Here is a 57,671-nt window from a genome sequence, read left to right on the forward strand (position 1 = left end):
ACCCCCAAGGTCATCATCTCCGCCTCCGGCATGTGCGACGCGGGCCGCATCCGCCACCACCTGAAGCACAACCTCTGGCGGCCGGAGTGCACCATCCTCTTCGTGGGCTACCAGGGCGAGGGCACCTTGGGCCGCCAGCTCCTGGAGGGGGCCGACCGCGTGAAGCTCTTCGGCGAGGAGATCGCCGTCTGCGCCCATCTGGAGAACTTCACCGGGCTCAGCTCCCACGCCGACCGGGACCACCTGCTGAAGTGGATCTCCGGCTTCACGGACCCCAAGCCGGAGCATGTCTTCGTGGTCCACGGCGACCGGGAGGTCGCGCCCCACTTCGCCCAGACGCTGGTGAACATGGGCATCCCCGCCCACGCCCCCCAGTATACCGAGGTCTACGACCTGGCGGCGAACACCGTGCTGGAGCGGGGCTACCTCCCCGAGCGGAAGGTCAAGGCCGTCAGCGGGTCCAAGGGCGCGCCGGCTTACGAGCGCCTGGTGTCCGTCAGCGGGATGCTCACGGAGTTCATCAAGCGGAGCCGGGGCCGGGACAACAAGTCCCTGGCGAAGTACGCGGCGGAGCTGCGGCAGCTGCTTGAGAGATGGGAAGCGTGACATACGGACCGTGACTGCGGCAGGGGGAGCGGCGCTCCCCCTCAGCCTGTCGAAACGGCCTTTCGACCGGCCGGGCAAGTCCCCGGGACTTTCAAAAAAGTCCCGGGGACTTATGAGCGAAAATGAAAGGGACCCTCCCTGGGTCCCTCTCGTAAGGCTCTTCCTCCCCGTCGGGGGAGTCCCCCCTATTTTTTCGATACTCGGAAGGGGAGCGCCGCTCCCCTGTCCTTTGCTGAAGAGGAGGCGCTCAGATGGAACGACTGCGCAGGGGCGGGCTGTTCACCGCCGAGGTAGAGGGATACTCCAGCGAGGGGCTGGGCATCGTCCGGCTGGACGGCGCGGTGGTCTTCGTCCCCCGGGCCGTCCGGGGGGAGACCATCGACCTGCGGATCGTCCGGGTGATGAAGTCCCACGCCCTGGGGGAGATCGTGAAGATCCGCGTCCCCTCCCCGGAGCGGGCCGTCCCGGACTGCCCCTATTACGGGAAGTGCGGCGGATGCGACTTCCGCCACCTCACCTATGCGGAGGAGCTGCGGGCCAAGCGGCAGCGGGTCCAGGACGCCCTGCGCCGCATCGGCGGTTCGGACGTCCGGGTGGAGGAGATCCTGGGGGCCAGGGACCCGGACCATTACCGCAACAAGTGCCAGTACCCCGTGGGGCCCCATGGGGAGATCGGGTTCTATCAGGCCCGGACCCACCAGGTGGTCCCGGTGGACCGCTGCCTCCTCCAGCCGGAGGTCTGCGACCGGACGGCCAAGGCCGTGGGGAGCTGGATGAAGCGCTACAAGGTCCCCGCCTACGACGAGGGGACCGGCAGGGGACTGATCCGGCACATCTACGTGCGGACCAGCCGGAAGGGGGAGAGCCTTTGCTGCGTGGTGGCGGCAGGGCGGAAGGTCCCCCGGGAGGCGGAGCTGGCCGCGCTGGTGCTGGCCGCCGCGCCGAAGACCGTGGGCGTGGTGCTGAACGTGAACACGAGGAAGGGCAACGTCATCCTGGGGGAGCAGTACCGGACCATCTGGGGGCAGGACTCCCTCATGGACACGCTGTGCGGCCTGGAGTTCCGGCTGTCGGTGCCCTCCTTCTACCAGGTGAACCGGGACCAGGCGGAGGTCCTTTACGAGAAGGCGCTGGAGTTCGCCGCCCTGACGGGGCGCGAGACGGCACTGGACCTCTACTGCGGCGCGGGGACCATCACGCTCTTACTGGCGGGCCGGGCGGGCCGGGCCATCGGCGCGGAGATCGTCCCCGCCGCCATCCGGGACGCGGAGGCCAATGCGGAGCGGAACGGCGTGGAGAACGTGGAGTTCTTCTGCGGCGACGCGTCGGACACGGCGGCGCGGCTGTCCGCCCAGGGGCTGCGGCCGGACGTGATCACGGTGGATCCGCCCCGGAAGGGGCTCAGCCCGGAGGTCGTCGCCTCGGCGGCGGCTATGGGGCCGGGGCGGATCGTGTATATCTCCTGCGACCCGGCGACGCTGGGGCGCGACGCGGCGCGATTCGCCGGGCACGGCTATCGGGCGGTCCGGGCGGCGGCAGTGGATATGTTCCCGGGGACGAGGCATGTGGAGTCCGTCGTGCTGCTGCAAAGGGGGGAGCCGTAAATCCCGCCGCGCCGCTCGTCCGGGCCCCTCACAGGTGGCGCAGCCCTGCCCGGTATCCCCGGAGCTCCTCCTCTCCCATGGTCTCGACGATCCGGTCGACCGCCGCGATGAGGGCCTCCTTATCCTCCGGCAGCGTCCCTTGGAACCGGAAGGCGTTCGACGCGCCCAAGGCGGCAAACCGGGTGGGGATCTCCAGTCCCTCCAGCAGCGTGCGGACCTCCCGGTACTTCTCGGTCTCGCTCTCCTCTTCCCAGCGGCCCCGCCGGATCTCCCGGTAAAGCTCCGAATCCGGCTGGACGGTCAGCATATTGACGCCGATCGCCGTCGGGTGGAGCCGATTGCAGACGGCGGCCGCCGCCTTCGCGCCGGTCTCCCCCCGGCCGGCGCCGGAGATGCCCGCCAGGTAAAAGAAACTGTAGTGGATCCCGGACCGGTCCAGCCGCCGGCACTGCTCCACGATATCGGCGGCAGTGTAGCCCTTGTCCATGAAGCGCAGGGCCTCGTCATCGCCGGTCTCGACCCCGATCGTCAGTCCGTCGTACCCGGCCTGACGGAGGGACGCCAGCTCCGCGTCCGATTTGAGCGCGATGTCCGTGACCCTCGCGAAGCAGCCGATCGTCCGGATGGACGGGATATACGCATGGATCAGGTCCGCGATGGCCATGAGCCGTCCAGGCTCCAATACGAAGGGGTTCGCCCCGGTCAAAAAAGCCCGCCGGAGGCGTTCCGGCCTGGGCATCCCCTGCAGGCGGGACGCCAGCATCGAGATGGGGTCCGTGCTCCACAGCTGTGCCTCCTGCAGATCGCTCTCGATGTCTTCCAGGGGAGACATCCTGAACTTGAACGGCAGATCGTGATAGAGCGTGCAGAATTTACATCTGTGATGGGTACAGCCTGCCGTCACCTCCAGCAGCAGCGAAGCGGCCTCATAGGGCGGCCTCCAGATCGTTCCCGTGTGATGCATGTGAGGACCTCCTTGTTTTTTCCGCCATTATAGCACGGTACGATGGAAATGGAAGTACGGTACTTTTTCGCAGTACCTAGTTTTTTCGCACGGCCGTGCCAGAATACCATGAGGAGGTCCTGGAAGATGCGGAAGACGGAAACGGCGGTCCAGCGCTGCAAGACCATGTCGGCCCTTCAAAAGATCTTGGGCGGCAAGTGGAAACTGGAGATCCTCTATTATATCGCTTTTTGCGGTATCCATCGGTTCGGGGCGCTGCGCCGCCAGCTCGGAGAGATATCGGAGTCGTCCCTGACGAAACAGCTCCGGGAACTGGAGGCGGACGGGTTCTTGATCCGGCACGACTTCAAAGAGATCCCGCCGCGGGTGGAATACACCCTGTCCGATCTGGGCCGGAGCTTCATGGACGTCATCAGCTATATGAAGTCCTGGGGGGATCGGAACCTGCCGTGAAGGGGCCTGCTCCCGCACGCGCCTCCCTCCCGCCGTCCAAGATCCCCCCTGCTCCTTTGGCGCCACAGCGCCCCGTCCGGCTCTACCGCCGGACGGGCCAGCCTGTCGAAAACCTCTTTTCGACAGGCTGGGCAAGTTTTCAGGACTTTGAAAGTCCTGAAAACTCCTGATCTAAAATGATGCAGGAGACCCCTCCTGGGTCTCCCGCACACACCCGTCCTTCCCGCCGTCCAAGATCCCTGCTGCTCTTTCGACACTACAGCGCCCCGTCCGGCTCTACCACCGGACGGGGCGCTCCGTCATCGTCATATGAAGGCTCTAAGGGGGCTGGGCTCAGTCTGCGGCATAGCCGTCCCGGTCCAAGGTCCAGCGCTTCCCATCCACGGTGATGGTGGTATCCTTGAAGATGCTGCCGTCCGCGTCCCGGTAGCGCCAGCCCCGGTCGTCCCGGGTCCAGCCGCTCATGTCCACGCCCTTGGAGAGGTAGCTGCTCAGGCCGATGGCTTCCCGGGTCTCGTCGTCCTGGAAGTGCCACCACTCCGAGCTCAGGCCCCGCATCCCCACGCCGGTCATGTATCTTTCCAGGCGCTTGGCGTTGTCGTTGTTCAGGTACGCGGCGGAGTACCAGCTCAGATCGTGGATCGCGCTCTGCATCTCCAGCTCCTCGCCGCTGTCGATGGCCTCCAGCGTCAGGTCCAGGGCGATGCCCCGGTTGTGGGCGGAGGCCACCTGGGCCAGGAAGCTGCTCAGGCGGAACCGCCCGCCGTCGGTCATGATCTTGAAATAGGTGTCGTACTCGGTCTCCGCCTCTCCCTCGCCGTCTTCGGTCCCGTCGTCCACCTGCCCGTCCTCCTGGGGCGGAGCGTCCGTCTCGGAGGGAGGGACCGCTTGGGATCCGCCGCCGGACAGCTGCAGGCCGGTCTCCTCCTCCAGCAGCGCGAAGGAGGGGGCCTCCGGCCCCGCCGGAGCGTCCGGGGCGGGGACCCCGCCCTCGGGCGGCGGGGCGTCTCCGTCCTCCGCTCCCTCCGTTCCTCCCTCCTGCCGCAGGGCCAGGTCCTCCCGGCTGATCTTCTCCCCGGTCTCCGGGTCCAGCAGGAGGCCGTCGGCCAGGTCCACGGCCCATCCGGTGACCGGGTCCAGGACCCTGGGCTCCTCGTCCTCTCCCAGGGGGACGCCCTCCTCATCCTCGAAGCTGTACACCAGGGCGGCCCAGTCCAGCTGGGCGGAGGTGGTGTCGTAGAGGTAGCGGGTGGCCTCGTTGGGGCGGAACGCCTCGTAGATCTTCAGCCGGTAGCCGTCCTCCTCCGCCCGCCGGGCGGCGGTGAGCAGCTTCTTCGCGCAGGGGTACAGGTAGGGGACCAGGAAGCCCCCGTCCTCCTCCTGGACGTGCTCGAACCCGGTGACGACCTGGTCCGTGATCAGGGCGATGGGGGACTCATGGACCTTGAAGACGGAGCTGTAGCTGTTCGTGATGTCGTACTCGCAGTGGTCGCCCACGTATCCCGGCAGGTCGATCATGCAGAAGCGGCTGTCTATGTAGCCGTACCGGTCCTTGTAGCGGACCCGGAACCAGTCCCCCTGCTCCTCCAGGACGCAGAGGGCGGTGCCGCCCGGGATCTTCCCCAGGGAGGCGGAGCCCGCGTCGGGCCCCTCATAGTAGGGCTGGCCGATGATGGGCCATACGGTGGCGTACAGCGGATCGGCGGAGGCGTAGAACTCCACCTCCTCCGAGGAGCGGACGCCGCCGCGGTCCTTGGCCGCGACCCGGTAGCGGTGGTAAGACCCGGAGCCCAGGCGGCCCAGCTCATAGACGGACCGCTCCGCCGGCTCCAGCGTGTCCAGGAGGACCCAGTCCTCTCCGTCCCACTCCTGGAGCTCGTAATACTCTCCGCGGGTCTCCTCCCACTCCAGGCTGACGACCCGGGGCGCGGTCTCCCGATAGATGAGGTCCAGCTCGTCCCCCAGCAAGTCCTGCCGCTCCACGCGGACCAGATCGGAGGCGGGCCCGCAGAGGATGCAGCCCTCCCCCCGGACGGCGGCCCGGACCTGGATCTGCAGGGGATGGCCGTAGGCGGGCATCGGGATATCGCCCTCCCGGCCCACGGTGAGGGTCAGGGACTTGGCGTCGGCAGCAGCGGCTCGGTGGGCCCGGCCCTCCTCGTCGATCGTGAAGACCTCGTAAAAGTCCGGGGCGCGGCCCGCCAGCGTCCACTCCAGGGACAGCTCCCCCGGCGCGGGGACGGCCTTGGCCTCCGGGGCGCCCAGATCCACGGCCTCGATCTGCGCCGTCCGCTTCTCGCTGGATGCGCGGCGGGGCAGGCCCAGCAGATCCATGCCCCAGGACTCCGCCCGCAGCTGGAGCGTCACGGGCAGGGATACGGTCCAGGCCCTGCCCCCGTTGCTGAACACCGGATATTCGACGGGCATGGCCTCGCCGCTGTGCCGCATGGACTGGATATAGGACACGTCGTCCACGATACGGTCCAGCGCTTCTTCATAGGTGCAGCCGTCCTCCTCGGCGATGCCCGCCGCGGCATCCGCCAGGGCGCCCCTTTGGAGCGCGGACTTGAGCTTCTCCCGGATGTCCTCCGGGACGCTCGCCTTGGCCTCCGGCCACTCGATGTCGAAGCTCCCGTCCTCGTTGAAGCAGACGAGGACCTCCCCCTCGCCGAAGACGGGGCGGAAGCTGCGGGGCACGTAGAGATAGGCTGCGGCCAGGACTGCCAGCGCGAGGGCGGCGCAGACCAGGATGGTATTTCGTTTCATCAGATCCTCCAAGGGGCATTCCGGCCTTCCTATCGGTCAGGATACGCCTGCCCCGGCGCAAGATATGTCAAAACACGGCGTAGACCGTTTCCTGATCCCCTTCCCTCGTGGTATAGACGGTGAAGCCGTCGTAGGTCAGCTCACCGTCGTCGCCGTCGACCAGGCAGCTGGGGGCATAATCGGAGGCGAGGGGACGGCCGATGGCGGCGTACAGCTCGCTGACGGGACGGCCCACCAGCCCCTCGGCCACAGACTTGCGGTCCACGCTCTCGGCGGGCGCGGGCTCCGGCTCCGGAGCGGGCGCGGGCCCTGGAGCAGGCTCCGGCTCCGGATCTGGTGCAGGTCCCGGCTCCGAGATGGGCGCGGGGGCAGGCTCCGCCCCGCCCTGTCCGGCCGCAGGCTCCGCATCCCCGGCCTGTCCCGGCTTCGGGGCGGGCGGGTCCTTGGCCTCCGGCTTTTCGGACGGCGCGGGCTCCGGGGGCTCCTCCGCCTGCTCCGGGGCCTGGCTCCCCGCATCCGGGGCCGCCCCGCCGGACCCGCCGGCGGGCTCCTCCGCCTGACCGGGCCCCTCCTCCGTCCGTCCGGCCTCCGGGGCCCCGCCGGCTTCGCCGGATCCTTCGTCCCCCGTCTCCTTGGCGGGGGCGTCCCCGCTCCGTACCGCAGGCTCTCCGCCCTCCCGGGCCGGCCCGGCCTGAGGGGCCTGCCCGCCGCAGGCGCACAGGGCGCACAGCAGCGCCGCGCAGAGCAGGATGCTCCATGATCTCTTCATGATATGCCGTCTCTCCTTCCCTCACATTTGGACGCCGCCGTGCTGGGGCCGCCGGTAGTTCCAGCTGTTCCCGGCGTCATAGAATTTATAAAGGTCGATGTCGAAGCGCTGCTTCCGGCGGTAGGCCATCTCCAGCTCGGTATCGAAGATATAGCTCTTGCCGTCCATCGCGATCTGCACCCAGCTGTGGGGGGACTTCCGCACGCCCACGGTGCCGTTGTAGATGGCGGACTCATAGCCGATCCAGCGGGAGAGGTACCAGAACAGGGCGGCGTAGCAGTAGCAGTTGCCGTAGCCGGTGGTCAGGATGCGCAGGGCGTCGGTCTCCATGTAGTCGTAGACGCCGAACGCGTAGGGGGCCCGGCGCAGATAGGTGAAGGAATCGCGCGTGTAGAGGTACAGGGCCCGGAGCATCTCCTCCTGGGTCTGGGAGGGGGCGGTATGGGCGGCCACGATGTCATGGAGCCGGGCGTCCAGCTCCCCGTTCCCGGTGGTGAAGCGGCCCAGGCTGTTGAAATAGTGGTTCCGGACCACGGCGTCCCGGACCAGGTCGCCCCTGGCGCTGTCGTAGCAGTACAGCCAGCCGTCCACCAGCCGGAAGCCGTCCTGGGGGACCTCGTCCTTCGGCGTGTGGGAGGTCCACTGCTCCGTCCCGCCGGTACTGGTGTGGCCGTGGCTGACGGTGGCCTCCAGCACGTCGTGATAGTACCAGCTGGAGGGGGCCAGGTCGATGTAGAACGCGGGATGCTCCCGGTCGATATAGTCCCTGTCCGCCGACCGGCCCAGGGCCCGGTTCAGCAGCACCACCGCCGTTGCCCGGCCGATGGCCTCGTCCGGCCGGAAGAGCCCGTCGCCGCCCCCCTGCGCCCAGCCGTAGGCGCGGGCGGAGAGGATGTAGGAGGCGTTGGGATCGTCTTCGGGCACATCGGGGAAGAGCTCCCCGTCGGTCCGCAGGGGGGAGAAGGAGGCGATGCAGCGGACGAACTCGCCCCGGGTGACCTCCCGGTCCGGCTCCAGCATCCCGTCCCGGGCCTCGATCACGCCCAGGTCCGCCAGGGTCCGCAGCGCGTCGGCATACCAGGCGTCCTCCGGCACGTCGGCGTAGACGCCGACGGGGACCTTGGCCTGCTCCGGCAGGAGGCGGTAGAGCATCTGGGCCGCCTCGGCCCGGGTGACATGCCGGTCGGGGTGGAACGCGGCGAAGGCGCCGCCGCTGCCGTAGGCGTAAGCGGTGTGGACGTCGGTGGACAGGGAGACGCCCGCCGGGACCTTGCCGGCCAGAGCGGCTTTCTCGTTCTCCCGCTTCTTCTTGCCGACCTGCGGCTGGTCGGGGGCAAGGCCCCCGTCGTCCGCCGGGACGACGGGGGCATCGGACGTCCGATGCCGGTCCGGCGCGAGGCCGCTGCCGTCCTCCCCGTCCGCCGGGCCGCTGTCCTGGGGCCCGCCGTCCTCCGGCGGAGGCGCCAGGCCACCATAAGCATCTTCGCTGTAGTCCTGCGTGCCGGGGTCCTCCGCCCCGGCGGCACAGGCCGGCATGACGGTGACCAGCATCACCAGCGCCAGCAAAAGCGCGATCCAATCGATCTTCCCCATACGGTATCTCTCCTTTACCCTCTGTCTGTCCGTCCTGTCTGTCTCTTGGAAAAAGCTCCCCGCACGGCGTCCCTCAGGCCGGGGCATAGGCGATGCCCACAGGCCGGATCCCCTCCGGGAGGTAGAGGCCGATGCCGCCGTCCTCCAGCAAGAACGCCTCGTAACAGCCGCCGTCCGAGGTCAGGACCAGCACCGGCGTATCCGGGGCCGCGTCCGGGAGCTCCTGCCCCTCTAAGATCCGCGGCCCGCTGACCAGCGCATAGCCCGGCAGGTCCTCCGACGGCTCCGCGTCCAGCTCCACGCCGCTCCCATAGACGGCATACGGCTCCGGCAGTCCCGTCCCCCGCCGGGGCGCGGGCATCACGGGGACCTCCCGGATGAGATAGCGCAGGTTCCGCTCCACCAGCTCCGCCACGACGAAGTCCGCTTCCCGCCGGGCCGTCAGGTCCAGCCGGTAGGGCATGGACCGGGAGAACAGCGCCGCGCCGAAGCTGTCGGCCAGGTAGGGGTACAGCAGGTTCCCGAAGGAGTCCCGGAACATCAGCAAAGACCCTTCCCCGCCGCCGTGGGTCATGATGGTGAGGTTCTCCGCCGAGCGGATGGGCGCGTCGTATCCGAAGTCCAGGACGCCGCCGTAGACCCGATCCGCCTCCAGGCCGTCCCCGGCGGGATAGAGCATATCGTAAAGGTCGCCCTTATGGACCTCCTCCGGGGAGAAGGGCCCGGCGAAGTAGGCGGAGGACCGTCCCAGGGCCTCGTTCAGCGCGTCGGCGGCCAGGGCCGCGCCCTTGCTGTCCCAATGGGAATCCGTCCGGAAATAGAGCGTCTCCTCCCGGTCCCGGAACAGGGCGAAGCAGTCCAGGTACTCCACGCCCTGCCGCTCCAGCTCCGCGGCCAGCCGCTCGGCGTCGTGGGGCTCCCCGGAGGCGGTGAGGCCGGGCATATGCTCGGGGTAGAGGGAATTTTTATTGGGGGCGACGGTGAACAGGAACCGCGCCCCCTGGCTCTCGCAGTATTCGCAGATCAGGGACAGGTTCCGGGCGGCGGAGAACAGCTCCCGCCGGTCCATGGGGTCCAGCCCGGCGTAGTCCGCCAGGGTGTCCCCAAAGTAGAGCCAGCCGTCCCTGCCCAGCACCACGTCCTCCGTGATGGAGCTGTGCAGCCCCTTGGCGTTCAGGGCGGACCACGCGGTGATCAGGTCCTGGCGGAGGAAGAAGTTGTCCGCCGCGTAGTCCCGGAGCTTGGAGAGGAAGCCGGGATCCCAAGCTCCCCCGGCGTCCCGGAGGGCGGGAGGGGCCGCGATGGTCTGGTTGCCGCCGGCCGGGCCCTCCCGCACCGGCAGCAGCATCCCCAGGGAGGGGATCAGGCACAGCAGGAGGATCAGGGCCGTGAAGGCGGCGTAGGCAGATCCTTTTTTCATGACATCGCCTCACAAGATGGAGATATATGGCCGCAGCCGGGAAGGGGCGGGCGCTCCTCCCCCGGGCCCGGGACCGCGTCCATAGGCCGGGGGATGCGGCCGGAGGCCCGCGCCGGCGGCGTCCCGCGGCCGGGGATGCGGGGCCTCAGAACTGGGCGTAGATGAAAGGCTGGAAGCTGCTGCCCGCCGCCGCCAGGAGGCAGAGGACGAACAGCGCCGCCGCGCCGGCGTAAGAGGAGAATTCCAGCCAGCGGCCGTCCAGGCGCTTTTTCAGCCAGGGCGCCACCGGCAGGCTCCCCACGACGCCCGCGCCCAGGGCGCACCACACCGCCGGGCCGATCCGCTCCAGGGCCAGCGTGGAGGCGGGGGTGGGGGCGAAGCCGGTGAACATGGCCCGCAGGACCGTCACGGCCTCCCCCACGGAGCTCGCCCGGAAGACCACGAAGCCCAGGCAGACCGCCAGCATCGTCCAGACATGCCCCGCGAAGCGGCCCAGGGGCCCCCTCTGGAGCTTCCCCATGGGCAGGACGCTCTCGGCGGCGGAGAGGAGTCCGTGCCACGCGCCCCAGAGGACGAAGGTCCAGCTGGCCCCATGCCAGAGGCCGCAGAGCAGGAAGACGGCGGCCTTGTTCAGGCACTTCCGGGCGGCGCCGCGCCGCCCGCCCCCCAGGGGGATGTACAGGTAGTCCCGGAACCAAAAGGAGAGGGACATGTGCCACCGCCGCCAGAACTCGGTGATGGAAGCGGAGACGTAGGGATAGTCGAAGTTCTCCGGGCCCTCGAAGCCGAACAGCGTCCCCAGGCCCAGGGCCATGTCGCTGTAACCGGAGAAATCGAAGTAGATCTGCAGGGTATAGGCCGCGGCGCCCAGCCAGGCCATGCGCCCGTCCAGCCCGGCCCCCAGGCCGAAGGCGGTGTCGGCGACCGTGGCGGCCATCTCGGAGATCAGCGCCTTCTTGGCGAAGCCCACGATGAAGCGGCGGAGGCCCCGCGCGCTCTGCTCCGCGCCGGGCCGGGGGCCGTCCAGTCCGGCGGAGAACTGCCCGAAGCGGGCGATGGGGCCGGAGACCACCTGGGGGAAGAAGGAGACGTACAGCAAAAAGTCGCTGAAGCGCCGGGCGGCCCGGTCCCCATCCCGGTAGACGTCGATGACGTAAGCCATGGACTTGAAGGTGAAGAAGGAGATGCCCATCGGCGGGAGGAGGCCCGCCGCCGGGATCTCCGTCCCCAGCAGGGGGCCCAGGCTCCCGGTGAAGAAGTCCAGGTATTTGAACATCCCCAGCAGGAGCAGGTGGAAGGCCAGGACCGCCGCCAGCAGGCCGCGCTTCCGCCGGGCCCGGGGCATGAAAAAACCGGCAGCGAAGCTTACGGCGGCGGACAGGAGGAGACAGGGGAGCCCCTGCCATTGCCCGCAGGCATAAAACAACAAGCTGACGGCGATGAGGAGATAGATCCGTCCCCTGCCCCGGGCCGGCCGGACGAGCAGCCATGCCGCCGGGAAGAAGAAGAACAGGAAGGGGGCGGAATGAAACGCCATGCGAACACCAACTCCATATAGAAGACTCCCGCGGGCCGGGTGGCAAAATGTGTCGGATCTATGGAGAGCATACACCTTCATGCCGAGAAAGTCAAGACATGCGGCCCTCCTGCCGCCGGGAGGCCCTCCCCTCCCCGCCGGCAGATCCCGGGGCCGGGCCTGCCTGCCGCCGGGGGGCGAGGCCCCGGGGACCGGGAACTTTTCCCGCTCCCCCGCCGTCTAAACGGACAGACCTACAGGAGGTGAGGAGGATGCGTCTGAAAAAATGGCTGTGCTCCCCGTGGATGCTGCTTTTGCTGGGGGCCGGGATCCTGCTGGCCATGGCCGACCGCGGGACCTACCGGCAGGAGGGGATCTCCATGACCGCCGTGGAGGGATCCGTGACCTCCAGGAGCGTGACGGTGGAGGTCCTGAACCGCACGGACCGGCGCATCTCCAACGCCGGGGAGCTGGAGGACTACCATGTCCAGCGGCGGCTGTGGGGGCTGTGGCTCCCCATGCGGGAGGAGGGGCGGCCCGGCGATACCGTCTGCGCGGCCCTCGAGTCCTGCTCTTATGAAAAGGACGTCCCCCGGCGCCTCACCTTCTACTGGAGCGACACGCGCCCCTTCGACGCCCTGCGGCCCGGGCGGTACCGGCTGATCCTGCAATTTTGGGACCACGGCGGGGAGGCCCCGTTCGCGCTGGCGGCGGAGTTCACCGTGGACTGACCTCCCTTCCCGTTGGAGAAGTCCCCACTCCTTTTCGACACTCGGAGCGGCGGCCCCTCCCGGCCGCCGCCTCTTTGTAAATTTTTTTCTCCCGCCCTGGATTTCCTTTGCATTTTCGGAGGGTCTGTGGTAAGCTATGGTTGTTTTACTATGGATATCGCCGGCTCCCCCGCCGGGGGAGCCTCCAATTTAGAAAGGAAGTTTCAAACGAACATGGGCCTGATAAAAAAGATTTTCGGTGACTACAGCTCCCGGGAGCTTCGATCCATCTATCCCATCGTGGACAAGATCGAGGCCATGGCCGACGAGTACAAGGCCATGACCGACGCCCAGCTCCAGGCCAAGACCCAGGAGTTCAAGGACCGCCTGGCCGGCGGCGAGTCCCTGGACGACATCCTCCCCGAGGCGTTCGCCACCGCGCGGGAGGCGTCGGACCGGGTGCTGGGCCTGCGGCCCTACCGGGTGCAGCTGGTGGGCGGCGTGGTGCTCCACCAGGGCCGGATCGCCGAGATGAAGACCGGCGAGGGCAAGACCCTCGTCGCCACCCTCCCCGCCTACCTCAACGCCCTGGCGGGGAAGGGCGTCCACATCGTCACGGTCAACGACTACCTGGCCAAGCGCGACAGCGAGTGGATGGGCAAGGTCCACCGCTTCCTGGGCCTCAAGGTGGGCCTGATCGTCCACGGCCTGAACTCCAAGCAGCGCCAGGAGGCTTACGCCGCCGACATCACCTACGGCACCAACAACGAGATGGGCTTCGACTACCTCCGGGACAATATGTGCATCTACTCCCAGGAGCTGGTCCAGCGGGGCCACTCCTTCGCCATCGTGGACGAGGTGGACTCCATCCTAATCGACGAGGCCCGGACCCCGCTGATCATCTCCGGCCAGGGGGAGAAGTCCACCCAGATGTACGACATGACGGAGATGTTCGTCGCAAAGCTGAAAAAGCAGGTGGTCGTCCAGGTGGACAACAAGGAGGAGGAGTCCTCCGACATCGACGCGGACTACGTCGTGGACGAGAAGGCCAAGACCGCCACCCTCACCGCCCGGGGCATCGCCAAGGCGGAGGAGTATTTCCACGTGGAGAACCTCTCCGACCCCTCCAACTCCACCATCAGCCACCACATCAACCAGGCCCTCAAGGCCCACGGCACCATGAAGCGGGACATCGACTACGTGGTCAAGGACGGGGAGGTCATCATCGTCGACGAGTTCACGGGCCGCCTGATGTTCGGCCGCCGGTACTCCAACGGCCTCCATCAGGCCATCGAGGCCAAGGAGCACGTCAGCGTCAACAGCGAGAACCGCACCCTGGCGACGATCACCTTCCAGAACTACTTCCGGCTCTACGACAAGCTCTCCGGCATGACCGGCACGGCCATGACGGAGCAGGAGGAGTTCGGCACCATCTACGACCTGGACATCGTCGAGATCCCCACCAACCGCCCCAACCAGCGCGACGACCACCACGACGTGGTCTACAAGACCGAGGCCGGGAAGTTCCGGGCGGTCATCGAGCAGATCAAGGCGTGCCACGCCAAGGGCCAGCCGGTGCTGGTGGGCACGGTCTCCATCGAGAAGAACGAGCTTTTGAGCAAGCTCCTGGCCCGGGAGGGGATCCGGCACAACCTCCTCAACGCCAAGAACCACGAGAAGGAGGCGGAGATTGTCGCCCAGGCGGGCAAGTTGGGGGCCGTCACCGTCGCCACGAACATGGCGGGCCGCGGCACCGACATCATGCTGGGCGGCAACGCCGAGTACCTGGCCAAGGCGGACCTGGTGAAGGCCGGGTATCCCGAGGAGGTCATCATCGACGCCACGGGCTACGCCGACACGGACGACCGGCAGATCCTGGACGCCCGGGAGCTCTTCGCCGAGAAGCTGGCCCAGCACAAGGCGGAGATCGCCAGCGAGGCGGACCAGGTCCGGGACGCGGGGGGGCTGTTCATCATCGGCACGGAGCGCCATGAGTCCCGCCGGATCGACAACCAGCTCCGCGGCCGCGCCGGCCGCCAGGGCGACCCCGGCGAGACCCGGTTCTATATCTCCCTGGAGGACGACCTGATGCGCCTGTTCGGCGGGGACCGGATCACGAACATGATGGACCGCTTCGACCTGGACGAGGACACCCCCATCGAGAACAAGATGCTGACCAAGGCCATCGAGAACGCCCAGACGACGGTGGAGTCCCGGAACTTCCAGTCCCGCAAATCCGTGCTGGAGTACGACGACGTGATGAACAAGCAGCGGGAGCTGATCTACGGCCAGCGCCGCCAGGTCCTGGACGGCATGGACATCAAGGACACCGTGCTGAACATGATGCGCACCTCCATCGCCAACCATGTGAGCCTCGCCTTCGGCGAAAAGCAGCACCTGGACGCCGCCGCCTGCCGGGAGATGCTCCGGGGCCTGGAGGGCATGTACTTCGCCAAGGGCGCGGTGGACATCCCCGAAGGGGAGCTCGCGCAGAAGAGCCAGGAGGACTTCGACGGGGCCTTCACCGCCGCCGCCGAGCGCTTCTACGAGGCCAAGGAGGCGGAGATCGGCAGCCCCGTCATGCGGGAGCTGGAGCGGGTCATCATGCTCCGGGTGGTGGACGAATACTGGATGGACCACATCGACGCCATGGACGACCTGAAGCAGGGCATCCGCCTCCAGTCCTACGGCAACAACGACCCCGTGGACGTGTACAAGCGGGAGTCCCTGGACATGTTCGAGGAGATGATCGCCGCCATCCAGGACGAAACGGTCCGGCGGCTGTACTCCGTGCGCCTGCGCAAGGACGAGGAGGTCAAGCGGGAGCGGGTCGCCAAGGGCATGGTGGAGAACGTCGGCGGCGACGGCACCAAGCCCAAGAAGCAGCCCACCCGCGTCGTGAAGATCGGGCGGAACGACCCCTGCCCCTGCGGCAGCGGGCTGAAGTGGAAGAAGTGCACTTGTCCGGAATACCATCCGAATTGATGGGCTTGTTCTCGCCCTGGCGGGCGGGGAGGGATCCAGCCATGATGATGGCTGTTCCATCGCACCCCCCATTTTCTCTTTTTATTCCCGAATAAAAAGAGAAAACGGGTCGTGCACGGTCCAAAAGAGAAAAACAAGGGGATGCGTCACGAAGGCGCGGCTGGTGTGCTTCCGTTTTTTGGCGAAGGTCTTCGGGCCGCGGCACAGTGCGGGCGGGGGTTTTGGTGGTCGTCGAATCGCCTTCCTTCTCTCTCCGCTGACGCTGATGCTCTGGTGATCGGATCCGCAGGGGCCGCCGCCCTGCGCAGCCGTTGGCGGCTTTGCCGCCTTACGGATGCGGCGTACCCCTGCGGGTGCTCGGCGGCCCGTTCCTCCGGGACCGCCTTCTGCCAGTAAACACCCTGCGGGGAAGGGCCTGTGTGTCCGCCTTCCCGGTGGGCTTTTGATCGGAAAGGAATACCTCTTATGAACAAGGATAATGACAACGTCCTCTCTCTGCTCCAGGATATCAAGGAACTCCTTTTTGGTGCGGTACTGATCCTGGCAGGCTGGATCTTCATTCTGGCTCCGTTCAACGAGGAGATCCCTCTGTGGATTTGTGGACTGCCGTTCTTTGCCTATGGCGGCTTCCATGTTTGGAACGGCTGGACGAAGCATGAGCTGGTCGAGAAAAACGGCGAGACCCAAAAGGAGGAAGAACAGGGAGGTCCTCATGCCCTTTGAGACCCATCAACAAAACGGCCTGGTGTGGCTCACCGCTCCTGATCTTGGCGGCGTCCGCCACGGCTTCTCCACCCGACTGGGTGGCGTGTCCCCCGCCCCCTGGGACAGCTTGAACCTCCGCCCCGGCATGGGGGACGGCCGGGAGGCCATGCTGGAGAACTACCGCCGCTTCTGCGCCGCCATCGGCGCAGATGTTGATCGGTCCGTCCTCTCCCGGCAGGTCCACGAGACGAACGTCCGGGCCTGCACGGCCGAGGACGCCGGGAAGGGCCTCTCCCGGGAGCGGGACTACGACAGCGCCGACGCCCTGGTGACGGACGTGCCGGGCCTGACCCTGTTCGTCTTCTCCGCCGACTGCGGCACCGTGCTGCTCCACGACCCGGGGACCGGGGCCGTGGGCGCGGCCCACGCGGGCTGGCGGGGCTGCGCCGGGGGCATCGTCGAAAAGACGGTCCGGGAGATGGCCCGCCTTTACGGCGCGGAGCCGGGGCGCCTCCGGGCCGCCCTGGGCCCCTGCATCGGGCCATGCTGCTTCGAGACCGACGGCGACGTCCCCGCCGCCATGCGGGAGGCCCTGGGAGAGGACGCAGGCCCCTATCTGGAACGGCGGGGAGCCAAGTGGCACGTGGACCTGGAGGGCCTGGAGCGCCAATGGCTGCTGCGGGCGGGGGTCTTGCCGGAGCATATCGAGGCCGCCGGCCTCTGCACCGCCTGCCGCCCGGACCTGTTCTGGTCCCACCGGAGGATGGGGGAGGCCCGGGGCGTCCAGTGCGCGGCCATCACCGCCGGGAGATGACGGTATCCGCGCCGGGAGGCAGGGGCCGGGAGGCCCTTGGCTCCCGGCCCCTCAGCCTGTCGAAAACGTCTTTTCGACAGGCTGAGCAAGTTTTCAGAACTTTCAAAAAAGTTCTGAAAACTTCTTGATCAAAAACGAAAGGAACCCTTCCTGGGTTCCTCTCGTAACTCTCTTCCTTCCCGTCGATGTAGTCCCCCTTCTTTTTTGACACTCTGAGGGGCCGGGAGGCCCTTGGCTCCCGGCCCCTCGTTCGTTCGTTGAGGTGAGTCATGAAGAAATGCCTGTGTGAACTGCTCGCGCTCCTGCTGCCCTTCGCGCTGCTGACCGGCTGCTGGCAGGAGGAGCTGCCGGAGGGGCCGGACGACATGCTGCCCCCCTTCGAGGAGGAGGCGGAGGACGGGCCGGAGGGCCCCGCCCTGCCGCAGAGCTTCGCCCTGCCCTATACGCCCGGGGGGAGCCTGGACCCGGCCGACTGCGCCGACGGGATGCAGCAGGTGGCGGCGTCCCTGCTGTACGAGGGCCTGTTCCGCCTGGACGAGCGCTTCGAGCCCCAGCCCTGGCTGTGCATCAGCTATACCCATGACGAAGCGCTCGCCCGCTATACCTTCTCCCTCCGCCCGGGCGTCCTCTTCTCCGACGGCACGCCGCTGACGGGCCGGGACGTGAAGGCGTCCCTGGACCGGGCGCGGGAGTCCGTGCGCTATGGCCCCCGCCTCGCGGGGATCGGCTCCATCCTCGCCGACGGGGACAGCGTCACCATCTCCCTGAAGGGCCCCAACGCCGCCCTCCCGGCCCTCTTGGACGTGCCCATCGTGAAGTCCGGCACCCAGGGGGACGGCGCCCCCACCGGCACGGGGCCCTATTTCTACGCCGAGGAGGAGACGGGGCCGTACCTGATCGCCAACCAGTCCTGGTGGCGGGGGGAGGCCCAGCCGGTGGACCGGATCGCGCTGGTGGAAGCGCCGGACACCGACGCCATGCTCTACCGCTTCTCCTCCCACGAGGTGCAGCTGGTCACGGCGGACCTCACGGGCGTGCTGGCGGTGAGCACCACCGGCAGCGTGGACTGCGTGGACGCGGCCACCACGGTGCTGCAATACGTGGGCTGCAACACCGGCCGTGCGCCGCTGGACAATCCGGCCCTCCGGCGGGCGCTGTCGGCGGGCATCGACCGGGACAACGTGGCCGGGGCCTTCCTCTCCGGCCACGGGCAGGCGGCCGCCTTCCCGGTGTCCCCGGCCTCCGCCCTGTACCCGGCGGACCTGGAGGAGGGCTATCCCCCGGACGGCCTTGCCTCGGCGCTGGCGGAGAGCGGCTATGTCCCGGAGCGGCCCCTGACCCTGCTGGTGAACGAGGAGAACAGCTTCAAGCGGGCCATCGCGGGCCATCTGGCGGAGAGCTGGACCGCCGGGGGCCTGCCAGTGGAGGTCCGGGCCCTGCCCTGGGAGGAGTACACCGCCGCGCTGGACGCCGGGGACTTCGACCTCTATTACGGGGAGACCCGCCTCACCGCCGACTGGGACCTGAGCGGCCTGCTGGCCCCCGCGGGGGCGCTGAACTACGGCCACTGGTCCGACCCGGAGACCAGCCGGCTCCTGGAGGCCCTGGCCGGGGCGGAGGACCGGGCCGCCGCCATGCGGGCCCTGTGCGCCCATCTCAAGGACCAGATGCCCATCCTGCCGGTGTGCTTCAAGTCCACCTCCGTGCTGACCCAGGCGGGCGTGGTGGAGGGCATCTCGCCCACGGCGGCGGAGCCTTTCTACGACCTGGGGGCGTGCGTCATCCATCTGGGGGGATGACGCGCGCGCGAAAAAGCCGCCGTGCCAAAGGCACGGCGGCTCTCCACATCGCTCAGTAGTAACGCTTCTTGTTCTTGCGGGCGGCTTCGGACTTCTTGCGCCGCTTCACGCTGGGACTCTCGTAATGCTCACGCTTCCGGACCTCGGCCAGGACGCCGGCCTTGGCACAGCTGCGCTTGAAACGCTTCAGCGCGCTGTCGATGGACTCGTTCTCCTTCACATGGATCTCAGACATCTATATTTTCCCTCCCTCCGAGGTATCCGGCTATCTCCAGGATACTTTAAGGGCCATGTCATATGGCTTCAACATCACTATTATACAGATCCCGCCCAAACTTGTCAAGAGTGTTTTTCATAAAATCCCTCGAAGGAGCGCCGGATGCCGGGACGGGACGCGCCCTCCCCGCAAAAAACCGGACGCGTATGGCGCAGGCCCCTCCGGGACGGGCCGCGCCGCGGGACGGACCGGGGCGCCCGGGGCCGGAGGATCGCTCGGACGGGGCCATGGCCGGGGCGCGGTGCGGCCCCCCTGTCCCCGGGGGATGCCGGATCTTTACCTGTACCGTCGGGAATTTACCCTTGCGATCCCGAGAGGCCCGTGCTATGCTTTTGCCAAAATCGATCGAGGAGGAGCCCATCATGGCCAGTATCACCTTCAAGCATGTCGAGAAGACCTATCCCGGCAACGTCACCGTCGTCCCCGACCTGAACCTGGAGATCCAGGACAAGGAGTTCGTCATCCTGGTGGGCCCCTCCGGCTGCGGCAAGTCCACCACCCTGCGCATGATCGCCGGCCTGGAGGACATCTCCAGCGGTGAGCTGTACATCGGCGACCAGGTGGTCAACGACGTGGCCCCCAAGGACCGGAACATCGCCATGGTGTTCCAGAACTACGCGCTCTATCCCCACATGACCGTTTACAAGAACATCGCCTTCGGCCTGACCCTCCAGAAGATCCCCCAGGACGAGATCGACCGCCGGGTCCACGAGGCCGCCCAGGCCCTGGACCTGGAGCACCTGCTCAACCGCAAGCCCAAGGCCCTCTCCGGCGGCCAGCGCCAGCGCGTGGCCCTGGGCCGCGCCATGGTCCGCAACCCCGCCGTCTTCCTGCTGGATGAGCCCCTCAGCAACCTGGACGCCAAGCTCCGCACCGCCATGCGCGCGGAGATCAGCCGCCTCCACAAGCGCCTCCAGACCACCTTCGTCTACGTCACCCACGACCAGACCGAGGCCATGACCATGGGCGACCGCATCGTGGTCATGAAGAGCGGCATCATCCAGCAGAACGACACCCCCCAGAACCTGTACGACTACCCCTGCAACCTCTTCGTGGCGGGCTTCATCGGCTCCCCCCAGATGAACTTCCTGGACGCCGTCATCGCCGAGGAGGACGGGAAGCTCGTGGCCAAGACCTGCGGCGCCGCCATCGCCCTGCCGGAGCGGATGGACAAAAAGACCTTGGGCGCTTACGTGGGCAAGCCCGTGGTGCTGGGCGTCCGTCCCGAGGACCTGGACCCCGCCGACGGCGGCGACCTGGAGGCCACCATCGAGATCGCCGAGCTCATGGGCGCGGAGACCCACCTGCATCTGGACTGCCAGGGCAGCAAGCTCGTGGTCCGGACGCCCTCCAGCTACTCCGGCAAGGTGGGCGACGCCGCCCGCCTGAGCCTGAACAAAGACAAGATCCACCTGTTCGACAAGGAGACCGAGCAGGCCATCGCCCACTGAGCCTCCCTCCCCGAGAGGGCTGCCGCCCAAAGGGCCCCCGGCCGCTCTGGCGGTCCGGTGTCAGGACGGGCCGGAGCGGCGGCAGCGCAGGCTACCGGCCATGACCATGGAGGTCCCCTATGCCCCCACGTGCCAATGAGAAACGAGATATCCGGCCGGCGGCCCCCGACGTCACCGTCCAGGGGCTGCTCGCCCTCCCTTCCGCCCGCATCCTCCCCCTCTCCGCCGGGGATCAGATCGCCGGCTATGGACAGACCGGGGACTACATCCTGGCGGCGGCGGTCCAGGGGAACCTGACCGTCTCCGCCTACGAGCACTACGCCCTGCTCGACCCGGGGCAGGCGTACCTGCTGGCGGAGCCGGGGGAGTACACGGTCCAGGCCGTGTCCGACGGGCTGTACCTCCTGCTCCGGCTCCAGGGCGAGCTGACGCCCCGCCTGCTGGCGGACCGCCTGGCGGACGGCGGCGCCCTGTTCCACACCGGCGCGGCGGCAGTCCGGGAGGCGGCGCTCTCCCTGGCCGTCCTGGAGGACGAACAGGGCCAGGTCCCGGCCGGGACCGCCTCCGCCCTGGCCTACGCCATGCTGCTCAAGCTCCGGGACCTGCCGCGGACCTTCCGGGTGGACGCCGGGTCCCCCCTGGTGGAGGCCGCCGTGGCCATCATCCAGGAGGAGTTCCCCTTCCTGGAGGGCGTGGACGAACTGGCGGAGCGCCTGGAGGTCTCCGCCGCCCATCTGGGCCGGGTGTTCACCAAGAAGATCGGCACCTCCCCCGGCAAGTACATCACCCGCGTGCGGATCGAATACGCCAAGCTCCTCCTCCGGGACCCGGACACCACCATCGGCTATGTGGCGGAGGCCTCCGGCTTCGCCAACGCCAACTACTTCGCCAAGGTCTTCCGCCGGGAGACCGGCCTGTCCCCCAGCGAATACCTCGCGGCCGCCCCGCGGGGCCCCGCCGGCAACATCCCGCATTTTGGCATATAATGTAAAAATCCAGGAGCCCCGGGAGACGGTCCCCCGGGGCTCTTTCCCTATATTTTATGTTTTGCACAAAAGGAAATCGCCGCATCTGTAGAAACTTAATGAATTTTTTGAAAACATGCCAAAATGTCACTTGACTTGCGCTTAAAGTGTGATTTCCAACATCCGGGTATATTTTATTTGATCCAGTCCATTTACACCGCCCCTTGGAGCGTATTATGATTTATGCAGTTTCGATGAACCGTGCGAAATTTGAAGCAGAGGAGTGGAGTTATGAAAAAGATCCCCCGCGTCGCTGCCATCGCTCTGGCCCTCACGCTGCTGCTCGGCCTGTGCGGCTGCGGAGCCGCCGATGGCAAAACGCACCTGACGTTCCAGATCTGGGACGTCTACCAGCGCGACAGCATGGTGGCCATCTGCGACGCCTACACGGCCCAGCATCCCGACGTCGTCATCGACGTGCAGGTCACCAGCTGGAACGAGTACTGGACCAAGCTGGAGGCCGCCGCCGAGTCCAACACCATGCCGGACATCTTCTGGATGCACACCAACCAGATCTTGTACTACACCGAGTTCGGGATGCTGGCGGACGTCACCGATCTTTATGACGACGTGGACCCCAACTATTACGAGGCACATTTCTCCGAGATCTCCCGGGGCAACGCCCAGGGCGTCGACGGGAGGATGTACGGCGTGCCCAAGGACAAGGACAACATCGTCCTGTGCTACAACAAGGAGATGTTCGACGCCGCCGGCGTGGCCTACCCCGACGAGGACTGGACCTGGGACGACATGATGGACGCCTCCCAGAAGGTCTATGATACCTTGGGCAAATACGGCTATATGGCATACAACGACGACCAGTGCGGCTACTGGAACTTCGTCTACCAGGCCGGAGGCTGCATCCTCACCGAGGACAAGACCAAGGGCGGCTTCGATCAGGAGGGCACCCGGAAAGCCATGGCATTCTATATCGGGATCCAGGACCAGCCCTGGTGCCCCGACCAGACCTATTTCGCCGAGACCACGCCGCAGACGGCCTTCTTCTCCGAGGCCGGATGCATGTACTTAGAGGGCAACTGGAACCTGTGGGCCATGCAGGAGAATTTCCCCGAGATGCGCGGCAGATGGGACATCGCCCCCCTGCCCAAATGTCCCGATCCCGTCCAGGGAGACGGCCGGGCCACCATCTCTAACGGCCTTTGCTACTCCACCGCCGCCCACGGCAAGACCCGGGACATCGCCCTGGACGTCATCAAGTTCTTCGGCACCGAGGAGGCTCAGCTGATCGCCAGCGGGTTCGGCGCGGCGGTCTCCGCCTATGACGGCACCGAGCAGCCCTATTTCGACGCCTTCGCCAACGCGGGCTACGACCTGGACCTGGAGATCCTCAACGACCAGTTCGAGTACGGCGTGCAGAGCGTCAACAACTCCGCCCGGCCCAAGTGGAAGGCGCCCGTCCTGGATGAGCTGAACAAGGTCTACAACGGACAGCAGGGCTTCGACGCCGGGATGGACAACATCCAGGAGATCATCAACACCGAGACCGCCAAAAAACTGGCGAACCAGTGAGAGGAGGGGTTTTCGTGAATAAGGGAATGAAAATGTCCGCCGCCGCCAAGCGGGAACAAAACTGGGCTTATATCATGGTGGCCCCCACCATCATCGGCCTCATCGTGCTCAACCTCTGGCCCTTCGTCCAGACGCTGTACACCAGCTTCTGCGAGCACCTGGGCTTCGGCCACTACAAGTTCGTCGGCCTCCAGAACTACATCGACATCTTCCAGCGCCCGGAATTCTGGCGGGCCACCTGGAACACCATCTACTTCTGCATCCTCACCGTGCCTCTGGGCCTGTTTTTGTCCTTGCTGGTGGCGATGCTGCTGAACGCCAAGATCCGCGGTAAGGGCGCCTTCCGGACCATCTTCTTCCTGCCCATGGTCTGCGCCCCCGCCGCCGTCACCATGGTGTGGCGCTGGATCTTCAACGGCGAGTACGGCATCCTGAACCAGGCCATGGGCACCCGCATCGGCTGGATCACCGACCCCAACGTGGTCATGATCGCCTGCGCCGTGGTGGCCATCTGGTCCAACATCGGCTATGACGCGGTGCTGCTGCTGGCGGGCCTGCAGAACATCTCCAAGTCCTACTACGAGGCGGCCAGCATCGACGGGGCCAACAAGGTCACCCAGTTCTTCCACATCACCCTGCCCATGGTCTCCCCCACGCTGTTCGTGGTCATGATCATGCGGCTGATGGCCTCCGTGAAGGTGTACGACCTCATCTACATGATGGTGGAGGACACGAACCCCGCCGTCACCAGCGTGCAGAGCCTGATGTACCTCTTCTACCGCGAGTCCTTCGTGGCGGGCAGCCGCGGCTCCGGCTCCGCCATCGTGATCTGGACCGTGCTCCTCATCGGCCTGGTGACCGTCATCCAGTTCCTCGGCCAGAAGAAGTGGGTCAACTACGACGTATGAGAAAGGAGGAGTCTTGATGAAAACCACCGCTTCCCTGGAACGGTCCCGCAAGATGACCACGTTCCTCACCTACCTGGCTCTGATCCTGGGCTCCGTCATCATGATCTTCCCCTTCGTGTGGATGATCCTCACCAGCTCCAAGACCATCCCCGAGAGCCTGGCCATCCCGCCCACGATCTTCCCCAAGGCGCTGATCCTGGACAACTTCAAGGACGCCATGGCCAGCCTGCCCTTCCTGAACCTGTACTGGAACACGGCGCTGATGATCCTCTTCCGGGTGCTGTGCGCCATCGTGTTCAGCTCCATGGCGGGCTACGCCTTCGCCAAGCTGAACTTCAAGGGCAAGGGCCTGCTCTTCGGCATCGTGCTGGTCCAGATGTCCCTGCCCAGCCAGATCTTTATCATCCCCCAGTATCAGATGATCGCCCACATGGGCCTTGCCAACACGATCTTCGCCCTGGTCTTCCCGGGCATCGTCAGCGCCTTCGGCGTGTTCTTCCTGCGCCAGACCTACATGGGCATCCCCAATGAGATCGGCGAGGCCGCGTACCTGGACGGCTGCAACCAGTGGCAGACCTTCACCAAGGTCATGTTCCCCCTGACGGGGACCTCCGTGGCCGCTCTGACCATCTTCACCGCCGTGTTCGCCTACAGCGACCTGATGTGGCCCCTGGTCGTGAACTCCGACCTGAAGATGATGACCCTCAGCTCCGGCCTGGCGACCCTCCGGGGCCAGTTCACCACCAACTTCCCGGTGCTGATGGCCGGCTCCCTGCTGGCCATGCTGCCCATGGTCATCCTGTACCTGATCTTCCAGCGCCAGTTCATCGAGGGCATCGCCTCCACCGGCGGCAAGTGATCCCCGCCGCGGAGGGCGCAGGGGCTCCCGCGGCCCTCCGTCCCAGGCTCCCGCGGCCCCTTTCGGGGGGACGCATCCGAAAAAGGCCCCCTCCGCTCCGCGCCCGGCATCCCGCCGGCGGCGGCGCGGGCGGCGGCCCCCTGGACGGATCCGTCCACCTCCCTCCTCATCGACGGCCCCGGCGACCTGCCCCGCCGGGGCTGTCCGTATCTCACAGATCCCCGGCATGGGCGGAGCAAAAATTTGTCGACTTTCCGCTCTTGCTTCTCGGAGGGGGATCGCTTACAATGGCCGCAGTTCCATTCCTCAAATCTATGACACTGTGAGGGACCGCTTATGATACGTTGCGACAAGGGCCTGTTCACCCTGCACACGAAAAACACCACCTACCAGATGAAGGTCAACGGATACGGCGTGCTCCTGCACACCTACTACGGCCCCAGGGTCGGCGGCTGCGACCTGTCCTACCGCATCCAGTACACCGACCGCAGCTTCGCCCCCAACCCCGAGGAGGCCGGAGAGGACCGCGGCTTCTCCCTGGACGCCATGCCCCAGGAGTATTCCACCTGCGGCGTGGGCGACTTCCGCCTCCCCTCTTTGGACCTGGAGCTGCCCAGCGGCAGCCGCAGCGCCGACCTGCGCTACAAGTCCTTCCGGCTGGAGGCGGGCAAGTACGCGCTGGAGGGCCTCCCCGCTTTCCGGGGCCCGGAGGGGGAGACCCTGGTGGTCGTCCTGGAAGATCCCGCCGCCCAGGTCGACGTCGAGCTGTGGTACGGCGTGCTGGAGGACTATGACATCATCACCCGGGCCGTCCGGCTCGTCAACCGGGGCGCCGGGACCGTCAAGGTCCGTCAGGCCGCCTCCCTCTGCCTGGACCTCACCCGGGGGGATCTGGACCTCATCACCTTCGACGGCCGGCACGTCATGGAGCGCTGCCCCGACCGGGCCCCCCTCCTCCCCGGCATCCGCAGCGCGGGCAGCATCCGGGGCACCTCCAGCCACCAGCACAACCCCTTCGTCATCCTCTGCGACCACGACGCCGGGGAGGACCACGGGCTCTGCTACGGGGCGATGCTCCTCTACAGCGGCAATTTCGAGGCCGCGGTGGAACGGGCCCAGTTCGAGGACACCCGCCTGGTCCTGGGCATCCATCCCTATCACTTCTGCTGGGCCCTGGCCCCCGGCGAGAGCTTCACCACCCCCGAGGCGGCGCTCTGCTGCTCGAAGCAGGGCTTCTCCGTCCTGAGCCACCGGCTCCACCGGGCCATCCGGGAGCGGCTGATCCGCGACCCCTGGGCCGACCGGCCCCGCCGGGTCCTGATCAACAACTGGGAAGCCACCATGTTCGACTTCGACGCGGAGCGGCTGGTCCAGATCGCCGAGAGCGCCGCCCCCATGGGCATCGGCCTGTTCGTCATGGACGACGGCTGGTTCGGCGCGCGGGACACCGACGAGGCGGGCCTGGGCGACTGGATCGTCAACGAGAGGAAGCTCCCCGGCGGCCTGGAGGCCCTGGTCCCCCGCATCAAGGCCCTGGGCATGGACTTCGGCATCTGGATCGAGCCGGAGATGGTCAACGAGGACAGCGGCCTCTACCGGGCCCACCCGGATTGGGCCCTCCAGATCCCCGGCCGCTCCAAGGTCCGGGGCCGCCGGCAGCTGGTGCTGGACTTCTCCCGCCAGGACGTCCGGGACCATGTGTACGGGGCCTTGAAGGAGGTCCTCTCCAGCGCCGACATCTCCTACGTCAAGTGGGACATGAACCGGAGCCTGGCCACGGTCTGGTCCGCCGCCCTGTCCCCGGAGCGGCAGGGGGAGGTCTACCACCGGTACGTCTGCGGCGTGTACGACATGCTGGAGCGGATGCGCCGGGACTTCCCCAACATCCTCATCGAGGGCTGCAGCGGCGGCGGCGGGCGCTTCGACGCCGGGATGCTGTACTACACCCCCCAGATCTGGTGCAGCGACAACACCGACGCCATCGACCGGCTCCGCATCCAGTACGGCACCTCCTTCTGTTATCCCACGTGCACCATGGGATCCCACGTCTCCGCCGTCCCCAACGCCCAGACCGGGCGCTCCGTCTCCATCGAGACCCGGGGCGTGGTGGCCATGAGCGGCACCTTCGGCTATGAGATGGACCTGAGCGGGACCACGGAGGAGGAGAAGGAGATCATCCGCCGCCAGACCGCGTCCTTCAAGGAGCACGACGCCCTCCTCCGCCGGGGCGACCACTACCGCCTCAGCGATCCCTTCGCGGACGGGCCCTACACCGCCTGGGAGCAGGTCTCCCCCGACCGGCGGGAGGCCCTGGTCTCCGTGGTCTACGGCATCGCCCACGGCGCGCCTCCCTTCCTCACCCTGCGGCTCAAGGGCCTGGACCCGGCCCTCTCCTACCGGGTCAACGGCGAGGGGAGCTTCCCCGGCGACGTGCTGATGGAAGTGGGCTGGCCCCTGCCCATGTGCTGGGACGACTACCAGTCCTTCCAGTTCTACCTCACGGCGGTCTGAGCAGGAAGCGGCCGCTCCCGCATCTCCCCGCAAACGAAAAGTGACCGCTCCCGCGGTCACTTTTTCATCTGCAGACGGTTCCGGGCCCGCCACTCCCTGGGGGAGACGCCGTAGCGCTTCTTGAAGGCCCTGGAGAAATGGAGCTGGTTCGGGTAGCCGCAGCGGACGGCGATGCTGCCGATGGGCTGGCTGGTCCCCTTCATCAGATCCGCCGCCTTGGACAGCCGCAGGCGGATCAGGAACTCCTGGGGCGGACAGCCCATGCTCTCCTTGAAGAGCTTGCTGAAATAGCTCCGGTTCAGCTTGCAGACGTCGGCCAGCTCCTCCACGGTCAGCTCCCGCTGATAGTTGTGCTCCATATAGGTGATGGCCTCCTGGATATAGAAATCCTTCAGCTGGACCCCGTGGAGGGCCCTGCGGGTGGAGGAGGTCTCGATCAGGGCGTCCAGGAACAAGAACAGGTTCCCGATCAGGTGGAGGCTGGAGGCGTCGGAGTGCCGGGCGATGTGGAGCATGATGTCCCTGACTGCCTGCCCCTGAGCAGGGCTCTGGGGCAGGTAGGCGGACTGGCGCTCGCCCAGTCCGGCGCTCTCCACGTACTCCGCCACCCGCAGCCCGTCGAACTCCACCCAGACATACTTCCAGGGCTGGTCCTTATCGGCCACGTAGGTGCTGATCTGTCCGGGACAGATCAAAAAGCCCTGGTCCTGCCCCAGGTCGTAGTCCCGCCGCACGCCGTCCCCGTCCGTGTTGTCCAGGTGCCCCCGGCCGGAGATCACATAGTGGAACAGATAGTGGTTGCGGACGTAGGGGCCGAAGGAGTGCAGGGGCGCGCACTGTTCCCAGCCGTACTGATAGAGCCGCAGGTCCAGGAAGTTCTCGTTCGGGAAGACGGAAAAGGAATGATCCTCCACCAAGGTCCACGTCCTTTCTTGTAGGGGTCGATGCCGTTCGATTGTACCACACTTTTCCAAAAAAGCCAACACAAATTTGCGGGGCCTCCGCCGATCGGATCCTCCGCGCTCCCCACCGCCCTAGAGCGTCGAAAAATAGGCGGGGTCCACCGGCGGGGAGGCAGAGAGTCACGAGAGGGGCCCAGGAAGGGCCCCTCTCGTCCTCGATCGATCAGTATCGAGGACTTTTTGAACGTCCTGGAAACTTGCTCCGCCTGTCGGGAAGACGTTTCGACAGGCAGAGGCGGCGGAGCCAAGGCTCCGCCGCCCGTCTCCCCGCTCCCGGCCGCTCAGTCCCGCCGGACCCACTTGCCGAAGAGGGTCTTCTTATAGTGCAGCAGCTCCTCCTTGGCCTTGTCGAAGCTGCCCGCCTTCTGGAGGTACGCCACGCCCTTGGGGATGTCCGCCGCCGCGCCGCCCAGGCCCCGGGCGAAGATCACGCCCCGCATGTAGTCCGCCTCCCGGTTCTGCCAGTCCACCTTGTCCAGGAACCGGAGGGCCTTCGCGTAGTCCTGGGGAGTGCCCAGGCCGTAGAAGCAGCACTTCGCCAGGTAGAACACGCCCCAGGTGTTCCCCTTTTTGTCGTGGGCGACGGACAGGTGGCGGAAGGCTTTCGCGTAGTCCTGCGGCACGCCTTTGCCCGTGAAATAGGCCCGGCCCAGGTAATTGTTGGCCCCCGTGTGGTCCGGGTCCCGGGCCAGCTCCTTCTGATAACAGGAAACGGCATAGGCCATATCCTGCTCCGTGCCTTTGCCCTCCTCATACAGGAAGCCCACCTCGAACCAGTCGTTGGGGTTGCCGCCCTCGGCGGCCTCCCGGTACCAGCGCAGGGCCTCCTCGTACCGCTCCGCCTTTTTCAGCTCGTCGGCGTAGATGGACTGGTGGAGCGGGTACCCCAGCTCCGCGCCGGTCTTATAGAGGTCCTTCGCCTTTTCCGGCTGGGGGGCGATGATGTCCTCGTCCCCTTCCCTGTAGTACTTGTTCAGGTTGTTGGCGGCGAAGTAGACCCCGCCCCGGAACGCCTTCCAGAACCAGTCCTCGCACTTGGAGATCTGCTCTTTCAAATAAGCCTTGAACTCCGCCTGGCTGGAGAAGGAGTCTTTGCCCTTATCCTGGATGCGGAGGAAGTCCCACCAGAAGTAGCTGTTGCCCACGATGTACTGGCAGAACGCGTCTCCCCCCTCCGCCAGGGCCTCCACCTCGTCGAAGGCCGCCTGGAGGCTCTGGAAGGGCATCTTCTTCTGGACGGAGGGCGTCAGCTCCCCGCTCCGCAGGGCCACCAGCACCCCCAGGGCGCTGCCCTGCTCCACGGACTTGTGGAGGAGCTTCGTGGCCCGTTCGTCGTCCTCCGGGAAACCGTGGCCCCTCCAGACGTACTGATACCCGCACAGGCACCGGGCCAGGACGCAGCTGGCGTCGCCGTCCCCGGCGGCGGACGCCTCCTCCAGGAGGGCGAACGCCTCTTTGCCCCGGCCCGTACGGACGTCGTAGTAGATGTCCTGGAGGGCCCGCTCCACTTCGCTGCTCAAAACTGCTGCCATGATCGAAACGCTCCTTTATCTATTTGGTTTTTTGACCCGCTTCCAGCTCCCGCCGCCCGGCAGGTACTGTCCCCGGGGATACCCCGTCAGCCACGCCGCCGCCTCTCTCGGCGGCATCTTGGCGATGTAGAACTCCAGCTCCGGCCCGCCGGGCCTGGTGGCCTCCACCGTGCAGCGGGCATCCGTCCGGTCCCCCGCCGTCACCCGGATCCACAGATAGCCCGCCGGATGGACCAGGTCCACCACCTGATAGGTCCCATCCGCCACGCCGTCCGCCGCCACCTGCACGTCTTCCGCCGTGAAGGTGGTGTGGCTCTCCGCGGCGCCGCTGGCGTAGACCAAAGAGAGCTTCGCCTGGGACTCCCGCCCCGGACGAGCGGGCGCCTGCCGGGAGCGGACGCCGTAGACGCGCCGCAGATCCCAGTCCCCGAGGGGCGGGACCTCCCGGCGGAGCCAGGCCGTCAGCACCGCCAGCGCCTCCCGGCGCCCCAGGGCCTTGGCAAGGCCAAGGTCTTCCTCCCCAGGCTTGGAGGCCAGCTCCAGCAAAAGCAGGACCTGCGGCTCGCCTCCCTCCTTCGTCCGGGGGGAGCAGCCCAAGGAGCGGAGGACCCGGCCTTCCGCCTCGACGGGGCGGGTAGGCGTCAGCGAGAAGCCTCCCCCCGCTCCCTCCAAACAGCGCTCCAGGTGCTCTCCCACCAGCGTCTCCGTGACGCGGGAGGTCACCTCGCCGCCGCATTCGAGGATCATATCCTGGGCCCCGCCGCTCACGGCCTCCCGCTGGGCGGCCTCTGAGGCCCGGAGGGCCTTCGCCTGGCGGAACTCCCGCTCGAACTCCTCCCGCCCGCTCTCGTCCATGCTCCAGAAACTGCTCCACTGGCTGTTCGTGCCCCTCCGGGCCCCCGGCGCCCGGAGGGCCAGGCAGTCCGCCGCCGCCCGCAGTTCGTCCGGCTTTTTGAAATCGGTGATGTGCTTTTGCCAGCGGTCGTCCACCAGCACCAGCTGCAGCACCCGCTGCGTGACGCTGCGCTTGCCGCTGCGGCGGTGATGGATCTCGTCCACCACGAAGATGCCCCGGATGCGGTCGATGCGGCTGGCCTGCTCACCCAGCACCCACTCCCGGCCGATGCCCATCTCGTCGAACCACCGGCCGTTGGCCTTCAGGTCCTCGTCCACCATGGCGAACAGCTCCCCCACCGGAGGGGCCTCCTCCGGGTAAGGCAGCTGACTGCGGATGGAGGCGGCCAGGCCGCTCTTCCCCGGGAAAAGCGCGTCCCGCGCGCCGGTATAACCCATGTAGACGCCCAGGGCCAGCATCAGTGCGCTGCCGCCGCCGCTGACCGCCAGGGTCACGTAGTCCGCGGCCTCCCAATAGGCCCGGTCCTGCCGGAGCCCCAGGGAGAACAGATAGGCCAGCCCCGCGGAGACCACCAGCCACAACAGCCCCCACAGCACCCAGACGATGCGCTTCCGGGTCCGGCTGAGGCAGTAGCCCTCCTCCACGCCGTGGGGATCGTTTTTCCGCTGGATGCACAGCAGGACCAGGATCACCGGGATGGCGAACAGCCTCAGCACGGCCGCCAGCAGCACGTAAACGACGACGTTCCACGGCCAGCGCAGGAAGCCTCCGCCCTTCTTCTCTTTCACCGCTCCAGATACCTCCTTGCTCCCCCAGGAGATGGGAGAAGATCGTATCGTCATTGTAGCAGTCCTCCACGGCTTTGTCCAGTCCCCCGTCCGGCCCCCCGCTCGGAAGCGGGCGGCCCAAGTCCCGGTCTTTGTTTGGACGGATCCGTTTGCGTCCCCTTTTTTCGACACGGAACGCGGCATATCCGTTGACAGGCGGAATATAGATCGTTATAATGAAAAAATCATCCTCACTCATCCGGGAGGTCCCCCATGGATCTTTTTGAACTGCTGCTCATCGCCGTCGGCCTCTCTATGGACGCCTTCGCCGTCTCCGTCTGCAAGGGCCTGTCCGTCCAGCGGCTCCGGCCGCGGCATTACCTGCTCACCGGGACCTGGTTCGGCGGCTTCCAGGCGCTGATGCCCTCCGCCGGGTACTTATTGGGATCCGCCTTCGAGCAGTACATCGTCTCCTTCGACCACTGGATCGCCTTCGCCCTGCTGTCCCTCATCGGCGGGAACATGATCAAGGAGAGCCTCTCCGGCGAAGAGGAGGAGGCCGACGCCTCCTTCGCCGTGCGCACCATGTTCCTCCTGGCCGTGGCCACCAGCATCGACGCGCTGGCGGTGGGCGTCACCTTCGCCCTGCTGCCGGGAGTGGACATCGCCGCCGCGGCCTCCCTCATCGGGGCCACCACCTTCCTCCTCTCCGCCCTGGGCCTGAAGGTGGGGAACGTGTTCGGCCTGCGGTACAAGTCCCGGGCGGAGCTGGCCGGGGGCGCGATCTTGATCCTCATGGGGGTCAAGATCCTGCTGGAGCACCTGGGGATCCTCACATTTTGAACCTGCTCAGGCTGCCGGGGCGATGCCCCGGCAGCCTGAACCGGTCTCCGGGACTTTTCCGGCGTCCCGGGATCGGCCCGGACCGCGGGGGTGGTCCTTCCCCGGCCTCCCGCACCGCGCGGACCGGCAAACGGAGGAGGGGGCCTCCCGGGCCCCCTCCGTGCGCTCCCGTCCTCCCGGACGGATCACCGGTCCATCAAGATCAGGTTCTGGATGTTGTTCCGCCCCGTGCCGCTCTGGAGGAGGTACACGCTGTAGATGGCGTTGCTCACCACGTCCAGATACAGCGAGCCGAAGGTCTCCTGCGGCGGGTAGACGCCCAGCCAGGCGGAGTCCAGGGTCTCGATGTCCAGGGACGCGGGCATGGGCGTCAGGTTCGTGTCCGCGTAGAAGAACTGATAGGTGCCGGGCATGATGCGCTTGAAGGCGGCGACCTCCTTGAAGCGCAGGTCCGTCCAGACCACGCGCCCGTCGCTCATGATGACGTCCATCGGGCTGGTGTTCATGGCCAGGTTGCCGACGCGGAAGCTGGAATAGCCGTTGGTGGGCGGGCAGCAGCTGTCCGTGATCTGCAGCAGGTCCAAGCCGCTGGCGGTGTTGACGACGGCGATCGTGGTGATGCCGCCCGCCTGGAAGGGCATGGTCTTCTGGATGTAGATATAGCCGTCGGTCCCGGCCACCGTCACCGTCTGATAGCCGGCGCTGACCTGGCCGTAGGTGGTGGCGGAGGCGTAGTTCAGCAGGCTCACGAACTGGCGGTTGCCCACGAAGATGCGGAACGCCTGATAGCCGTAGCCCGCGTTCAGGAAGCGGACCTTGGCCGCGCTGGGCCACACCGCGCCGATGACGCCGGGCAGGATGGCGGAGATGCAGCTGTTGTTGCTGCAGTTCCAGGACTGGCCGAAGCTGCCGGTGACCGGGACGGTGATCGTCCCGCCGAAGCCGGGCAGATAGGGGAAGGTGGACGTGCCGGGGCCGGGATAGACGGGGCCGCCCTCGCCGGGGTTCGGCAGGGGGATCACGGGCACCTGGCCGGGATCGGTGACGCCGCCGTTGGTATCGCCGGGATAGACGGGCCCGCCCTCGCCGGGATTGGGCAGGGGGATCACGGGCACCTGGCCGGGGTCGGTGACGCCGCCGTCGGTATTGCCGGGATAAACGGGCCCGCCCTCGCCCACGTTGGGCAGGGGGATCATGGGCTCGTCGGCGTTGACCATCCTCCCCGCGGGAGAGGAAGCTCGCCGGGTCATATTTTGTTCCATATAAGCAGCCGGAACCATCGTTCCGGCATCCTCCTTTCAAATGGGGCTGCACCATCCTATGCCGCGGGATCCCCCGGCGTTCATGATGCAAGGATGATGGGAAGATGCCGTACACTATCCATACTATGCCGTATATGCCGCTGGAAGGAGCGATCCCTATGAACAAGATCTTGATCGCCGAGGACGAGGCCCCCATCGCCAACCTCATCCGGACCGCCCTGGAGGGCGCGGGCTACCGCTGCGTCTGGGCCCCCGACGGCGCCGCGGCGGCGGACGAGCTGGAGTCCCGGCCCTTCGACCTGGCCCTGCTGGACATCATGCTCCCCAAGGCCGACGGGTACGAGGTGCTGGAGTACTGCAAGAGCCTGGAGGTGCCGGTGATCTTCCTCACCGCCAAGGGGCAGCTGGAGGACCGGGTGAAGGGCCTGCGCCTGGGGGCGGAGGACTACATCGTCAAGCCCTTCGAGCTGATGGAGCTGCTGGCCCGGGTGGAGACGGTCCTCCGCCGCTGCGGGAAGACGGGCCGGGTCCTCTCCCTGCCCCCCGACATCGAGATCGACACCGCCAGCCGCGTGGTGCGCCGGGCCGGGTCCCCCGTGGCCCTCACCGCCAAGGAGTACGACCTCCTGCTGCTGTTCATGCAGAACAAGGGCATCGCCCTCTACCGGGACCGCATCTATGAGAAGGTCTGGGGCGAGGAGTTCCTGGGGGACAGCCGGACCGTGGACCTCCACATCCAGCGGATGCGGAAGAAGCTGGGACTGGAGGAGAGGCTGGTGGCGGTCTACAAGGTGGGCTACCGCCTGGAGGGATGAGGCCCCATGAAACTGTTCTGGAAGCTCTTTTGCAGCATGGTCCTCATCACGGCGCTGGCCTGCTCCGCAGGCGGCTATGCCCTGATCGGCGCGCAGTTCCGCTCCTCCCTGGAGCGGGAGGTCTCCGCCCTCTACGAGGAGAACGACCTCCTCCGCTTCGCCCTGGCCCAGGAGCTGTCCTTCCACCCCGCCTACAGCCGGGAGGAACTGGCCAAGGCCGCCGGGGGCATCACCATCTCCACCGGCCAGGGGCGGACCGTCTCCTTCCGCCTCAGCGACGAGGCGGGGCGCGCCCTGGGCGGCAGCGGCGCCCTGCCGGTGAACGCCGCCGCCCTCACCGCCCAGCTGCCGGAGGGGCAGCGGGGCTGGGTGATGGAGGCCCTGGGGGACGGGCGCATCTACCTCCACGCCGCCAGCCCCCTGGCCCTGGAGGACGGCATCTTGTACCTGGAGAACTGCCGGGAGGTCAGCGGCCTGTTCCATTCCCGGTCGGAGCAGTATCAAAGCTTCTTCTCCCTGATGCTGGCCCTCACGGGGGCGGTGGGGGCCCTGTCACTGTTCACCGCCGCCGTACTGCTGCGGCCCCTGGCCCGCCTCTCCGCCGCCACCCGGCGCATGGCCGAGGGGGACCTGGACCAGCGGGTCCGGGTGGACGGGGACGACGAGATCGCCCAGCTCTCCGCCGACTTCAACGTCATGGCCCACCGCATCCAGCGCCAGGTGGCCGAGCTGCGGGCCGCGGCCCGGCGGCAGGAGGATTTCATCGCCAGCTTCGCCCACGAGATCAAGACCCCCCTGACCTCCATCATCGGCTACGCGGACCTGCTCCGCTCCCGCCCGGCGTCGGAGGGACAGGTCCGGGAGAGCGCCGGATATATCTTCGGCGAGGGCCGGAGGCTGGAGGCCCTGAGCCGGAAGCTGCTGGACCTCATCGTCCTGGAGCGGCAGGACTTCCCCCTCCGCCCGGCGCCGCTGGGCGCCTTTTTGCGCCGGGTGGCCGGGGCCATGGAGCCGTCTCTGGCCCAGGCGGGGATCCGGCTCACCCTTCGGGCGGAGGACGTCACGGCGCAGATGGAGCCGGACCTGATGGAGACCGTCTGCGTGAACCTCCTGGACAACGCCCGGAAGGCCATGGAGGGCGGCGGGGAGATCCTTTTGGAGGGCCTCGCGGAGGAGGGCGGCTGCTGCATCCAGGTGACGGACCAGGGCAAGGGCATCCCGGAGGAGGAGCTGGAGCGGGTGACGGAGGCGTTCTACATGGTGGACAAGTCCCGCTCCCGGGCCCAGGGCGGCGCGGGGCTGGGGCTGGCCCTGTGCCGCCGGATCGTGGACCTCCACGGCGGGACGATGGACATCGAGAGCCGCCTGGGCCGGGGGACCCGGGTCCGGATCCATTTGAAAGGAGGCGGAGCGGGATGAGGGGGTGGAAGAACTGGCTCTTCCCGGTCTTGACGCTGCTGACCGTGGCGGCGCTGGCGCTGCTGCCTTTGCGGCTGTCCGCCCTGGAGGACGGCGAGCTCACCGGGACCGTCCACGCCGAGGGGCTGTCGGAGGACACCAATTTCCCCTTCAAGCCCCCGGACCTGCCGGGGCGGATCTGGCTGCTGGTCCGGCTGAACGAGCTGCCGGAGGACCTGACCATCATGAGCCAGGAGCTGGAGGGGGAGGATCGGGACCGGGAGATGGAGCGCCTGCGGGAGGCCCTGACAGACCTGGGGAGCCTCCTGTTCCCGGAGACGCCGGGGCTGCTGGCGGAGATCGACGGCGACTCCTGGGACTGGACCCGGTACTATCTCCGGGACCAGACGGACCTCTCCAGCGCCGGGTTCACCGTGGCCTCCACCTATGACGAGACCCGGCGGAGATCCCTCACCGTCACCCTGGATGGGGAGAGCGGGCAGATCCTGGGACTGATGTTCTTCCGCGCCGACGGCCTTCCCGGCAGTCCGACCGCCGGAGAGCTGGGGGAGAAGATCCTGGACCGGCTGGGGCTGGAGTACGTCCCGGAGGGATCTGGCGACATCACCTATTTCCGCCTGCCGGAGTGCAGGAGCCTTTTCTGGGCCGTGCGGGACGGCAGGGAGCTGGACTTCAATTTTGCCCTGGACTGGAGCGCCGTGGACGAGGAGATCGCGGCGAGCTATGGTCATGAGCCCACCGATGCAGGATCGATGCAAAAATGGTGAGACTCCGATGCAGGAATGTTTCGGTTTCGACGGGGACGAGCCTTATGATAGAGACATGATCTCGATCGCAAAGGAGTTGTTCTCATGTCTGACCCGCGTGCCTGCGTCATCCAAGACTTCCCCATCCCGGAGCGGACCTACTACGCCGCCCCGCCCGCCCAGTGGGACCGTCCTCCCGGCGCCGCCAGGCCCCGCCGCCTCGCGCCTCCCCGGCGCAGAGGCCGGAGGTCCCCCCTGCCGCTCCTGGCGCTGGCGGGGCTGACGCTGTTCCTCACCGGCTTCCTGCTGGGCCGGGCGGGGGCCGTGGGGGCCTCTCCCCCGGCGCTCCCCCTCTCCCGGCAGTCCGCCCCGGTCCCAGGGGAGCCGGAGGACGGCGGTCCCGTCCGCGTCCTGACCGTCCCCGGGGCAGTCCGCTCCGGAGGAGAGGACGGCGCCTCCGACCCTGAGGACTGGGCCCTGATCCTGGTCAACGGGGAGCACCCCCTGCCGGAGGACTTCCAAGTCCCGGCGTTCACCCGATTGGCGAACGGGCACTCCATCGACGAGCGGGCCTATCCGGACCTCCAGCGGATGATGGACGCCTGCCGGGCGGAGGGGCTGAGCCCCACCATCTGCTCCTCCTACCGGACGTGGGAGAAACAGGAGGAGCTGTTCGAACAAAAGGTCCTCTCCTGCCTCCCCGCGGCCTCTTCCCGGGAGGAGGCGGAGGAGCAGGCCGCCCTATGGGTGGCCCGCCCCGGCACCAGCGAGCACCAGGCGGGGCTGGCGGTGGATATCGTGGACAAGTCCTATCAGCTCCTGGACGAGGGCCAGGAGGAGACGGCGGTGCAGGCGTGGCTGATGGAGCACTGCGCCGAGTACGGCTTCATCCTCCGCTATCCCACGGACAAGAGCGCCCTCACCGGGGTGGGCTATGAGCCCTGGCACTACCGCTATGTAGGGGAGGAGGCCGCCCGGGAGATCATGAGCCGGGGGCTCTGCCTGGAGGAGTACGCAGGGACCGGCTGAGCAGGGCCCCGGGGCTTTCGAAAGATCTTGGAAACTCCTGTTCAAAAAAAACGAGGGTGGATACTGACAGTATCCACTCTCGTTTTTCCCTTGTCATTTATTTTTCTCTTGTCATCCATTCGTGAGTGTGGTACAATCAGCGTGCGACACAACCGAATGATCATCTATGCGAGTGTGCATTTTACCTTTGGTAAAAATGCAGGCTCTGCTTTCGCATTCGCATGGATGATCCACATGGATGTTTGAAAGGTTGTGTCGCAGCAATCGGAGCTATGTGTTTTTCGGTGCGCAGCTTCGGCTGCGTACTTTTTTCATGTATTTATTACGGGAGCCAGTTGGACAGCCAACTATCCCGTTATAAAAATAAAAACGAAGGATGTATGATCATGAAAAAACTATTCGCATCGCTTTTGGCAGTCATGCTGCTAACGCTCCCTGCCTGCACTGGCGCGAACGACCCAGCACAGACCGATGTCCCCAACGCAGATGCTCCTGCCCAGACGGATGCTCCCAACGCTGACGCCGAGGTCCAATATGACTATCTCTTGAAAGCGGGCGAGATGACAGAGGTCTACGATGTTATTTTTGAAAAAATGGTCACCGTCACAGTCGACCCAGCCAGCACGCGCGATGCCGCTGATGAGCTGCGGAGCAACATCGTATTCGATGACTGCGTCTTCAACGGCGGCCTAACGGTCGTTGGTGATTTCCATGCGATGGTCCGCTTGGGCGGCGGCTGCTCTTTCGGTGACGGCTCCGTCGTCACCTGCAAGGAAGTTACCTCCGGCATTGCCAAAGAAGCTACGATGGACGATAACTTTGTCAAGATCTTTGTCGGCTGTGAGGGAGTTACCGTAGAGACAAGATCCGCTGTCGGTGTAGTGACCGGCGATCCTGACTTCGTGTTTAATGGCACTACTTACAGTAAGGCAGAGATTGCACCGGATGCTGATTACTTGGGGATATATAGCCTGTACGAGAACGATTCCATGGCATACATCAAACTTGCTCTCGGAGAAGATGACAGCGTGGAATTTTTAGATTGAGCAGACAGCAGCAAACAGTCCCTACCTTTTAGCGGCAGGCTGTGCAAGTTTCCGGGACTTTCAAAAAAGTCCTGGAAACTTATCCATCAAAAACGAAAGGGACCCCTCCTGGGTCCCTCTCGTGACTCTCCCCCTTCCCGTCGACGGGGGCTCCCACTGCTTTTTCGCTGCTCTGAGGAGGACGCCTGGGGGCGTCCTCCTTTCCTCGTCCTTCAGCGCTTCTCCAGATGGTCCGCCAGGCGCTTCAGCATGGTGCACAGCTGCTGCCGCGTGACGTCCCGCCCCAGGCCCAGATCGCCGGAGGCGTCCCCGGCCAGGATGCCGTTCCGCACGGCCCACTCCACGCCCTCCCGGTGGGCGGGGCTGGGGATGTTGTCCATATGCGCGTCCTCCTTTCGCCGGTCCGGCCGGATGTAGGCCGTGACCGCGGATGTTTTGCGGGTCCTGCGGCAGACCATGCCGCCGTTGGACTGGCTCCCGGCCGCGCCGGGGGACGTGTTGCCCTCGATGGCAGTGATGGTGCCTTTGCCCACAGATTCCACGATGCCGGTGTGCCCGAAGTCATAGATGACGATGTCCCCCGGCCGGGGCGTCTCGGCCACGCAGTCCGGCCGCTTCGACCGGTACCAGCCCAGCAGGCCGGAACAGGAGGCCGTCTTATAGGGCAGCGCCTCCCCCGCCTTGTCGAAGGCCCACTGGACGAAGGCCATGCACCAGGGGTAGGCGGCCCCCGAGACCGCCCGGCCATAGTACCAGGTGTTGTACTTGACCCGGTTGGAGTTCGCCGGGGACTCCTTCACGCCCAGCTCCGCCCTCGCGGCGGCGAGCACCCGCTCAGCCGGCGTCATCGTCCCCGCCCTCCTGCGTCCCTCGGGCCCTTTGGCTCTGGGTCCCGAAATAGAACGCGATCACCACCGCGTACACCGTCATGAAATCCTGGCTGACGCTCCCACCCACCGCCATGCAGGCGAACACGGCCGTCAGCGTCAGCGTCACCAGGCTCTTCACGCTGAGGAGGTTCCCCAGCCGTTCGACGATCGTTCGATCCATATCCCGATATCCTCTCCTTCCCATATCCGGTCCTCCCATGGGGCCCTGCCGGTCCCGGCCCCTGCCCTCCGCGGGGCCGGGACCATGGACGCCGCGCCGGTTCGCGGCGCCGTCCTCCGTCCGATCCGCCTTCATAAGCCCGCCTCCGCCAGCAAAAGGGCGACCGCCGCCGCGCAGACGGCCCAGACGGCCCTCTCCACCAGGCCGTCCCAGCGCCTGGCGGGCTTGGCCTCCAGGGCGTCCACCTTGTGGGCCAGCGTGTCCAGCTTCTCCATGATGGCGTCGTATTGGGTGTTTTGGACGGCGTTGATGGTCTCCACCCGGCTCAGCCGGTCCCGGAGCTCCTTGTGGCCTTCCCCGTTCTGCCGCTGGAGGTCCTCCACCTGCCGCTCCAGCCGGACCAGGTCCGCGCAGGGCTCGGCGCATCTCTCGTTCATGCTCCCTCTCCTTTCCAAGTCCCGCCGCCGCCCGGCCCGCGGGGCCGCTCCCCGCGCTCCCCGGCCGGTGCGGGGCTCATGGAGCGGTCCCGGCCCTCCGCCGTTGCATGCCCCCGTGCAACGCCCCCTCCCGCGCGGCGGCGGCTTACGTCATAAGATGTCGGGGCCGCCTCCCCGCCGGGCTGTCGATCCACGATCTTCACGAATATCTCCCTCTTTTTTCTCCAAAGCGGCCCTTGCTTTTGCCGGCGGGCTCCGCTACAATATATAGCAGTCGTTTGTGATTAGGATAGGAGGATATTGTGGATATGGAATTGGGTTACGATCCGCTTTGGGACGAACAGGGCCGGCTCCGGCAGGGCTGCACCGTGGGCGAGGCGCTGGCCTGGATGACGAGGTTCGGCGGCCGCACCGCCGGAGAATCGGTCTGTATCAACGGTGTAGGCTATAAGATCGGACGCCTGCTCTACGGACCGGAGCGGCCCGCCGTGGCGGACAAGCCCATCTCCCGGGTCTATGACGGCTATTACCGGCAGCTGAATTTCAGCGTGTGAGGACGAGCACAGGGGCGCACGGGCGAAGACCGCGCGCCTCTTCCTTCTATGAGATCGGATCACATGGTTGACACCTGCTCCCGCAGTCGTTAAAATATAAGCTGAGTATGAGGCCGGCGGGCTGTTGTTCCAGGCCCGCCCGAAACGCGCAGCCATATGGAGGAGAACGCCTATGTATCATTGCCATCTGCGGCTCTATCTCGCCAGCCGCCAGCGGGAGCTGTTCGCCCCCCTCCGGGAGGCCGCTCCCCTCGACCGTTTCACGCATACGTTCCTGGAGAGCGAGACGCCGGACCCGGCCCTCGCCGCCCAGGCCGACGCGGTCTTCGCCGACCTCCGGGACCTGGACGCCGCAGCCGCGGTCCGGGCCCTCTCGGATACGCGGGGAGAGCTGATCGTCCTGGCGGAGCGCCCCCAGCTGGAGGCTTTGGGAGATCTGGAGGATCTGTATCCCGCCGTGTCGGACATCTGGATCTTGCCCATGAGCGGCGGAGAGCTGGGCTTCCGCTTCCGGAAATGGCAGCAGGCGCGCAGACAGGACCGGGACCTCTGGGAGACCTCCCAATTCCTGGAGACCGCCATCAACAGCGTCCCCAACCTGGTCTGGTACAAGACCAAGGACGGCATCCACGAAAAGGTGAACGACAGCTTCTGCGAGACCGTGGGCAAGACCCGTGAGCAGGTCCAGGGCCGGGGCCACGCGTACATCTGGGACGTGGACCGGGACGATCCGGCCTGCATCGAATCCGAGCGCATCGTCATGGAGACCCGCCGGACCTGCGTATCCGAGGAGACCATCCGGACCGGCGGGGGCACCCGCCTCCTGACGACCTACAAGTCCCCGCTCTACGATGTGGACGGCAGCGTGATGGGCACCTTGGGCGTGGCCATCGACGTGACGAAGGAGCGGGCCTATGAGGAGGAGCTGAAACGGGAGAACCGCGCCCTGGAGACCCTGTTCACCACCATGGACTGCGGCGTCATGTGCCACAGCCTGGACGGCAGGCGCATCCTCAGCGTCAACCGGGCCGCCCTGGAGATCCTGGGCTTCGAGTCCGAGGCGGCGCTGGCCCAGGCCGGGTTCGACACCATCGCCGCCTCCGTGCTGGACGAGGACCGGGAGAAGCTGGTCTCCTGCATCCGCTCCCTGAAAAACGTGGGGGACAGCGTCAGCGTGGAATACCGGGTCCTCCATACCAACGGGGATCTGATCCACGTGATGGGCAACGTGAAGCTGATGGAAGAGGACGGCGAGCTGTTCTACCAGCGCTTCCTCCTGGACTGCACCGCCCAGAAGCAGCGGGAGCGGGAAGAGGAGCTCCGCAAAGAGCGCCGCCACCAGGAGCTGGTCCAGGCCCTGAGCGTGGACTACAACCTCGTCTGCTACTTCGATCTGGACAGCGGACAGGGCAATGTCCTGCGGACCAACGTCTGTCCTTACGGCCTGCTGGACAGCCTCTTCTCCGGGGACCTCACCATAGAGGCGTGCATGGAGGACTACATCCAGACCTGCGTCTACGTGGACGACCGGGAGCTCCTGCAGCAGATCTTCACCAGGGAGCGCCTGAAAGAGGAGCTGGCCTACCGGGGGCTCTACTACCTCAACTACCGCACCATCTGCGGCGGCGAGGTCCGCTATTTCCAGATGAAGGCCGTGCCCATCGGGGACTGGAGGACCAGCCACGGCGTGGTCGTCGGCTTTCGCAGCGTGGATGAGGAGACCCGGGCGGAGATGGAGAAGAAGAGCCTCCTGGAGGACGCCCTCTCCCAGGCCAACCGGGCCAACAAGGCCAAGAGCGTCTTCCTCTCCAACATGTCCCACGACATCCGCACCCCCATGAACGCCATCATCGGCTTCACCGCCCTGGCCTCCACCCACATCGACGACCAGGAGCGGGTGAAGGAATACCTGAAGAAGATCATGACCTCCGGCAACCACCTGCTGAGCCTGATCAACGACGTGCTGGACATGAGCCGCATCGAGAGCGGCAAGATGTACCTGGACGAGAAGCCCTGCTCCCTGCCGGACATCCTCCACGGCCTGCGGAGCATCGTCCAGGCCGACGTCCACGCCAAGCAGCTGGAGCTGTACATGGACGCCGTGGACGTGCTCCATGAGGACATCCTCTGCGACCGCCTGCGGCTGAACCAGATCTTGCTGAACCTCCTCAGCAACTCCATCAAGTACACCCCCGCCGGGGGCATCGTCAGCATCCGGGTGACGGAGAAGCCCTCGGCCCCGGCGGGCCACGCCGCCTATGAGTTCTGCATCAAGGACACCGGCATCGGCATGAGCCAGGAGTTCGTCTCCCACATCTTCGAGCCCTTCGAGCGGGAACAGAACTCCACCATCAGCGGCATCCAGGGCACCGGCCTGGGCATGGCCATCACGAAGAACATCGTGGACATGATGAACGGCTCCATCCACGTCCAGAGCCGCCAGGGCGCGGGGACGGAGTTCTTCGTGGACCTCACGTTCCGCCTCTGCTCCGAGGAGAAGGAGCCTACCACCATCCCCGAGCTGACCGGCTGCCGGGCCCTGGTGGTGGACGATGATTTCAACACCTGTGACAGCGTCTCCTGCATGCTCCAACAGATCGGCATGCGGGCGGAGTGGACCCTCTCCGGCAAGGAGGCGGTGCTCCGCACCCGCCAGGCCATCATGCGGGAGGACCATTACTGCGTCTATGTCATCGACTGGCTCCTCCCGGACATGAACGGCATCGAGGTCGCCCGGCGCATCCGCAAGGAATGCGGCGAAGAAGTCCCCATCATCGTCCTCACCGCTTACGACTGGGCCGACATCGAGGACGAGGCCAGGGAGGCCGGGATCACCGCCTTCTGCGGCAAGCCCCTGTTCCTCTCGGAGCTGCGGGACTGCCTGCTCACCATCGTCAGCGCGGAGGAGGCGCCGGCGGAGGACGGCGCGCCCCTCCCGGCGTCGGCCCTGGGCCGCATCCTGCTGGCGGAGGACAACGAGCTCAACCAGGAGATCGCCCAGGCCATCTTGGAGGAGGCGGGCTTCAAAGTGGAGATCGCGGAGAACGGGCGGACCGCCCTGGAGATGCTGACGCGCTCTCAGCCGGGCCATTACCAGCTGGTGCTGATGGACATCCAGATGCCCGTCATGAACGGCTATGAGACCGCCAGGGCCATCCGGTCCCTGGAGACGGCGGGACTGCGGGACATCCCCATCCTGGCCATGACGGCCAACGCCTTCGAGGAGGACAAACAGACCGCCCTCAAATGCGGCATGAACGGCCACATCTCCAAGCCCATCGACATCGACAAGCTGCTGGAGACCCTGGAGGACGTGCTGAAGCAAAAGCAGGTTTTCCATGAATGAGGGACGGGCGAGAGGCGGATGCCTCTCGCCCGTCTTTCATGTCGTCCCGCCTCACGCCGCGCCCCCGCCCCGGCCCATCGCCGGGCGGTCAGGGCCGGGGCGCTCCGGCCCGCCCCAAAGAACGCACCGGGAGCCTGGGCGGCTTTGCCGCCCAGGCTCCCTGCGATCCCCATCAAAAAGCGGCCCGGTCCTCCGTCAGCACGCCGCTGAGGTCCATGGGCTTCCCGTCGGACCACAGGCGTTCCAGGTCGTAGAACTCCCGCGCCTCCGGGGAGAACACATGGACCGCCAGACAGCCGTAGTCCAGCAGCACCCAGGTGCCGTCCCGGTGGCCCTCCCGGTGGAGGGGGGCTTCGCCCGCCTGCTCCTTCAGCGCCTTCTCCACCGCGTCGCACAGCGCGTTGATCTGGGTATTGGAGGAGCCGGTGGCGATGACGAAATAGTCCGCCAGGGTGGTGATCTCCGCGATCTCGATGGCGCTGATCTCCTTGCCCTTCTTCTCGTCCAGGGCCTTGGCGGCGATGATGGCCAGCTCTTTCGGTGTCATATGCGTTCCTCTCTTTCCTGATGATATGTGGATGGTCTCCTCACGCCTCACGCGGCGGGATCCGGCCCGATCAAGGCGAAGCCGGGGTCGGAAGGAGGCTGGGGCTCCGCGGGGACAGGCTCCGACGGGGCCGGGGGCGTCTCCGGGACGGGCTCCGGCGTGCCGGGATCGGCGCCGCCGCCCGGCAGGACGTCGCCCTGAGAGGGCGGGGCAGCCGTCCCCGAGCCGGGATCGCCGGGGACGGCCGTCCCCGTCCCGGGATCTCCGGGGATGGTCGTCCATCCGGGGTCCGCCGTCCCGGTCCCTGCGCCGCCTCCCCCGTCTCCCGGCTCCACGACGATGGGGCCCCCGTCCTCCGGATCGGGCTCGGCGGCGGTCCCGCCCTCCGGGTCCTCGGCGGTCCCGTCCTCCTCCTCCGGCTCCGGGCTGGGGGGCGGGAGGGCCGACGGCTTATCCTCCACATAGCCCGTGGAGGAGCTGAGGCTCCCGTCCGCGTTGACGGACATGATGTCCAGGTCCTTCAGGGTGAAGACCTCGGTGAAGGGGCTGAGCTCGTCGTTCACCAGGTCCAGGAGCGCCTTGGGCTTGGGGAGCACATAGTTCACTTCCCTCTGCCGCCCATGGGTGTCCCGCTCGACGGAGCGGCTGTAGGCGTTTTTCGTGGTGTGGGGCATGGTAACGAAGTTGACGTCTTCTATTTTCAGGCCTCCCATGACCGCCGATTTGCCGAACCAGAGGATGTTCTGGAAGCTCAGATCCGTCTCCACATTGTTGTTGAACGCCTCGATGAGGGGCCCTGCCTTCGTCATGTTCTTCGGCTGGAGCACCTGCTCCGCCATGGCCTTTAAAAAGGCTTGCTGGGTCTTGATACGGCCCACGTCGCCCTCGGCATAGCCATGTTTTTTATCGTTGTCGTACCGGTAGCGGAGGACCTGCATGGCGTCGTCCCCGGAAAGGAGGCGGTAGCCCTTGGCCTGGTGGATGCTCAGGTCCTGATAGGGGTCCTCGTAGTTCATATCCAGAGGCACGTCGAACCACACGCCTCCGATGGCGTCCACGATCTCCCCCACGGCGTCCCATTCCACCACGACCTGGAAGTCCGGTTCGAAGCCCACCAGCTGGGCGATCTCCTTGTAGAGGTGCTGGATGCCTTTTTCGCCCTGTCCGTAGTAGTTGTAGACGGCGTTGATCTTTTTGATATCATAGGGGATGTTCACCATGGTGTCCCGGGGGATGGACATGATCGTGGCCTTCTGGCCGGTCACGTCATAGCTGGCCAGCAGTATGGTGTCCGTGTTGCCGCCGCCGCCGGTGTCCCGGCCCAGGATCAGGACCGTCCAATAGTCCTTGCTCTTCCGCTCGCCGTCGCTGCCCCGGGGGCGGATGCCCTCGCCATAGTCGATGGCGTTGGGATCGTCCGGCCGGCCGTCGCCGTCGGCGTCCACCATGTCCTTGGGGTCGTTCCGAGCGGGCAGCTCCGGCCGGACGAACAGGCTCCGGAAGGCCAAAGTAGCCAGCAGTGCGACCGCCAATATCACGATGATGACGATCAAAACGATGTGCTGCCGGGTCAGCCGCCCCCTCCTGGGGGGCCTCGGCGCCGGACCGCCCGCCAGCCGCTTTCCAACATTGCTCATGATCTCATCTCTGTCCTTTCAGCGCGTCCCTGGCCTCCAGGGTCTTGGTGTGGATGGGAGCGCCCCGCTCCTCCATCTCCCGGATGGTCATCTCCAGTCCCAGCAGCAGCCCCGCGTCCAGGTCCTCGTAACAGGCCCGCCGCAGCTCCTCCACGCCGGGGAAGTCCCGGGTGGGTTCGATGTAATCCGCCAGGTAGACGATCTTCTCCAGCAGCGTCATATCCGCCCGGCCGGTGGTGTGCCAGCGGATGGCGCCGGTCACCTCCCCGTCCGTGCCGAAGACGGCGGCGGCGACGGCGGCGCCGGTCTTGGCGTGGAGCAGCTTCAAGGCCCGCCGCTCCAGATCGTCCAGTCCCACGCCGTACCGCTCCGCCAGGGCCAGCTGATCCTCCAGCCCCAGCTTCTTCGTGCAGTCGTGGAGCAGCGCGGCCCGCCGGGCCTTCTCCACGTCGCCCCCCCAGCGCTCCGCCAGGTGGATGGCCTCCTGCTCGGTGCCCAGGACATGGGGGATGCGCCGGTAGTCCAAACAGCTCAGCGCCGCGGGCCGGAGCTGCGCCAGGGACAGCCCCTTCAGGTCCGCCGCCGTCCCGTACAGGCCCTTTCGCAGGATGTAGCCATATACCGCCGGGGCCAGCAGTCCGCCCCCCTCTCCCCGGGCCAGCCGCTCCCGCAGCTCCGTGGAGGACACGTCCACCACGCCGGGGATGGTCAGGGTGAAGATGCGCGCCTGGGGGAAGGTCCGGTAGAGGGCGCTTCGCTGGACGGAGAACAGCTCCTCCGTGTCCTCCTCCGTCCGCCCGAAGGCGGCCACGCCCGCCAGGGAGAGGATGCGCCCCGGGTCGTGCCAGGTATGGATGGTCAGGAACATGTCCGCGCCCATCAGCAGCCACAGCTCATCCTCCGGATACCGCTCCTTCAGCCGCTCCAGGGTGTCGGCGGTGTAGCTGGCCCCCTCCCGCCTGAGCTCGATGTCCGAGACCTCGGCCCGGTCCCCCAGGCCGGTCTGCTCCGCCGCCAGGCGGACCATCTCCAGCCGCTGCTCCGGCGCGGGCGTGCCGGGGGGCAGCTGCTTGTGGGGCGGGCGCCCGGTGGGGATCATCAGCAGTTTGTCCAGCTTCAAAAGCTCGGATACCGCGCGGGCGGCGGTAATATGTCCCAAGTGCGGCGGGTTGAAGGCCCCGCCGTATACGCCGATCTTCAAATCAGAAGCCTCCTTGCAAACGGATCGATATCAGGTCCTCTTTCCCCGCTCCCGCACCAGGGGGATGCGCGCCTCCCTAGGCTTGGAATGGCTCTCCCGGTAGAGGACGAACTTGGTCCCGATGACCTGGACCACCTCGCTGCGGGTGGCCTTGGCCAGCGCCTCCGCCGCCAGGCGGGCGTCGTAGTCCAAGTTGTTGTCCAGCACCCGGCCCTTGATGAGCTCCCGGGCCTCCAGCGCGTCGTCGGCCTGCTTGATCAGGTTCTCCCCGATGCCGTCCTTGCCGATCTGGAGGATGGTGTCGATGCGGTTCGCCAGGCCCCGCAGCTGGGCCCGCTGTTTGCTTGTCAAGTCCATACGCTCCTCCGGCGCGTTCGCGCCGCCTTTCTTTTTTGTCCTCAGCCGTCGAGGGCGAAGGTCAGGAACTCCTCCAGGTCGCCGTTAAACTCAACGTCAAAAATATGGCCGTCCAGAGTCTGTTCCATATAATGTATCACGCTTGTGTCCAGGTCGATCTGGGGCCTGCCCAGGGCGGCGATGAGCTCTGGGACGGTGAGGGGGCCGAAGTCCAGCCCGCCGGTCTCCATCTCCTCCAAAATGAACTCCGCCAGATCGGCCAGCCGGCCCTCGTAGCGCTCCGCCAGCCTTCCCGCCACCGCCTCCAGCTCCTCTGAGGGCTCCTCGCAGACGAACTCGATCCCATTCGACACGGCCAAATAGGCGCCGTTATCCTCATCGTATTCGAACATAAGCCGTTTTCCCCTTCAGACGTTTATTTCCCGAGATAAGTTCCCAGCGCCTCCGCGAAGGCCGCCAGGGCCCTGCCCCGGTGGGAGATCTTGCTCTTCTCCTCTGCCCCCAGCTGGCCGAAGGTCTTGCCCTTCTCCGGGATCAAAAACACCGGGTCGTAGCCAAAGCCGCCGTCCCCCAGGGGGGCGAAGGCGATGGCCCCGTCGCAGCGTCCCTCCGCCGTCAGGGTGTCCCCGTTGGGGAAGGCGCAGGCCACGGCGCAGGAGAAATGCGCCGCCCGCGTCCCCTGGCCCCGCATGGAGCGCAGGAGCAGCAGGCACCGCTTCCGGTCGTCCAGCCCCTCGCCGCCGTAACGGGCGGAGTAGACGCCGGGGCCGCCGTTCAGCGCGTCCACGCAGAGGCCGGAATCGTCCGCGATGGCGGGCAGGCCCGCCGCGGCGCAGACGGCCTTGGCCTTCAGCATGGCGTTCTCGGCGAAGGTGGACCCGGTCTCCTCCACATCCACCTCCACCCCCGCCTCGGCGGGGCTGACGACCTCCACGCCCAGCTTGGACAAGATCGCCTCCATCTCCGCCAGCTTCCCCGGATTGTGGGTCGCCAGCACGAACTTCTCACTCATCAAAACGTCCCTCCCAACGCTTCTTCCTGCGCCGCCAGCAGCTCCTTGCAGCCCTTGGCGCACAAGCGGACCAGCTCCTGCTGCTCCGCGGGGGTGAAGGCCCGGCCCTCGCCGGTGCCCTGGAGCTCGATCAGCTCCCCCAGCTCGTTCATCACACAGTTCAGATCCACCTGGGCCCGGCTGTCCTCGCTGTAGCGGAGGTCCAGCAGCGGCGTGTCCTCCACGATCCCGGCGGAGACGCCGGTGACACAGTGCCGGATGGGGCTCGCGGCCAGATCGCCGCGCTCCACCAGCCTCCGGCAGGCCAGGGCCAGGGCCACGAAGCCGCCGGTGACCGAGGCGGTCCGGGTGCCGCCGTCCCCCTGGAGCACGTCGCAGTCGACGGTGATCGTCCGCTCCCCCAGCGCCTTCCTGTCCACCGCGGCGCGGAGGGACCGGCCCACCAGGCGCTGGATCTCCGCGCTCCGGGGGCTGAGCTTCAGCTTGACAACGTCCCGCCGGCTCCGCTCCCGGTTGGCCCGGGGGAGCATGGAGTACTCGGCAGTGACCCAGCCCTCCCCGTAAGGGACGTGGGGCGGCGTCTTCTCCTCCACGCTGGCGCAGCACAGGACCATGGTGTCCCCGCACCGGATCAGGCAGCTGCCCTCGGCGAATTTGACGAACCCTGTTTCGATCTTCACAGGCCGCAGCTCATCGAAGGCCCGGCCGTCTTCTCTGGTCATAGCTCCGTCCGCTCTCCCTTCTTGTCCCGGCCCCCCATCACCAGACCGGCCAGCAGCAGGACCAGGCCCGCGGCGATCGTGAGCAGGGGGACCGCGCTGTCCCACTCGCGGACCTCGCATCCGTAAAGGAACAGCACCGCGCCTACGATCATGATCTTAACGCTCAGGATACCTTTCTCCATTGGGATACCTCCCCATCCTCCGTCTCAGATGATGGCCTGCGCGTACTCCTCGGCGTCGAAGGGCCGCAGATCGCCGATGCCCTCGCCGACTCCCGCGAACTTCACGGGCACGCCCAGCTCCCGGGCGATCGCCACGGCGATGCCCCCCTTGGCGGTGCCGTCCAGCTTGGTGAGGATGATGCCCGTCAGCCCCGCCGCCTCCTTGAAGGTCTTGGCCTGGATCAATCCGTTCTGCCCCGTGGTGGCGTCCAGCACCAGCAGGGTCTCCCGGGCCGCGCCGGGGCACTCCCGGTCGATGATCTTCGAGAGCTTGCTCAGCTCCGCCATGAGGTTCTGCTTGTTGTGCAGCCGCCCCGCCGTGTCGCAGAGCACCACGTCCACGCCCCGGGCCTTGGCGGCCTGGAGCGCGTCGAAGAGCACCGCGCCGGGGTCCGCGCCCTCATGCTGGCGGACCAGCTCCGCCTTGGCCCGCCCGGCCCAGATCTCCAGCTGGTCCGCCGCCGCCGCCCGGAAGGTGTCCGCCGCGCAGAGGAGGCACTTCTTCCCGCCGTAGCGGAAGAGGTCCGCCATCTTGCCGATGGAGGTGGTCTTCCCCACCCCGTTGACCCCGATGAAGAGGAACACGCAGGGAGAGGTGGAGACGTCCACCTCCGTGGTGCCCACGTCCAGCGCGTCCACGATGATCTCCCGCAGGGCGGAGCGGACCTCCTCCTGGCTCCGGAGCTTCTCCTTCCGGACCTTCTCCCGGAGCTTCCCCACGGTCTCCACGGCGGTCTCCATGCCGAAGTCGGAGAGGATCAGGGTCTCCTCCAGCTCCTCGAAGAAGGCCTCGTCCGCCTCGGTGTAGGTGGAGAAGATGTTGGTGGTGATCTTTTTCAGCTTGTCAAAGAAACCCATAGGTCCTCCTTGAGGTCTCAGCCATGAAGATGGCTGGTTCTTTGCACCCCCCATTTTCTCTTTTCCTTCCCTGAAGAAAAAGAGAAAACGGGCCGTGCACGGTCCAAAAGAGAAAAAGAAGGGGACGCGCGCGCAGGTAGTGCCGACTGAGATGGGGATATCTTCTGCCCGCGGCTCAGTTTTAGCGGGGGGTTGGAGGTTGGGGGATCGCCTGTCCGGCCCTCCTCGCTGCCGCTGACCTGGTGGGTGGGGGTTCTCCTTGTTATTTTTTCTCGTCGTATTCGATATGACTTCTGCAATCAGGGCAGGATCGCGGCCAATGGCGTCCTAAATATTGGCCGCAGTGGGGACAGCGGTGCCACTTTAGACGCAGGGCTAGGCCTGTCAGCACGATCGCCATCGCCAGCACCGTCACCGGCGTCCAGCCCGTGCTCCCCTTAGCCCCTAACAGGCCCAGGACCGCGCCCCCTAGGGCAAGTCCGATGGCGAGGTACTCCTTTTGACGCAGTGTCATGGCGCTCCTCCTAAATCATCAGTGATCCCTTTCCCGGGCCTCGTAGTCGATCTCCTTCCCACAGTGGGGGCAGTACTGCCCTTTGGTCCTGCCCAGAAACCGGCCGCAGCTTGGACAGCGCCACCACCGCTTCCACAAGACCGCCGCGCCAAAAACCATCGCCATGCCCAGCAGCAAGATCCATATGAATCCGCCGCCGATCAGCATCAGCAGCAGCCCCGCGATAAGGCCCGCGGTGCTCACAAGCTCTTTCTGCCGCAGCGTCATGGCGCACCTCCTTACTGGATGTCCAGCTCCTTTGCCATGTCGTTCAGGTTGATGGTCAGGATCTTAGAAACGCCCTTTTCCTGCATGGTCACGCCGTAGAGCACGTCGGCCTCCTCCATGGTGCCCCGGCGGTGGGTGATGACGATGAACTGGGTCTTCCCCGCCAGCTGGCGCATATACCGGGCGTAGCGGGTGACGTTCACGTCGTCCAGCGCCGCCTCGATCTCGTCCATGACGCAGAAGGGGGTGGGATGGACCTTCAGGATGGAGAAGTACAACGCGATGGCCACGAAGGCCTTCTCGCCGCCGGACAGCAGGGAGATGGTCTTGAGGGTCTTCCCCGGCGGCTGGGCCTTGATCTCGATGCCGCAGTTCAGGATGTCGCCCTCGTCCTCCAGCTCCAGCTGGGCCTGTCCCCCGCCGAACATCTCCAGGAAGGTGGCCTGGAAGCTCTCGTTCAAAAGCCGGAACTGCTCGGCGAAGATCCGGGTCATCTCCCCGGTGATGCCGCCGATGATGTCCGTCAGCTCCCCCTTGGCCTTCTCCACGTCGTCCCGCTGTCCCGTCAGATAAGTATACCGGCCGTTCACCCGTTCATACTCCTCGATGGCGCCGATGTTCGGCGCGCCCAGGGCGGAGATGCCCTTCTTCAGCTCTCCGATCCGCCGGGCGGCCTTGGGGACGCTCTCCAGCTCGATGCGCTGCTGCTGGGCGTCGCTGTGGCTCAGCTCGTAGTGCTCCCAGAGGCGGTCGATGATCTGCTTCTCCTCCATAGCGGAGGTGGCCAGCTTCTGCTCCAGCCGGGAGGCGGAACGCTCCAGGCCCAGCAGGTCCTCGTTCATCTCCTGGCTGGCCTTGTTCTGGGCGGTGCGCTGGGCCTCCAGGGCCAGCTTCTCCTCGTTCAGGACGGACAGCCGGGCCTGGCACTCCCGCCGCCCCCGGTCCAGCCTGCTCATGGACTCCCGCCGCTGGGCGATCTCGTCCTGGGCCTTCCGGATCGCGTCCTGATAGGTCTGGAGGGCCTCCTCCTTCTGCCCGCGGCCCCCCGTCAGCTCCGCCGCCAGGCGGCGCAGGTCCCCCGCGCGGCGGAGGGAGGCGTCCCGCTCGGCGGTGAGGCTGGCCAGCTCCTCCTTCTTGGCGGTGACCTCCTCGCTCAGCGCATTGGACCGGGACAGCAGCTCCGACTGGCCGGACATGGCCTCCGCGGCCTGGGCCCGATACTGCGCCGCCAGGGCCTCCTGTTCGGCGACGGCCTCCTCGGCCTGCCCCCCGCGCCGGGCGTTGTCCGCCAGGTGGCCGGTCAGGCCCTCCAGCTCACCGTCCAGATCCTCCAGCTCCCGGTCCAGCGAGCTCAGCAGGAGGTCGAAGTGGTCCTTCGTCCCCTCCAGCCGCAGGACCTCGTCCTCCGCCTGGCGGAGCTGGCCCTCGGCGGTCTCCAGCTCGTAACGGGCGGCAGAGAGGTCCCGCTGGACCGCCTCCTCTTCCCGCTTGGCCTTCTCCAGCTGCTCCCGCAGCTCCCCGGCCCGGCCATGGAGCTTCTCCAGCTCCGCCGCCCGGCTCAGCACGCCGGCGTTCCGGGAAATGGAGCCGCCGGTCATGGAGCCGCCCCGGTTGATGACCTGTCCGTCCAGGGTGACGATGCGGAAGGCGCTCCGGTACTTCCGGGCCAGGCCGATGCCGCAGTCCAGATCCTCCACGATGACCGTCCGGCCCAGGAGGTTCTGGAAGATGCCCTGATACCTCGGGTCGAAGCTCACCAGCCGGGAGGCGATGCCCACGAAGCCGGGTTCCCGCTCCACGCCGTTCGGGCGCAGCTCCTCCCCCCGGATCGCGGAGAGGGGCAGGAACGTGGCCCGGCCCCCGTCCCGCTGCTTCAGATAGCCGATCGCGGCCTTCGCGTCCTCTTCCCGGTCCACCACGATGTTCTGCAGGCCCGCCCCCAGGGCGATCTCGATGGCGACGGTGTACCGCTGTTCCGTCTTCATCAGCCCGGCCACCGGGCCGTGGACCCCCCGCAGACGGTTTTGGCACACCAGCTTGACCGCCTTGGAAAAGCCCTCGTAATCCTTCTCCATCTCCGTCAGCAGCCGGATGCGGTCTTCCAGGGCCCCGGCGTCCATGGTCAGCTTCATCCGCCGGTCCGAGGCGGCGGCGGCTTTCTTCTCCCGCTCCGCCATCCGCAGGCTGTGGCCCGCGATGATGTTGGCGGCGGACTGGGCGTCCTCCCGCGCGTCCTCCAGGCGGCGGCGATTGGCCTTGGCGTCCTCCCGGGCCTGCTCCAGCCGCTCCATGGCGGCGGAACGCTCCGTCTCCACGGCGGTCCGCCGCTCTTCCATCTGTCCGCTCTCCGCGCGGATGGCGGCGGCGGCGGCCCGGGCGTCGGCCGCGGCGGCGACCGCCATGGCCTCCCGGCCCCGGAGGGCCTCCGCCTCGGACTGCTGGCCCCCCGCCTGGGCGGCGGCGGCACGGGCCTCCTCCAAAAGCGCGTCCAAGGCGGCTTCCAGCGCCTCCGACTGCCGGGAGAGCCCCTCGGCCCGCTCCTTCTCGGCGGCGGACTGCGCCGCCAGGCCCCCGGCCCGGCTGTCCGACTCCACCAGCTCCGCCTGGGCCCGGCCGATGTTCTCCTGGTTATAGGCGATGCCGCTCTCCAGCACCGCGATGGCGGCGGACTGATCCTTGGTCTGGGCCTCCAGCTCCGCGGCCTGGGCCCGGACCTGCTCCGCCTCCATGTCCTTTTGCCGCATCTCCTCGCCGAAGCGCTCCCCCTCGGCATAGAGGGCGTCCAGGGCGGTGCGGGCCTCGTCCCGCTCCTTCTCGGCGGCGCGGAGATCCATCTCCAGCTTCCGGGCGCCGACCTTCAGCGCGTCCAGGTCCTCCAGCCATACGGAGATCTCCAGCACCCGCAGCTCGTCCCGGAGGACGAGGTACTTCTTCGCCTTCTCCGCCTGGTCCCGCAGGGGCCCCACCTGGAGCTCCAGCTCCGAGATCTTGTCGTTGATGCGGACCAGGTTCTCCTCCGTCCGCTCCAGCTTCCGCTCGGCCTCCTCCTTCCGGTGGCGGAAGCGGGAGATGCCGGCGGCCTCCTCGAAGATCTCCCGGCGCTCGCTGCTCCGGGTGGACAAGATCTCGTCGATCTTGCCCTGGCCGATGATGGAGTAGCCCTCCCGGCCGAGGCCCGTGTCCAAAAACAGCTCCGTCACGTCCTTGAGCCGGACGGACTGGCGGTTGATGTAGTATTCGCTCTCTCCGCTGCGGTAATACCGGCGGGTGACGGCCACCTCCGCCTCCTCCATGGAGGGGAAGATGCGCTCCGTGTTGTCCAGCACCAGCGTCACCTGGGCGAAGCCCACCTGGTTCCGCTGTTCCGTGCCGCCGAAGATGACGTCCTCCATCTTGGCGCCCCGGAGGCCCTTGGCGCTCTGCTCGCCCATGACCCAGCGGATGGCGTCGGAGATGTTCGATTTCCCCGAGCCGTTGGGCCCCACGATGGCGGTGATATCCTCTCCGAAGTTCAAAAGGGTCTTATCAGGGAAGGATTTGAATCCTTGGATCTCCAGCGCTTTTAAATACACGTTCCCACCTCTGCCGAAGCCCTGCCAAGGGCGGCTCCAATAATCGGTTAAGTATAGCAGAGAATGCGCCGGATTTCAAGACAAAATCTGTAAAGCCCGGCAGGCGTCCCCTCACGCGCCTCCCCCGGCGCCGGGGCGCGCCCCGGCCGCTCCCGGCAGCCAATCCGTCTCCAGGGGCAGGGCGGCCAGCCGGATCTCCGGCTTCACCCGCTCGCCGTGGAAGTCGCTGCCGCCGGTGACATGGAGCCGGTACTTCTCCGCCAGGCGCAGATAGAACGCCTCCTGCTCCGGCGTGTGCTTGGGATAGTAGCACTCGATGGCGTCCAGGCCGTATCCCGCCAGCGTCCGCACCAGCGCCTCCAGCGCCTCGTCCTCCAGCCCGATCTGGTAGGGATGGGCCAGGGAGGCCCTGCCCCCCGCCGCCCGGATGGTCTCCACGCAGGTCCGGGCGTCCGCCTTGAAGCGCTTCACCTCCCGCCGGAACACCTCTGTGTCCAGATAGCGGTCGAACGCCTCCCGGTTGCTGGCCGCATACCCCCGCCGGACCATCGCCTGGGCGAAGTGGGGCCGGGCGATGATGCTCCCCCCGGCGATGGCCTCCACCTCCTCCAGCGTCAGGGGACAGCCCCTCCCCGCCAGGAAGTCCAGGATGCGGTACTTCCGCTCGTCCCGGCCCGCCTTGAGCTTCCGGCAGAGGGGGGCCAGCCCCGCGGGGTCGAACCCGTAGCCCAGGATATGGAGGTGGCTGTGCTCCTCCGCCCCCAGCTCGATGCCCCGCAGGACCCGGAGCCCCAGCGCCTCCCCGGCCCGGACGGCCTCCTCCAGTCCGTCCACGGTGTCATGGTCCGTCAGGGCCAGCAGCTCGATCCCCCGGTCCTTCGCCAGCCCCGCCAGCTCCGCGGGCGTGTACTGCCCGTCGGAGGCGGTGCTGTGGGTATGCAGGTCTGCGGTCATATCTCCGTGCAGGGAGGGGGCCGACCCGGACGAGGCGGCTCCCTCCCGTCCTCCTTCTCTTGAAAATAGGTATCCCCATTATACCATCCGCGGCGGAGGATGCAAGGCCCAATGCAGGCCGGCCGGTCCGGCGGGCCGCAGCCGGCCTGCGCCTGGAAACGGATGTAAAAGTCCTCCCTTGACAGTATGATGTCTGCGTGTCATAATAGACATATGAACGCAAGGGCGCCAACGCCCGGAGGTCCGGCAAGATCGAAGAAAGGGGAGCAGTTATGAAACGCAAGACCATGGACGGCAACGAAGCCGCCGCCTACGCCAGCTATGCCTTCACGGAGGTCGCCACCATCTACCCCATCACCCCCTCCAGCCCCATGGCGGAGCACGTGGACACCTGGGCCGCCAACGGGATGCGCAACCTTTTCGGCCAGCCGGTGCGGCTGATGGAGATGCAGAGCGAGGCCGGGGCCTGCGGGGCCATGCACGGCTCCCTGGAGGCCGGGGCCCTCACCACCAGCTACACCGCCTCCCAGGGCCTCATGCTGATGGTGCCGCCGCTGTACCGCATCTCGGGGCAGCTCCTGCCCGGCGTCATCCACGTCGCCGCCCGGACCGTGGGCACCAGCGCCTTCTCCATCTTCGGCGACCACTCCGACGTCATGGCCTGCCGGCAGACGGGCTTCGCCCAGCTGGCCTCCTCCTGCGTCCAGGAGTGCATGGACCTGGCCGCCGTGGCCCACCTGTCCGCCATCCGCTCCCGGGTCCCCTTCATGCACTTCTTCGACGGCTTCCGCACCTCCCATGAGATCCAGAAGATCGACGTGCTGGACTACGGCGACCTGGCCCCCATGCTGGACCAGGAGGCCCTGGCCCGCTTCCGGGCGAACGCCCTGAACAGCGAGCATCCCCTCATGCGCTCCACCGTCATCAACCCGGACACGGCCTTCCAGCTCCGGGAGGCGGCGAACCCCTATCATGACGCCGTCCCCGGCATCGTGGAAGGGTACATGGCCCAGATGTCCGCCCTGACCGGCCGGGACTACCGCCTCTTCAACTACTATGGCGACCCGGAGGCGGAGCAGGTCACCGTCGCCATGGGCAGCGTCTCCGGCTGCCTCCAGGAGGTGGTCCGCTACTTAAACGCCCGGGGGCGGAAGACCGGCTTCCTCCAGGTCCGGCTGTACCGTCCCTTCAGCGCGGAGCACTTCCTCGCCGCCCTGCCGGAGAGCTGCCGGCTGCTGACCGTCCTGGACCGGACCAAGGAGCCCGGCGCGGGCGGCGAGCCCCTCTATAAGGACGTCTGCTCCGTCCTCCAGCACGGCAGCCGCCAGGTCCGGGTCCTGGGCGGACGCTACGGCCTGTCCAGCAAGGACACCACCCCCGCCCAGATGATCGCCGTCTACGACAACATGGCCGGGGAGCAGAAGGACCACTTCACCGTGGGCATCACCGACGACGTGACCTTCCACTCCCTGCCCGTGGGGGAGAACGTGGTCACGGCCGACGAGCGGACCATCAGCTGCAAGTTCTGGGGCCTGGGCTCCGACGGCACCGTGGGGGCCAACAAGAACTCCATCAAGATCATCGGCGACAACACGGACCAGTATGTCCAGGCGTACTTCGAGTACGACACCAAGAAATCCGGCGGTGTGACGAAGAGCCACCTCCGCTTTGGGCATACGCCGATCCTCTCCACCTACTATGTCACCATGGCGGACTTCATCGCCTGCCACAACCAGAGCTACCTCTCCAAATACGACATCGTGGACGAGCTGAAGGAGGGCGGCACCTTCCTCCTCAACTGCAGCTGGTCCGGCGCGGACCTGGAGGCCCATCTCCCCAACAAGGTCAAGCGCCTCCTGGCGGAGCGGGAGGCGAAGTTC

The 57,671-nt window shown here is 66.7% G+C and carries 49 protein-coding genes (1 of these 49 running past the window's edge); 23 read left to right on the forward strand and 26 right to left on the reverse strand.

Translation table 11 applies throughout. The features are described from left to right. Positions 1-606, forward strand: a 606-nt coding sequence (locus tag QZ332_RS02300) for an MBL fold metallo-hydrolase (RefSeq protein WP_295761835.1), incomplete at its 5' end; no start/stop codon positions are given. A gap of 251 nt (positions 607-857) precedes the next feature. Beyond that, the gene (rlmD, locus tag QZ332_RS02305; RefSeq protein WP_295761836.1) at positions 858-2,210 is read left to right on the forward strand and encodes a 23S rRNA (uracil(1939)-C(5))-methyltransferase RlmD; all 1,353 of its coding nucleotides are present in this window, start codon (positions 858-860) and stop codon (positions 2,208-2,210) included. Between the two features lie 28 nt (positions 2,211-2,238). Here the strand turns inward: rlmD and QZ332_RS02310 are convergent, their stop codons facing one another. Beyond that, on the reverse strand, positions 2,239-3,174 hold the full coding sequence (locus QZ332_RS02310; protein ID WP_295761837.1) for a radical SAM protein: 936 nt from the start codon (positions 3,172-3,174) through the stop codon (positions 2,239-2,241). Positions 3,175-3,300: 126 nt separating this feature from the next. Here QZ332_RS02310 and QZ332_RS02315 point away from each other — a divergent pair, with 126 nt between their 5' ends. Then, positions 3,301-3,627: a helix-turn-helix domain-containing protein gene (locus QZ332_RS02315; protein ID WP_295761839.1), complete on the forward strand. Its 327-nt coding sequence runs from the start codon at positions 3,301-3,303 to the stop codon at positions 3,625-3,627. A 333-nt stretch (positions 3,628-3,960) separates the two neighbouring features. Here QZ332_RS02315 and QZ332_RS02320 read toward each other — a convergent pair whose 3' ends face one another. The 5 genes from QZ332_RS02320 to QZ332_RS02340 form a co-directional block, all read right to left on the reverse strand. Further along, complete coding sequence (locus tag QZ332_RS02320; protein ID WP_295761840.1) at positions 3,961-6,393, reverse strand: M15 family metallopeptidase; 2,433 nt, start codon at positions 6,391-6,393, stop codon at positions 3,961-3,963. 67 nt (positions 6,394-6,460) lie between these two features. Continuing rightward, positions 6,461-7,162 (reverse strand): hypothetical protein, encoded by a 702-nt coding sequence (locus tag QZ332_RS02325; RefSeq protein ID WP_295761841.1) that lies wholly within the window; start codon positions 7,160-7,162, stop codon positions 6,461-6,463. A 21-nt stretch (positions 7,163-7,183) separates the two neighbouring features. Next, positions 7,184-8,755 carry an S-layer homology domain-containing protein gene (locus QZ332_RS02330; protein WP_295761842.1) on the reverse strand — a complete coding sequence of 524 codons (1,572 nt, stop codon included), beginning with the start codon at positions 8,753-8,755 and terminating at the stop codon, positions 7,184-7,186. Positions 8,756-8,828: 73 nt separating this feature from the next. Then, positions 8,829-10,175, reverse strand: coding sequence for an alginate O-acetyltransferase AlgX-related protein (locus QZ332_RS02335; RefSeq protein WP_295761844.1), 1,347 nt, complete (start codon positions 10,173-10,175; stop codon positions 8,829-8,831). Between the two features lie 145 nt (positions 10,176-10,320). Further along, positions 10,321-11,712, reverse strand: coding sequence for an MBOAT family protein (locus tag QZ332_RS02340; RefSeq protein WP_295761846.1), 1,392 nt, complete (start codon positions 11,710-11,712; stop codon positions 10,321-10,323). A gap of 251 nt (positions 11,713-11,963) precedes the next feature. On the opposite strand from QZ332_RS02340, the gene QZ332_RS02345 reads away from it, so the two are divergent. From QZ332_RS02345 to QZ332_RS02365, 5 genes are all read left to right on the forward strand, one after another. Continuing rightward, positions 11,964-12,422 (forward strand): hypothetical protein, encoded by a 459-nt coding sequence (locus tag QZ332_RS02345; protein WP_295761848.1) that lies wholly within the window; start codon positions 11,964-11,966, stop codon positions 12,420-12,422. Positions 12,423-12,635: 213 nt separating this feature from the next. Continuing rightward, entirely contained in the window at positions 12,636-15,386 is a 2,751-nt protein-coding gene (gene secA / locus QZ332_RS02350; protein ID WP_295761850.1) for a preprotein translocase subunit SecA, read from the forward strand. 465 nt (positions 15,387-15,851) lie between these two features. After that, positions 15,852-16,109, forward strand: a complete 258-nt coding sequence (locus QZ332_RS02355) for a hypothetical protein (protein WP_295761852.1) — start codon at positions 15,852-15,854, stop codon at positions 16,107-16,109. Then, positions 16,099-16,905 carry a peptidoglycan editing factor PgeF gene (pgeF, locus tag QZ332_RS02360; protein ID WP_295761854.1) on the forward strand — a complete coding sequence of 269 codons (807 nt, stop codon included), beginning with the start codon at positions 16,099-16,101 and terminating at the stop codon, positions 16,903-16,905. Before QZ332_RS02355 ends, pgeF begins: the two co-directional genes overlap by 11 nt. Before the next feature lie 269 nt (positions 16,906-17,174). Then, positions 17,175-18,704, forward strand: coding sequence for an ABC transporter substrate-binding protein (locus QZ332_RS02365; protein ID WP_295761856.1), 1,530 nt, complete (start codon positions 17,175-17,177; stop codon positions 18,702-18,704). A 52-nt stretch (positions 18,705-18,756) separates the two neighbouring features. On the opposite strand, the gene rpsU is transcribed toward QZ332_RS02365, so the two are convergent. Further along, positions 18,757-18,939, reverse strand: a complete 183-nt coding sequence (gene rpsU / locus QZ332_RS02370; RefSeq protein ID WP_016324321.1) for a 30S ribosomal protein S21 — start codon at positions 18,937-18,939, stop codon at positions 18,757-18,759. A gap of 404 nt (positions 18,940-19,343) precedes the next feature. Between rpsU and QZ332_RS02375 the strand changes: the two genes are divergently transcribed. The 6 genes from QZ332_RS02375 (at position 19,344) to QZ332_RS02400 (ending at position 27,265) form a co-directional block, all read left to right on the forward strand. Next, a complete protein-coding gene (locus QZ332_RS02375; RefSeq protein WP_295761858.1) occupies positions 19,344-20,432 on the forward strand; it encodes an ABC transporter ATP-binding protein in 1,089 nt (362 codons plus the stop codon). Between the two features lie 119 nt (positions 20,433-20,551). Then, on the forward strand, positions 20,552-21,418 hold the full coding sequence (locus tag QZ332_RS02380; protein WP_295761860.1) for an AraC family transcriptional regulator: 867 nt from the start codon (positions 20,552-20,554) through the stop codon (positions 21,416-21,418). A gap of 270 nt (positions 21,419-21,688) precedes the next feature. Then, a complete protein-coding gene (locus QZ332_RS02385; RefSeq protein WP_295761862.1) occupies positions 21,689-22,987 on the forward strand; it encodes a sugar ABC transporter substrate-binding protein in 1,299 nt (432 codons plus the stop codon). A gap of 14 nt (positions 22,988-23,001) precedes the next feature. After that, positions 23,002-23,895: a sugar ABC transporter permease gene (locus QZ332_RS02390; RefSeq protein ID WP_363324002.1), complete on the forward strand. Its 894-nt coding sequence runs from the start codon at positions 23,002-23,004 to the stop codon at positions 23,893-23,895. 16 nt (positions 23,896-23,911) lie between these two features. Beyond that, a complete protein-coding gene (locus QZ332_RS02395; protein WP_363324003.1) occupies positions 23,912-24,754 on the forward strand; it encodes a carbohydrate ABC transporter permease in 843 nt (280 codons plus the stop codon). A gap of 336 nt (positions 24,755-25,090) precedes the next feature. Further along, complete coding sequence (locus QZ332_RS02400; RefSeq protein ID WP_295761864.1) at positions 25,091-27,265, forward strand: alpha-galactosidase; 2,175 nt, start codon at positions 25,091-25,093, stop codon at positions 27,263-27,265. Between the two features lie 56 nt (positions 27,266-27,321). Here QZ332_RS02400 and QZ332_RS02405 read toward each other — a convergent pair whose 3' ends face one another. The 3 genes from QZ332_RS02405 to QZ332_RS02415 form a co-directional block, all read right to left on the reverse strand. Beyond that, positions 27,322-28,179, reverse strand: a complete 858-nt coding sequence (locus tag QZ332_RS02405; protein WP_295761957.1) for an AraC family transcriptional regulator — start codon at positions 28,177-28,179, stop codon at positions 27,322-27,324. Positions 28,180-28,508: 329 nt separating this feature from the next. Further along, on the reverse strand, positions 28,509-29,759 hold the full coding sequence (locus QZ332_RS02410) for a hypothetical protein (protein WP_295761866.1): 1,251 nt from the start codon (positions 29,757-29,759) through the stop codon (positions 28,509-28,511). Positions 29,760-29,774: 15 nt separating this feature from the next. Beyond that, a complete protein-coding gene (locus QZ332_RS02415; protein WP_295761868.1) occupies positions 29,775-31,403 on the reverse strand; it encodes a hypothetical protein in 1,629 nt (542 codons plus the stop codon). Positions 31,404-31,655: 252 nt separating this feature from the next. Between QZ332_RS02415 and QZ332_RS02420 the strand changes: the two genes are divergently transcribed. Beyond that, positions 31,656-32,225, forward strand: coding sequence for a manganese efflux pump MntP family protein (locus tag QZ332_RS02420; protein WP_295761870.1), 570 nt, complete (start codon positions 31,656-31,658; stop codon positions 32,223-32,225). A 185-nt stretch (positions 32,226-32,410) separates the two neighbouring features. Here QZ332_RS02420 and QZ332_RS02425 read toward each other — a convergent pair whose 3' ends face one another. Beyond that, positions 32,411-33,442, reverse strand: coding sequence for a DUF4397 domain-containing protein (locus tag QZ332_RS02425; RefSeq protein WP_295761872.1), 1,032 nt, complete (start codon positions 33,440-33,442; stop codon positions 32,411-32,413). 203 nt (positions 33,443-33,645) lie between these two features. Here QZ332_RS02425 and QZ332_RS02430 point away from each other — a divergent pair, with 203 nt between their 5' ends. The 5 genes from QZ332_RS02430 (at position 33,646) to QZ332_RS02450 (ending at position 38,542) form a co-directional block, all read left to right on the forward strand. Further along, a complete protein-coding gene (locus tag QZ332_RS02430) occupies positions 33,646-34,302 on the forward strand; it encodes a response regulator transcription factor (RefSeq protein ID WP_295761874.1) in 657 nt (218 codons plus the stop codon). Between the two features lie 6 nt (positions 34,303-34,308). After that, the gene (locus QZ332_RS02435) at positions 34,309-35,721 is read left to right on the forward strand and encodes a cell wall metabolism sensor histidine kinase WalK (RefSeq protein ID WP_295761876.1); all 1,413 of its coding nucleotides are present in this window, start codon (positions 34,309-34,311) and stop codon (positions 35,719-35,721) included. Next, entirely contained in the window at positions 35,718-36,488 is a 771-nt protein-coding gene (locus QZ332_RS02440; RefSeq protein WP_295761878.1) for a hypothetical protein, read from the forward strand. Before QZ332_RS02435 ends, QZ332_RS02440 begins: the two co-directional genes overlap by 4 nt. A gap of 84 nt (positions 36,489-36,572) precedes the next feature. Next, positions 36,573-37,496, forward strand: coding sequence for a M15 family metallopeptidase (locus QZ332_RS02445; protein WP_295761880.1), 924 nt, complete (start codon positions 36,573-36,575; stop codon positions 37,494-37,496). Between the two features lie 386 nt (positions 37,497-37,882). Then, positions 37,883-38,542: a hypothetical protein gene (locus tag QZ332_RS02450; protein ID WP_295761882.1), complete on the forward strand. Its 660-nt coding sequence runs from the start codon at positions 37,883-37,885 to the stop codon at positions 38,540-38,542. Positions 38,543-38,754: 212 nt separating this feature from the next. On the opposite strand, the gene QZ332_RS02455 is transcribed toward QZ332_RS02450, so the two are convergent. The 3 genes from QZ332_RS02455 to QZ332_RS02465 form a co-directional block, all read right to left on the reverse strand. Next, complete coding sequence (locus QZ332_RS02455; protein ID WP_295761884.1) at positions 38,755-39,390, reverse strand: CHAP domain-containing protein; 636 nt, start codon at positions 39,388-39,390, stop codon at positions 38,755-38,757. Beyond that, positions 39,377-39,592 carry a hypothetical protein gene (locus tag QZ332_RS02460; RefSeq protein WP_295761885.1) on the reverse strand — a complete coding sequence of 72 codons (216 nt, stop codon included), beginning with the start codon at positions 39,590-39,592 and terminating at the stop codon, positions 39,377-39,379. The genes QZ332_RS02455 and QZ332_RS02460 overlap by 14 nt, the downstream gene beginning before the upstream one ends. Before the next feature lie 131 nt (positions 39,593-39,723). Beyond that, complete coding sequence (locus QZ332_RS02465) at positions 39,724-40,029, reverse strand: hypothetical protein (protein ID WP_295761887.1); 306 nt, start codon at positions 40,027-40,029, stop codon at positions 39,724-39,726. 308 nt (positions 40,030-40,337) lie between these two features. Between QZ332_RS02465 and QZ332_RS02470 the strand changes: the two genes are divergently transcribed. Further along, on the forward strand, positions 40,338-40,583 hold the full coding sequence (locus QZ332_RS02470) for a hypothetical protein (protein WP_295761959.1): 246 nt from the start codon (positions 40,338-40,340) through the stop codon (positions 40,581-40,583). 172 nt (positions 40,584-40,755) lie between these two features. After that, positions 40,756-43,929, forward strand: coding sequence for a response regulator (locus QZ332_RS02475; RefSeq protein ID WP_295761889.1), 3,174 nt, complete (start codon positions 40,756-40,758; stop codon positions 43,927-43,929). Between the two features lie 172 nt (positions 43,930-44,101). On the opposite strand, the gene rsfS is transcribed toward QZ332_RS02475, so the two are convergent. The 12 genes from rsfS to QZ332_RS02535 form a co-directional block, all read right to left on the reverse strand. Then, positions 44,102-44,476 (reverse strand): ribosome silencing factor, encoded by a 375-nt coding sequence (gene rsfS, locus QZ332_RS02480; RefSeq protein ID WP_295761891.1) that lies wholly within the window; start codon positions 44,474-44,476, stop codon positions 44,102-44,104. Positions 44,477-44,523: 47 nt separating this feature from the next. Further along, a complete protein-coding gene (locus tag QZ332_RS02485; RefSeq protein ID WP_295761893.1) occupies positions 44,524-46,113 on the reverse strand; it encodes an LCP family protein in 1,590 nt (529 codons plus the stop codon). A gap of 4 nt (positions 46,114-46,117) precedes the next feature. Beyond that, positions 46,118-47,314: a nicotinate (nicotinamide) nucleotide adenylyltransferase gene (nadD, locus tag QZ332_RS02490; RefSeq protein WP_295761895.1), complete on the reverse strand. Its 1,197-nt coding sequence runs from the start codon at positions 47,312-47,314 to the stop codon at positions 46,118-46,120. Between the two features lie 30 nt (positions 47,315-47,344). Then, the gene (gene yhbY, locus QZ332_RS02495; protein ID WP_295761897.1) at positions 47,345-47,671 is read right to left on the reverse strand and encodes a ribosome assembly RNA-binding protein YhbY; all 327 of its coding nucleotides are present in this window, start codon (positions 47,669-47,671) and stop codon (positions 47,345-47,347) included. A gap of 41 nt (positions 47,672-47,712) precedes the next feature. Next, a complete protein-coding gene (locus QZ332_RS02500) occupies positions 47,713-48,063 on the reverse strand; it encodes a hypothetical protein (protein WP_295761899.1) in 351 nt (116 codons plus the stop codon). A 23-nt stretch (positions 48,064-48,086) separates the two neighbouring features. After that, positions 48,087-48,683 carry an XTP/dITP diphosphatase gene (locus QZ332_RS02505; protein ID WP_295761901.1) on the reverse strand — a complete coding sequence of 199 codons (597 nt, stop codon included), beginning with the start codon at positions 48,681-48,683 and terminating at the stop codon, positions 48,087-48,089. Then, entirely contained in the window at positions 48,683-49,405 is a 723-nt protein-coding gene (rph, locus tag QZ332_RS02510) for a ribonuclease PH (RefSeq protein ID WP_295761903.1), read from the reverse strand. Before rph ends, QZ332_RS02505 begins: the two co-directional genes overlap by 1 nt. Continuing rightward, positions 49,402-49,587, reverse strand: coding sequence for a hypothetical protein (locus QZ332_RS02515; protein ID WP_295761904.1), 186 nt, complete (start codon positions 49,585-49,587; stop codon positions 49,402-49,404). Before QZ332_RS02515 ends, rph begins: the two co-directional genes overlap by 4 nt. 24 nt (positions 49,588-49,611) lie before the next feature. Beyond that, on the reverse strand, positions 49,612-50,484 hold the full coding sequence (ftsY, locus tag QZ332_RS02520) for a signal recognition particle-docking protein FtsY (RefSeq protein WP_295761906.1): 873 nt from the start codon (positions 50,482-50,484) through the stop codon (positions 49,612-49,614). A 532-nt stretch (positions 50,485-51,016) separates the two neighbouring features. Then, positions 51,017-51,265: a hypothetical protein gene (locus tag QZ332_RS02525; protein WP_295761908.1), complete on the reverse strand. Its 249-nt coding sequence runs from the start codon at positions 51,263-51,265 to the stop codon at positions 51,017-51,019. An 11-nt stretch (positions 51,266-51,276) separates the two neighbouring features. Beyond that, the gene (smc, locus tag QZ332_RS02530) at positions 51,277-54,837 is read right to left on the reverse strand and encodes a chromosome segregation protein SMC (RefSeq protein ID WP_295761910.1); all 3,561 of its coding nucleotides are present in this window, start codon (positions 54,835-54,837) and stop codon (positions 51,277-51,279) included. A 111-nt stretch (positions 54,838-54,948) separates the two neighbouring features. Next, a complete protein-coding gene (locus QZ332_RS02535) occupies positions 54,949-55,791 on the reverse strand; it encodes a PHP domain-containing protein (RefSeq protein WP_295761912.1) in 843 nt (280 codons plus the stop codon). Between the two features lie 272 nt (positions 55,792-56,063). Between QZ332_RS02535 and nifJ the strand changes: the two genes are divergently transcribed. Beyond that, a protein-coding gene (nifJ, locus tag QZ332_RS02540; protein WP_295761914.1) for a pyruvate:ferredoxin (flavodoxin) oxidoreductase crosses the window boundary here: on the forward strand, positions 56,064-57,671 show its 5' portion. The gene runs 1,965 nt beyond the window's last position; only the first 1,608 of its 3,573 coding nucleotides appear in the window; its start codon is at positions 56,064-56,066; its stop codon lies off the right edge, out of view.

Origin of the sequence: uncultured Oscillibacter sp., from assembly GCF_910584465.1 — a bacterium.
GTDB lineage: Bacteria > Bacillota > Clostridia > Oscillospirales > Oscillospiraceae > Oscillibacter.

Excerpts from the sequence above, each read along its gene's own strand:
- rlmD (WP_295761836.1), top strand. The coding sequence starts at position 858 with ATGGAACGACTGCGCAGGGGCGGGCTGTTCACCGCCGAGGTAGAGGGA.
- QZ332_RS02310 (WP_295761837.1), bottom strand. The coding sequence starts at position 3,174 with ATGCATCACACGGGAACGATCTGGAGGCCGCCCTATGAGGCCGCTTCG.
- QZ332_RS02315 (WP_295761839.1), top strand. The coding sequence starts at position 3,301 with ATGCGGAAGACGGAAACGGCGGTCCAGCGCTGCAAGACCATGTCGGCC.
- QZ332_RS02320 (WP_295761840.1), bottom strand. The coding sequence starts at position 6,393 with ATGAAACGAAATACCATCCTGGTCTGCGCCGCCCTCGCGCTGGCAGTC.
- QZ332_RS02325 (WP_295761841.1), bottom strand. The coding sequence starts at position 7,162 with ATGAAGAGATCATGGAGCATCCTGCTCTGCGCGGCGCTGCTGTGCGCC.
- QZ332_RS02330 (WP_295761842.1), bottom strand. The coding sequence starts at position 8,755 with ATGGGGAAGATCGATTGGATCGCGCTTTTGCTGGCGCTGGTGATGCTG.
- QZ332_RS02335 (WP_295761844.1), bottom strand. The coding sequence starts at position 10,175 with ATGAAAAAAGGATCTGCCTACGCCGCCTTCACGGCCCTGATCCTCCTG.
- QZ332_RS02340 (WP_295761846.1), bottom strand. The coding sequence starts at position 11,712 with ATGGCGTTTCATTCCGCCCCCTTCCTGTTCTTCTTCTTCCCGGCGGCA.
- QZ332_RS02345 (WP_295761848.1), top strand. The coding sequence starts at position 11,964 with ATGCGTCTGAAAAAATGGCTGTGCTCCCCGTGGATGCTGCTTTTGCTG.
- secA (WP_295761850.1), top strand. The coding sequence starts at position 12,636 with ATGGGCCTGATAAAAAAGATTTTCGGTGACTACAGCTCCCGGGAGCTT.
- QZ332_RS02355 (WP_295761852.1), top strand. The coding sequence starts at position 15,852 with ATGAACAAGGATAATGACAACGTCCTCTCTCTGCTCCAGGATATCAAG.
- pgeF (WP_295761854.1), top strand. The coding sequence starts at position 16,099 with ATGCCCTTTGAGACCCATCAACAAAACGGCCTGGTGTGGCTCACCGCT.
- QZ332_RS02365 (WP_295761856.1), top strand. The coding sequence starts at position 17,175 with ATGAAGAAATGCCTGTGTGAACTGCTCGCGCTCCTGCTGCCCTTCGCG.
- rpsU (WP_016324321.1), bottom strand. The coding sequence starts at position 18,939 with ATGTCTGAGATCCATGTGAAGGAGAACGAGTCCATCGACAGCGCGCTG.
- QZ332_RS02375 (WP_295761858.1), top strand. The coding sequence starts at position 19,344 with ATGGCCAGTATCACCTTCAAGCATGTCGAGAAGACCTATCCCGGCAAC.
- QZ332_RS02380 (WP_295761860.1), top strand. The coding sequence starts at position 20,552 with ATGCCCCCACGTGCCAATGAGAAACGAGATATCCGGCCGGCGGCCCCC.
- QZ332_RS02385 (WP_295761862.1), top strand. The coding sequence starts at position 21,689 with ATGAAAAAGATCCCCCGCGTCGCTGCCATCGCTCTGGCCCTCACGCTG.
- QZ332_RS02395 (WP_363324003.1), top strand. The coding sequence starts at position 23,912 with ATGAAAACCACCGCTTCCCTGGAACGGTCCCGCAAGATGACCACGTTC.
- QZ332_RS02400 (WP_295761864.1), top strand. The coding sequence starts at position 25,091 with ATGATACGTTGCGACAAGGGCCTGTTCACCCTGCACACGAAAAACACC.
- QZ332_RS02410 (WP_295761866.1), bottom strand. The coding sequence starts at position 29,759 with ATGGCAGCAGTTTTGAGCAGCGAAGTGGAGCGGGCCCTCCAGGACATC.
- QZ332_RS02420 (WP_295761870.1), top strand. The coding sequence starts at position 31,656 with ATGGATCTTTTTGAACTGCTGCTCATCGCCGTCGGCCTCTCTATGGAC.
- QZ332_RS02425 (WP_295761872.1), bottom strand. The coding sequence starts at position 33,442 with ATGGTCAACGCCGACGAGCCCATGATCCCCCTGCCCAACGTGGGCGAG.
- QZ332_RS02430 (WP_295761874.1), top strand. The coding sequence starts at position 33,646 with ATGAACAAGATCTTGATCGCCGAGGACGAGGCCCCCATCGCCAACCTC.
- QZ332_RS02435 (WP_295761876.1), top strand. The coding sequence starts at position 34,309 with ATGAAACTGTTCTGGAAGCTCTTTTGCAGCATGGTCCTCATCACGGCG.
- QZ332_RS02440 (WP_295761878.1), top strand. The coding sequence starts at position 35,718 with ATGAGGGGGTGGAAGAACTGGCTCTTCCCGGTCTTGACGCTGCTGACC.
- QZ332_RS02445 (WP_295761880.1), top strand. The coding sequence starts at position 36,573 with ATGTCTGACCCGCGTGCCTGCGTCATCCAAGACTTCCCCATCCCGGAG.
- QZ332_RS02450 (WP_295761882.1), top strand. The coding sequence starts at position 37,883 with ATGAAAAAACTATTCGCATCGCTTTTGGCAGTCATGCTGCTAACGCTC.
- QZ332_RS02455 (WP_295761884.1), bottom strand. The coding sequence starts at position 39,390 with ATGACGCCGGCTGAGCGGGTGCTCGCCGCCGCGAGGGCGGAGCTGGGC.
- QZ332_RS02460 (WP_295761885.1), bottom strand. The coding sequence starts at position 39,592 with ATGGATCGAACGATCGTCGAACGGCTGGGGAACCTCCTCAGCGTGAAG.
- QZ332_RS02465 (WP_295761887.1), bottom strand. The coding sequence starts at position 40,029 with ATGAACGAGAGATGCGCCGAGCCCTGCGCGGACCTGGTCCGGCTGGAG.
- QZ332_RS02470 (WP_295761959.1), top strand. The coding sequence starts at position 40,338 with ATGGAATTGGGTTACGATCCGCTTTGGGACGAACAGGGCCGGCTCCGG.
- QZ332_RS02475 (WP_295761889.1), top strand. The coding sequence starts at position 40,756 with ATGTATCATTGCCATCTGCGGCTCTATCTCGCCAGCCGCCAGCGGGAG.
- rsfS (WP_295761891.1), bottom strand. The coding sequence starts at position 44,476 with ATGACACCGAAAGAGCTGGCCATCATCGCCGCCAAGGCCCTGGACGAG.
- QZ332_RS02485 (WP_295761893.1), bottom strand. The coding sequence starts at position 46,113 with ATGAGCAATGTTGGAAAGCGGCTGGCGGGCGGTCCGGCGCCGAGGCCC.
- yhbY (WP_295761897.1), bottom strand. The coding sequence starts at position 47,671 with ATGGACTTGACAAGCAAACAGCGGGCCCAGCTGCGGGGCCTGGCGAAC.
- QZ332_RS02500 (WP_295761899.1), bottom strand. The coding sequence starts at position 48,063 with ATGTTCGAATACGATGAGGATAACGGCGCCTATTTGGCCGTGTCGAAT.
- QZ332_RS02505 (WP_295761901.1), bottom strand. The coding sequence starts at position 48,683 with ATGAGTGAGAAGTTCGTGCTGGCGACCCACAATCCGGGGAAGCTGGCG.
- rph (WP_295761903.1), bottom strand. The coding sequence starts at position 49,405 with ATGACCAGAGAAGACGGCCGGGCCTTCGATGAGCTGCGGCCTGTGAAG.
- QZ332_RS02515 (WP_295761904.1), bottom strand. The coding sequence starts at position 49,587 with ATGGAGAAAGGTATCCTGAGCGTTAAGATCATGATCGTAGGCGCGGTG.
- ftsY (WP_295761906.1), bottom strand. The coding sequence starts at position 50,484 with ATGGGTTTCTTTGACAAGCTGAAAAAGATCACCACCAACATCTTCTCC.
- QZ332_RS02525 (WP_295761908.1), bottom strand. The coding sequence starts at position 51,265 with ATGACGCTGCGGCAGAAAGAGCTTGTGAGCACCGCGGGCCTTATCGCG.
- QZ332_RS02535 (WP_295761912.1), bottom strand. The coding sequence starts at position 55,791 with ATGACCGCAGACCTGCATACCCACAGCACCGCCTCCGACGGGCAGTAC.